48 protein-coding genes (2 of these 48 running past the window's edge) are annotated in these 57671 nt (G+C 38.3%); 33 read left to right on the top strand and 15 right to left on the bottom strand.

Features of this window, described 5'->3' with window-relative positions:
* On the bottom strand, positions 1–319 hold the 5' portion of the coding sequence (gene ychF / locus AC6CH7_RS07845; RefSeq protein WP_498262146.1) for a redox-regulated ATPase YchF. The gene continues 776 nt to the left of window position 1, outside the view; only the first 319 of its 1095 coding nucleotides appear in the window; it begins with the start codon at positions 317–319; its stop codon lies off the left edge, out of view.
* A gap of 101 nt (positions 320–420) precedes the next feature.
* On the opposite strand from ychF, the gene AC6CH7_RS07840 reads away from it, so the two are divergent.
* Positions 421–933 (top strand): DUF5362 family protein, encoded by a 513-nt coding sequence (locus tag AC6CH7_RS07840; protein WP_294873366.1) that lies wholly within the window; start codon positions 421–423, stop codon positions 931–933.
* A 15-nt stretch (positions 934–948) separates the two neighbouring features.
* Here AC6CH7_RS07840 and AC6CH7_RS07835 read toward each other — a convergent pair whose 3' ends face one another.
* Positions 949–1659: an SRPBCC family protein gene (locus AC6CH7_RS07835; RefSeq protein ID WP_498262145.1), complete on the bottom strand. Its 711-nt coding sequence runs from the start codon at positions 1657–1659 to the stop codon at positions 949–951.
* Between the two features lie 157 nt (positions 1660–1816).
* Here AC6CH7_RS07835 and AC6CH7_RS07830 point away from each other — a divergent pair, with 157 nt between their 5' ends.
* Positions 1817–3256, top strand: coding sequence for an alpha-L-fucosidase (locus tag AC6CH7_RS07830; protein ID WP_498262144.1), 1440 nt, complete (start codon positions 1817–1819; stop codon positions 3254–3256).
* 3 nt (positions 3257–3259) lie between these two features.
* On the opposite strand, the gene AC6CH7_RS07825 is transcribed toward AC6CH7_RS07830, so the two are convergent.
* The 5 genes from AC6CH7_RS07825 to AC6CH7_RS07805 all read right to left on the bottom strand — a co-directional run bounded on the left by AC6CH7_RS07825 (position 3260) and on the right by AC6CH7_RS07805 (position 10919).
* A complete protein-coding gene (locus AC6CH7_RS07825) occupies positions 3260–6397 on the bottom strand; it encodes an efflux RND transporter permease subunit (RefSeq protein WP_498262143.1) in 3138 nt (1045 codons plus the stop codon).
* Between the two features lie 17 nt (positions 6398–6414).
* Positions 6415–7515: an efflux RND transporter periplasmic adaptor subunit gene (locus AC6CH7_RS07820; RefSeq protein WP_498262142.1), complete on the bottom strand. Its 1101-nt coding sequence runs from the start codon at positions 7513–7515 to the stop codon at positions 6415–6417.
* 7 nt (positions 7516–7522) lie between these two features.
* A complete protein-coding gene (locus tag AC6CH7_RS07815; protein ID WP_498262141.1) occupies positions 7523–8806 on the bottom strand; it encodes a TolC family protein in 1284 nt (427 codons plus the stop codon).
* Positions 8807–8880: 74 nt separating this feature from the next.
* On the bottom strand, positions 8881–10242 hold the full coding sequence (locus AC6CH7_RS07810; protein ID WP_498262140.1) for a sensor histidine kinase: 1362 nt from the start codon (positions 10240–10242) through the stop codon (positions 8881–8883).
* Complete coding sequence (locus tag AC6CH7_RS07805; protein ID WP_498262139.1) at positions 10239–10919, bottom strand: response regulator transcription factor; 681 nt, start codon at positions 10917–10919, stop codon at positions 10239–10241. The genes AC6CH7_RS07810 and AC6CH7_RS07805 overlap by 4 nt, the downstream gene beginning before the upstream one ends.
* A gap of 318 nt (positions 10920–11237) precedes the next feature.
* Between AC6CH7_RS07805 and AC6CH7_RS07800 the strand changes: the two genes are divergently transcribed.
* The 5 genes from AC6CH7_RS07800 to AC6CH7_RS07780 all read left to right on the top strand — a co-directional run bounded on the left by AC6CH7_RS07800 (position 11238) and on the right by AC6CH7_RS07780 (position 13808).
* On the top strand, positions 11238–11438 hold the full coding sequence (locus AC6CH7_RS07800) for an ORF6N domain-containing protein (RefSeq protein WP_498262138.1): 201 nt from the start codon (positions 11238–11240) through the stop codon (positions 11436–11438).
* 235 nt (positions 11439–11673) lie between these two features.
* Positions 11674–12120 (top strand): KTSC domain-containing protein, encoded by a 447-nt coding sequence (locus AC6CH7_RS07795; RefSeq protein ID WP_172659546.1) that lies wholly within the window; start codon positions 11674–11676, stop codon positions 12118–12120.
* A gap of 110 nt (positions 12121–12230) precedes the next feature.
* Complete coding sequence (locus tag AC6CH7_RS07790; RefSeq protein ID WP_498262137.1) at positions 12231–12656, top strand: hypothetical protein; 426 nt, start codon at positions 12231–12233, stop codon at positions 12654–12656.
* Between the two features lie 32 nt (positions 12657–12688).
* Positions 12689–13276, top strand: coding sequence for a DUF3267 domain-containing protein (locus tag AC6CH7_RS07785; protein ID WP_498262136.1), 588 nt, complete (start codon positions 12689–12691; stop codon positions 13274–13276).
* 49 nt (positions 13277–13325) lie between these two features.
* Positions 13326–13808, top strand: coding sequence for a hypothetical protein (locus AC6CH7_RS07780; RefSeq protein ID WP_048906991.1), 483 nt, complete (start codon positions 13326–13328; stop codon positions 13806–13808).
* Between the two features lie 68 nt (positions 13809–13876).
* Here AC6CH7_RS07780 and AC6CH7_RS07775 read toward each other — a convergent pair whose 3' ends face one another.
* Together AC6CH7_RS07775 and AC6CH7_RS07770 are read right to left on the bottom strand one after the other, a co-directional pair.
* Complete coding sequence (locus AC6CH7_RS07775; protein ID WP_048906990.1) at positions 13877–14593, bottom strand: 3-keto-disaccharide hydrolase; 717 nt, start codon at positions 14591–14593, stop codon at positions 13877–13879.
* Positions 14594–14725: 132 nt separating this feature from the next.
* Positions 14726–15874, bottom strand: coding sequence for a serine hydrolase domain-containing protein (locus AC6CH7_RS07770; RefSeq protein WP_498262135.1), 1149 nt, complete (start codon positions 15872–15874; stop codon positions 14726–14728).
* 64 nt (positions 15875–15938) lie between these two features.
* Between AC6CH7_RS07770 and rpiA the strand changes: the two genes are divergently transcribed.
* The gene (gene rpiA / locus AC6CH7_RS07765; protein ID WP_498262134.1) at positions 15939–16640 is read left to right on the top strand and encodes a ribose 5-phosphate isomerase A; all 702 of its coding nucleotides are present in this window, start codon (positions 15939–15941) and stop codon (positions 16638–16640) included.
* Here rpiA and AC6CH7_RS07760 read toward each other — a convergent pair.
* The 3 genes from AC6CH7_RS07760 to AC6CH7_RS07750 all read right to left on the bottom strand — a co-directional run bounded on the left by AC6CH7_RS07760 (position 16612) and on the right by AC6CH7_RS07750 (position 20908).
* On the bottom strand, positions 16612–17499 hold the full coding sequence (locus AC6CH7_RS07760; RefSeq protein WP_498262133.1) for a cation diffusion facilitator family transporter: 888 nt from the start codon (positions 17497–17499) through the stop codon (positions 16612–16614). The two genes, rpiA and AC6CH7_RS07760, sit on opposite strands and share 29 nt — an antisense overlap.
* A 186-nt stretch (positions 17500–17685) precedes the next feature.
* Positions 17686–20226 (bottom strand): ABC transporter permease, encoded by a 2541-nt coding sequence (locus AC6CH7_RS07755; protein ID WP_498262132.1) that lies wholly within the window; start codon positions 20224–20226, stop codon positions 17686–17688.
* Positions 20213–20908 (bottom strand): ABC transporter ATP-binding protein, encoded by a 696-nt coding sequence (locus AC6CH7_RS07750; protein ID WP_498262131.1) that lies wholly within the window; start codon positions 20906–20908, stop codon positions 20213–20215. The genes AC6CH7_RS07755 and AC6CH7_RS07750 overlap by 14 nt, the downstream gene beginning before the upstream one ends.
* Positions 20909–20991: 83 nt before the next feature.
* On the opposite strand from AC6CH7_RS07750, the gene AC6CH7_RS07745 reads away from it, so the two are divergent.
* The 4 genes from AC6CH7_RS07745 (at position 20992) to dnaE (ending at position 26435) form a co-directional block, all read left to right on the top strand.
* Positions 20992–21687, top strand: coding sequence for an arylesterase (locus AC6CH7_RS07745; protein WP_498262130.1), 696 nt, complete (start codon positions 20992–20994; stop codon positions 21685–21687).
* A gap of 53 nt (positions 21688–21740) precedes the next feature.
* Entirely contained in the window at positions 21741–22223 is a 483-nt protein-coding gene (locus tag AC6CH7_RS07740; protein WP_498262129.1) for a hypothetical protein, read from the top strand.
* A gap of 99 nt (positions 22224–22322) precedes the next feature.
* On the top strand, positions 22323–23480 hold the full coding sequence (gene dinB, locus AC6CH7_RS07735; RefSeq protein WP_498262128.1) for a DNA polymerase IV: 1158 nt from the start codon (positions 22323–22325) through the stop codon (positions 23478–23480).
* 3 nt (positions 23481–23483) lie between these two features.
* Positions 23484–26435 (top strand): DNA polymerase III subunit alpha, encoded by a 2952-nt coding sequence (gene dnaE / locus AC6CH7_RS07730; RefSeq protein WP_498262127.1) that lies wholly within the window; start codon positions 23484–23486, stop codon positions 26433–26435.
* Positions 26436–26749: 314 nt separating this feature from the next.
* Here dnaE and AC6CH7_RS07725 read toward each other — a convergent pair whose 3' ends face one another.
* Positions 26750–28048: an MFS transporter gene (locus tag AC6CH7_RS07725; protein WP_498262126.1), complete on the bottom strand. Its 1299-nt coding sequence runs from the start codon at positions 28046–28048 to the stop codon at positions 26750–26752.
* A gap of 281 nt (positions 28049–28329) precedes the next feature.
* On the opposite strand from AC6CH7_RS07725, the gene AC6CH7_RS07720 reads away from it, so the two are divergent.
* Positions 28330–28521: a hypothetical protein gene (locus tag AC6CH7_RS07720; protein ID WP_048906978.1), complete on the top strand. Its 192-nt coding sequence runs from the start codon at positions 28330–28332 to the stop codon at positions 28519–28521.
* Between the two features lie 15 nt (positions 28522–28536).
* Here AC6CH7_RS07720 and trxA read toward each other — a convergent pair whose 3' ends face one another.
* A complete protein-coding gene (gene trxA, locus AC6CH7_RS07715) occupies positions 28537–28833 on the bottom strand; it encodes a thioredoxin (protein WP_498262125.1) in 297 nt (98 codons plus the stop codon).
* A 111-nt stretch (positions 28834–28944) separates the two neighbouring features.
* On the opposite strand from trxA, the gene AC6CH7_RS07710 reads away from it, so the two are divergent.
* From AC6CH7_RS07710 to AC6CH7_RS07665, 10 genes are all read left to right on the top strand, one after another.
* Positions 28945–29553 (top strand): DUF1684 domain-containing protein, encoded by a 609-nt coding sequence (locus AC6CH7_RS07710; RefSeq protein WP_498262124.1) that lies wholly within the window; start codon positions 28945–28947, stop codon positions 29551–29553.
* Positions 29554–29653: 100 nt separating this feature from the next.
* Positions 29654–30175, top strand: a complete 522-nt coding sequence (locus AC6CH7_RS07705; protein ID WP_498262123.1) for a DinB family protein — start codon at positions 29654–29656, stop codon at positions 30173–30175.
* Positions 30176–30192: 17 nt separating this feature from the next.
* Entirely contained in the window at positions 30193–30795 is a 603-nt protein-coding gene (locus tag AC6CH7_RS07700; protein WP_498262122.1) for an alpha-ketoglutarate-dependent dioxygenase AlkB family protein, read from the top strand.
* 130 nt (positions 30796–30925) lie between these two features.
* Positions 30926–31531, top strand: coding sequence for a TetR/AcrR family transcriptional regulator (locus tag AC6CH7_RS07695; protein ID WP_498262121.1), 606 nt, complete (start codon positions 30926–30928; stop codon positions 31529–31531).
* A gap of 50 nt (positions 31532–31581) precedes the next feature.
* Positions 31582–32013 carry a DoxX family protein gene (locus tag AC6CH7_RS07690; RefSeq protein WP_498262120.1) on the top strand — a complete coding sequence of 144 codons (432 nt, stop codon included), beginning with the start codon at positions 31582–31584 and terminating at the stop codon, positions 32011–32013.
* 47 nt (positions 32014–32060) lie between these two features.
* On the top strand, positions 32061–32660 hold the full coding sequence (locus AC6CH7_RS07685) for a hypothetical protein (RefSeq protein ID WP_498262119.1): 600 nt from the start codon (positions 32061–32063) through the stop codon (positions 32658–32660).
* A gap of 122 nt (positions 32661–32782) precedes the next feature.
* Positions 32783–35221, top strand: a complete 2439-nt coding sequence (locus AC6CH7_RS07680; protein ID WP_498262118.1) for a PIG-L family deacetylase — start codon at positions 32783–32785, stop codon at positions 35219–35221.
* A gap of 12 nt (positions 35222–35233) precedes the next feature.
* Positions 35234–35383: a hypothetical protein gene (locus tag AC6CH7_RS07675; RefSeq protein ID WP_172659566.1), complete on the top strand. Its 150-nt coding sequence runs from the start codon at positions 35234–35236 to the stop codon at positions 35381–35383.
* On the top strand, positions 35380–37092 hold the full coding sequence (locus AC6CH7_RS07670; protein WP_498262117.1) for a sodium:solute symporter family protein: 1713 nt from the start codon (positions 35380–35382) through the stop codon (positions 37090–37092). The genes AC6CH7_RS07675 and AC6CH7_RS07670 overlap by 4 nt, the downstream gene beginning before the upstream one ends.
* A gap of 1 nt (position 37093) precedes the next feature.
* The gene (locus AC6CH7_RS07665) at positions 37094–38122 is read left to right on the top strand and encodes a sialidase family protein (RefSeq protein ID WP_498262116.1); all 1029 of its coding nucleotides are present in this window, start codon (positions 37094–37096) and stop codon (positions 38120–38122) included.
* Positions 38123–38189: 67 nt separating this feature from the next.
* Here the strand turns inward: AC6CH7_RS07665 and AC6CH7_RS07660 are convergent, their stop codons facing one another.
* Positions 38190–39038 carry a DUF2911 domain-containing protein gene (locus tag AC6CH7_RS07660; protein ID WP_498262115.1) on the bottom strand — a complete coding sequence of 283 codons (849 nt, stop codon included), beginning with the start codon at positions 39036–39038 and terminating at the stop codon, positions 38190–38192.
* 117 nt (positions 39039–39155) lie between these two features.
* On the opposite strand from AC6CH7_RS07660, the gene AC6CH7_RS07655 reads away from it, so the two are divergent.
* The 10 genes from AC6CH7_RS07655 to AC6CH7_RS07610 all read left to right on the top strand — a co-directional run.
* Positions 39156–41720 carry a M1 family metallopeptidase gene (locus tag AC6CH7_RS07655; protein WP_498262114.1) on the top strand — a complete coding sequence of 855 codons (2565 nt, stop codon included), beginning with the start codon at positions 39156–39158 and terminating at the stop codon, positions 41718–41720.
* Positions 41721–41985: 265 nt separating this feature from the next.
* Positions 41986–43314: a cytochrome ubiquinol oxidase subunit I gene (locus AC6CH7_RS07650; protein ID WP_498262113.1), complete on the top strand. Its 1329-nt coding sequence runs from the start codon at positions 41986–41988 to the stop codon at positions 43312–43314.
* Between the two features lie 4 nt (positions 43315–43318).
* A complete protein-coding gene (locus AC6CH7_RS07645; RefSeq protein WP_498262112.1) occupies positions 43319–44338 on the top strand; it encodes a cytochrome d ubiquinol oxidase subunit II in 1020 nt (339 codons plus the stop codon).
* A gap of 142 nt (positions 44339–44480) precedes the next feature.
* A complete protein-coding gene (locus AC6CH7_RS07640; RefSeq protein ID WP_498262111.1) occupies positions 44481–45335 on the top strand; it encodes a hypothetical protein in 855 nt (284 codons plus the stop codon).
* 50 nt (positions 45336–45385) lie between these two features.
* Positions 45386–48154, top strand: a complete 2769-nt coding sequence (locus tag AC6CH7_RS07635) for an outer membrane beta-barrel protein (protein ID WP_498262110.1) — start codon at positions 45386–45388, stop codon at positions 48152–48154.
* Positions 48155–48246: 92 nt separating this feature from the next.
* The gene (locus AC6CH7_RS07630; RefSeq protein WP_498262109.1) at positions 48247–51162 is read left to right on the top strand and encodes a ligand-binding sensor domain-containing protein; all 2916 of its coding nucleotides are present in this window, start codon (positions 48247–48249) and stop codon (positions 51160–51162) included.
* Between the two features lie 219 nt (positions 51163–51381).
* Positions 51382–54513 carry a SusC/RagA family TonB-linked outer membrane protein gene (locus tag AC6CH7_RS07625; protein WP_498262108.1) on the top strand — a complete coding sequence of 1044 codons (3132 nt, stop codon included), beginning with the start codon at positions 51382–51384 and terminating at the stop codon, positions 54511–54513.
* Between the two features lie 11 nt (positions 54514–54524).
* Positions 54525–56060 (top strand): RagB/SusD family nutrient uptake outer membrane protein, encoded by a 1536-nt coding sequence (locus AC6CH7_RS07620; protein ID WP_498262107.1) that lies wholly within the window; start codon positions 54525–54527, stop codon positions 56058–56060.
* A 78-nt stretch (positions 56061–56138) separates the two neighbouring features.
* A complete protein-coding gene (locus tag AC6CH7_RS07615; RefSeq protein ID WP_498262106.1) occupies positions 56139–57530 on the top strand; it encodes a glycoside hydrolase family 30 protein in 1392 nt (463 codons plus the stop codon).
* A 47-nt stretch (positions 57531–57577) separates the two neighbouring features.
* A protein-coding gene (locus AC6CH7_RS07610) for a cellulase family glycosylhydrolase (protein WP_498262105.1) crosses the window boundary here: on the top strand, positions 57578–57671 show its beginning. Its footprint extends 1676 nt past the window's final position; only the first 94 of its 1770 coding nucleotides appear in the window; the start codon lies at positions 57578–57580; its stop codon lies beyond the right edge, outside the window.

Genomic DNA, 57671 nt, shown 5'->3' with positions numbered 1-57671 from the left:
AGCAACGTAAAACGTGGATAATAGCGTTTGTTGCTCTAATATTACCCAGAAATTGATTACCAAGACCTTCACCTTTTGAAGCCCCTTTTACTAAACCGGCGATATCTACAATTTCAATTGTATTTGGTACAATCCGGTTAGGATTTACGAGTTCTGCAAGCTTAGTCAATCTATCATCAGGAACTGTAATAACACCAATATTTGGTTCAATAGTACAGAAAGGGAAGTTAGCGGCCTGAGCTTTTGCGTTAGATAAACAGTTAAATAAAGTGGATTTTCCAACATTTGGTAAACCAACTATACCACATTGTAATGCCATGTATGTTTTTTTCTTGATTTGGCGCAAAGGTATCAATTTTTTAAAAATATTCTTTATGTTTAGGCAAGCTAAAAGCCTTATAAAAAAACAATACGATCAACATGGAACATTTTGAAGAAGAAAATCCTGAGGAAACAACACACAATGACCCTCAAGAGGGAGAGGAAGTCTTGTTAACCGTAACAGAAGACATACGTAGTTACATATATGAAACTGCCAGGTGGACCAAATTCCTATCTATAATAGGATTTGTAGCAACCGGAATTATGATCTTGTTTTCATTTAGTGCAGAAGCATTGATAAGCGCAATGAATGGCAAGGTGGGTGCAGCCAACAACCCTTGGGCGGCACTTGGAGGAGGTTTCCTTACAGTCGTTTTCCTATTGTCGGCCTTACTTTACTTTTACCCAAGCTTATTAATGTTTAAATATGCCAATTCGGCAAAACAAGCCGTATTATATGGCGATCAGCCGGCGTTAAGCGAGGCAATGAGCAAAATGAAATCGTTCTTTAAATTTTGGGGTATTATTACCATTACCATATTGGGCCTTTACATTATCTCTTTCCTTCTTGGAATTGTAGCTTATCTGGGCGCAGGTAGTGTTACTCCTTAGGAACTAAAGATACTTTTACAAGGTTCCGTTAGCATATATCGGAATCTTGTTTTCAATGGTATGTTTAAAGCTCCTGATCTCCTTTTTTAACAGACTCTCAAAATAAGGGTTTAATAGCCTGGCTAAACCAATGCCAACGCCTCCAATTGGAGGATGATAGGATAGAACCACTTTCAATATTGTCCCGGTTTTATCAGCTGTTTCTGTAAACTTAACCCGCCCCACATGACTTATTAAAGAACTTGGAGAAGATCTCCATCCAATTAAATGGTTTGGTTCATCCTTAATAATTTCTGCGTCCCAATCTATCGAAAATAAGCTTCCCATTACATTGCTTTTCCAGTGAGAAAGGTTTTCGTCAATTACCTCTACGTTTAGTAAATGTTTAATGCTTCCCGGAAGGTTATTTAAATCGCGCCAATAGGCATACACCTCGCTGGCAGGTCTGTCAATTTCAAATTCGCCCCTGATGTTTATCGCTCTTGGTTTATTGCCATCTATTCCAAGTTTTTCATATACAAAACATCTGCCGGTAAAGCCTCGGTAGGCCAAGTAAGCGCCATATAGAAATTGCGCTCTAAGTGGTCTCCTAATTCCTCTGGTCATTAAAATGCCACTTAGCAATACAGAAACCATACGTTCTGTAAGGCCTATGTTCTCATAATGATGCTTCTCGATAGAGAATTTTCCCGACCGGAGCTTTAAATTAGTTTCATGTGTTTTCATTTGATGGCTTATTTTTATTGGCAATGATAAACCAATAACACTTTGTTTAATAGATAAGTTTTAAGATTTGCCAAAATCATTTATTTTAATGACAATAGCGTAGAATTTTTAGCAATGCATAAATTGCAATTTTAAAGTTCGTAACTAACCATACACAATGAAACTAATAAAGACCTATTCAGCTGCAGCCATGTGCTCATTATTGTTTACCGCAAACAGTTATGCACAATCATCTGTAGCAGCACCTAAACCTTATGGTGTCGTTCCAAACAAAAATCAGTACGCCTGGCAACAAATGGAGTATTATATGTTTATCCATTTTGGGCCAAATACGTTTACAGATAAAGAGTGGGGGCATGGCGATGAAGATCCAAAGGTGTTTAATCCTAAGAAACTTGATGCCCGACAATGGGCCCGCACTGCAAAAAATGCTGGTATGAAGGCAATTATCATTACTGCCAAACACCACGATGGTTTTTGCCTGTGGCCAAGTAAATTTAGCACACATACTGTTAGAGAAAGCGCCTGGAAAGACGGTAAGGGAGATGTGCTAAAAGAACTATCTGCAGCTTGTAAGGAATATGGGTTAAAATTCGGAGTCTATCTATCTCCTTGGGATCGTAATCATCCTGAATATGGTACCCCTAAGTATAATGACGTATTTGCCAACACCCTTAATGAGGTATTAAGCAATTACGGAAGTGTTTTTGAGCAATGGTTTGACGGTGCAAATGGTGGCGATAAAAAGCAGGCATATGACTGGCCTAAATTTTATAATGTAGTTCGCAAAAACCAACCTCAGGCAGTAATATTTAGTGATATCGGCCCTGATATTCGTTGGATGGGAAATGAAAGAGGTGTTGCGGGCGAAACCAACTGGTCGACCTTAAATACCAATGGATTTGGAGTAGGAGCAGAGGCCCCCGAAAGTAAAGTGCTTAACACAGGTGATGAGAATGGTAAATACTGGATTCCTGCAGAGGTTGATGTTTCTATCAGACCGGGATGGTTTTATAGTGCCAATACCGATAATCAGGTTAAAACGCTTGATCAGCTGGAATCTATCTACAATACTTCCGTTGGCCGCAATAGTAATCTGTTGTTAAATGTTCCGGTAAATCGTGATGGTTTAATCCATCCGACAGATTCTACCAGGTTAATGGAATTCAAGAAATACCTGGATGCTGCTTATAAAACTGATCTTGCAAAAGGTAAGAAAGTAACGGCAAGCAACATCAGAGGAAAGGATAAAAAATTTACTGGTCAAAACTTAACCGACGGAAACAACGAGACTTACTGGACAACAGATGATCAGGTAAAAAACGCAGTGATTACCATAGATCTAGGGAAAGAAACCGAGCTTAACCGTATTGTACTTCAGGAATTTATTAAACTAGGACAAAGAGTGAAATCATTCTCGGTAGAATATCTGGAAGGATCTGAATTTAAAACTTTAGATACACAGACTACCATAGGACGCAAAAGAATCCTGGTGTTCCCTACCATAAAAACGACTAAGATCAGAGTAAATATTCTGGATGCAAATGCCTGCCCGGTACTTTCAAACGTACAACTTTATAAAGCACCGGACTTATAGGCATTAGTTCTGCGGAACAGATGATATATGTAAATGTTTAACCTTTTTCTGGTATGCCCAGTAGACAACTATTGGGTATACAAAAAGGTTAAATAATGTATTGGTGATCAATCCGCCTATAACGACAATAGCCAAAGGCTTTGATGCTTCTGAACCTATTCCGGTAGATAGTGCAGCCGGCATCAAACCAATTGCAGCCATCAAGGCAGTCATAATTACCGGACGCATTCTGCTGGCAACACCATCTTTCAGTGCATCCGCAAAAGTCCACTCCGGACGATGTTTTAATTCTACCATGTTACTTTTAAATCGTGTAATCAGAATTACCCCATTTTGCACACATATACCAAACAGTGCAATAAACCCAATACCAGCCGAAATATTAAAGTTAACTCCGGTGGCCAGCAGTGCAAGTACGCCTCCGATCATTGCAAACGGCACATTGTTTAACACCAGTAATGAATCTTTGATGTTTCCGAACAATACAAACAGGATAAAAAATATGAGTAATAAGCTGATCGGCACAGCCTCAGACAAGCGACTGGTAGCCCTTTGCTGATTTTCGAAATCACCCGCCCACTCCAGTTTGTATTCTTTAGGGAGTTTAATTTGAGCCTTTACTTTAGCCTGTGCTTCGGTAATTACGCTACCCATATCCCGACCTCTTATTGAGAATTTAATGGCCCCATAACGTTCATGCTTATCGCGGTAAATAATGCTTGGCCCGGTAATTTTACGGATAGTAGAAATCTCACTTAATGGAACTTTGGCGCCGGAAATAGTAGGGATACGTAGCGCACCAATTGAAGCTTCATCTTTTCTAAAGTCTTCAGGATACCTGATTCGGAGATCAAATTTACGCTCTCCCTCATAAATCTGAGTAGCAGCCTTACCACCAATGGCCATCTCTATTATTGAGTTTGCATCCTCTGTTCTAACTCCATACAGAGCCATTTTATTTTGATCCAGGTTGATCTGCAATTCAGGCTGTCCAAGATTTCTAAGAATCCCTAAATCCTCAATTCCATTAACTGTTTTTAAAATGTTATATATGTCTTGTTCATGCTTTTCGATAAATGAATAATCGTTGCCAAACATTTTAACCACAATAGATCCTTTTACACCCGATACCGCTTCCTCTACGTTATCAGAAATAGGCTGAGAAAAGTTTAAACTAATACCAGGATAACCCTTAAGTTTTTCCTGCATACGCTCTACCAGCTCCTCTTTGGTTTGCTTGCGTTTCCATTCTGCTTTGGGATAAATATCAACCAGGAATTCCATATTGTAAAATCCGGTAGCATCAGTGCCGTCGTTTGGCCTGCCGGTTTGTGATATTACCTGTTTCACCTCCTCAAAGCTTAAAAATATCTTACGCATCTCGTTCGAAAGCTTTTTGGTTTCATTAAGTGAAACACTTAGTGGAGCACTGGCCCTTACGTATATTGATCCTTCATCCAGTGTAGGTAAAAACTCTGTTCCCAGAAACTTAAAACTAAATAAGCCAACTACAAATATAACCATGGCCGAGGCGAACACGAGTTTTCTTGCTTTAAAGCAAGCCGTATAAACGCGCATCACAACTTTTGTAAGGAACTCTAAAAATATATTGTGCTTTTCTTTAACATTCTTTCTAAGCAATACACTTGCCATTGCTGGTACCAATGTAAAGGTTAGCAATAAGGCACCTAACAATGCAAAGCTTAGGGTCCATGCCAATGGCGAGAACATTTTACCCTCTACTTTTTCAAAAGTAAAGATTGGCATTAAGCCGGTAATGATAATTAGTTTGGCAAAGAAAATGCCCTTGCCATTTTCCAGACAAGCTCTTTTAATGATGCCCAGTTTACTCATCCGGTTAAATTTCTCGGCGCCGTTTTTATGAGAGTTGTAATCGAGGGCGACAAAAATCCCTTCTACCATTACTACCGCGCCGTCTATAATGATCCCGAAATCTATGGCCCCCATAGAAAGCAGGTTGGCCGACATGCCTTTTAGTTTTAAACAAATAAAAGCAAAAAGGAGTGCCAGAGGTATAATAAGTGAAACGATTAGTGTGGTTCTCCAATCAGCCATAAACAGGAACACAATCAGGGTAACAAAAATGATCCCTTCGAGCATGTTGTGCATTACCGTATGTGTGGCAAAGTTTACAAGATTCTCTCGGTCATAGAAAGGACTGATCTTTACATCTCCTGGCAAAATGTTTTCATTTACATCCTTAATCTTTTCTTTAAGATTGTGGATCACTTCGCTCGGGTTTTCGCCTTTGCGCATCACTACAATGCCTTCAACTACATCGGGGTCGTGGTCCCTGCCAACCTGCCCTAAGCGTGGAAGAGCCGATTCTGTTACCTCAGCAATGGTTTTAACATATACAGGTGTACCGTTAAAGTTGTCAATAATGATGTTCTTGATCTCATCAATATTATTTAGTACACCAATTCCACGAACTACATAAGCTTGCCCACTTTGTTCAATCACATCACCACCAACATTAATGTTGCTTTTAGAAACAGCTTCGAAAAGTTCCGTAGCAGTTACTCCGTATTGTAATGATTTTTGAGGATCAACTGTGATTTGGTATGTTTTTACTTCTCCGCCAAAGCTTACCACATCGGCGATGCCTGGTACTGATAGCAGCTCCCTTTCCACTACCCAATCCTGCAAAGTTTTTAGCTCCCTGACGGATTTCTTATCGCTCTTAAGCGAATAGCGGAAAATCTCGCCGGTAGGACCATATGGGGGTTGTACTTCTGGCTTTGCGCCCGAAGGCAGGTCGGCTTCGTCAAGGTGGTTGTTGACCTGCACCCTTGCAAATTGATAATCTACATCATCTTCAAATGTGATTTTAACTACCGACAACCCAAATAAAGACGAAGAACGGATACTTGTTCTTTTCTCGGTTGGGTTCATGGCAATTTCTAGTGGCCGGGTAACAAACTTTTCAACCTCTTCGGCACTGCGGCCGGGCCACTGTGTGATGATGGTTATATTGGTGTTGGTTACATCTGGAAAAGCTTCAATGGTGGTATGCTTGAAACTCAGATACCCCGCCAGTACTAAAATAAAGGTGGCAAAAAATACAAAGTATTTATTTTTAAGGGAAAAATTTATGATGGACTTAATGAATTGATTCATTACTATAAGTTAAGTGGTTATTGAGGTCTCAAACTGTCGTACAGGAAAAGCTGTTTAGAAGCAACAACTCTATCGCCTGCATTGAGACCCTTGCTGATATAGGCCTTGTTTTCGAATTTTCTGCCTATTTCTACTTCCTGTATACGTACTTTTTTTACCGGATCAAGTACCAGTACGTAATATTTATTGTTGTCAAAAATGAGGCAATCTGTACTTACCACTGGCAAGGTTGCACCATTCCGGGTGGCAATTTGTACAGTTGCCATCATTCCCGGCTTTAGTAAATATCCCGGATTATCTATTACCACGCGGGCATTCATTACTTTACTATCATTGTTGAGCATGTTGTAAATCTTACTGATTTTGCCTTTAAATGGTTTATCTGGATAGGATAAGATTGAAAGATTAACCTCATCGCCCTCTTTAATTTTAGAGATGTCCGATTCGTATATATTGATCAATGCCCATACATTAGAAAGATCAGCTATTGTAAATAAGTTCTCATTATTGTCTGGCCTTACCTGCATGTTGCTGGTTACATTTTTATCGATTATGAAACCAGATATTGGTGCTTTTATAGCATAGGTGCCATTCTTATTACCTCCGTTTAAGGACAGAATAGACCTGCTTCTTTTGTCTTCTGCTTCCTTAACCAGAAGGTCATTTTTTGCCTGTTCAAGATCTCGTTCAGAGGCCAATCCGCTTTTAAACATATCCTCAGTAAGTTTTACACTGCGCTGCGCATTTCTTAATTCAGCCGAAGAACTGATGGCTTCTTTATCAAAGCCGGCCATTTCTGCACTGGTCATGGTAGCCAGTAATTGACCTTTGGTTACCCGATCTCCGCGCTTTGCCGGTACGTTTTTAACGAGCCCGCTTACCATTGGGTAAACCTTTGACATATTCTCCTCGTTGGCCGTGATCTTTGCTGAAAAATTAAGGTCTGTCTGATTATTTGCATCTTGTACAGTGTCCATTTCCATCCTTTTCAGTAAAGAGTCTGTAATTACAAATTTTTCCTCCTTTGGAGCTTCTTTGGGCTGTTCTGAACAGCTTTGCAGAAATATTACAGCAGAGAGGGCGGTAAGTGTGCTGATGGTTTTAATGATTTTTTGCATGTGTGCGTTATTTAAAAATAGTTGAGCCAGTAACAAAATTGATTTCTTCCTTAGCGTTCATGCGCTCATATTTTAATGTGTTCATTTGTAGTGTGCTGGCTTTGTAGGAGTCGTAGAAGTCCAAAAACTCAATCAGACTGATGTTTCTGTTTTTGAAATTTTTAATGACTTCAACAATCAGTTTGTCAAAATCAGAATTGAAATTACTATCTAGACCACGGTACATTTTTTCGGTTCTTAAAGCAGATGTATAACTGTTGTATACCTCATTTTCGAGAATGGCTTCCTGCTTATTGAGCTTCGAGTTGCTTGCATCAATTGCAATTTTGGCCTTTTTTATTTCGCCTTGATTCCTGTTAAATAATGGGATTGGAAGTTTTATCCCTAAGCCGGTATAATTATCAGGATAAGAACCCTTAAGGTCGTAAACAAGTGACAGTTCCACATCTGGAATAGCGTTGGCTTTTTGTAGCCTCAGGTTATTTTCGGCATACGTGATTTCAGTTTTTGCCAGCTGAAGATCAGCGCGATTGCTCCTTGCAGTATCCAGTAAATTGGTATATGCCTTTTTATCAGGTTGATAATTCTGTTCTTCCTCTGCAGGAACCACAAGGACAAGATTTGCATCAGGCTTGATGTTTGTCATCAGTTTAAGCTGAGTTTGCAGGTCCTCAATATCATTAAGTAGACTGCTGTATTCTCCTTGCAGGCTGTATAACAATGATTTAATCCTAATGATATCCTTCATGGCTACATTTCCCATCTTTAACTGTTGTTCGTTGGCATTCAATAAAAGTTCAAGAGAGTTGATCTGCTCCTGATATACTTTGGCAGATTGCTGATCGTAATACATCTTATAGAAAGTTGAGCTGAGTGTGTATCGCAAAGTGCGCATCAGATCAAAATATTCGTACTCAGCCAGTTTAACACCGGTTGTAGCCAGTTTAATATTCTTGTTGCGCTTACCGGCAAGCTTAATCATTTGAGATAAGGAGCCCTGGTATTGCCCGGTAGCCTTGCTGGTTTCCAGAAATCTCTTTGTTTCTTTATTGTACAAAAGATTTTCGTAGCTGATTTCGGGATTATCGAACAAGCGGGCGGTTATCACATCGGCCTTTGCCTGATCTGTTTCATATTGCTGAGCGATTAGCTGGTAGTTGTTCTTTACAAAAAGACTTCCGGCATCCCGTAGGCTTAGCATAATCGAATCTGTTACCTGTGCCGAAGCTGTTGTTGCGAAGAAAAGAAGCAGCATGCAGCCAAAAAAGTTATGGAATCTTAAAGGTATCATGACCATTTGTGTAATGTTTGGTCAAACCTACCCTGAGGGAATTAAAGCGAAATTAAAGGGAAATTAAAATGAGATTAAAATCGAGGGAAGTGTACATGGAAGGTGGTGCCCTGGTGCCTTTGTGACTTTACAGTGATGTTCCCCTGGTAAAGCGTAATGATTTTATGCGCCATATATAAGCCCATTCCGCTGCCTGCATGTGCAGTTTTTGAAGAGGAGCTGTAAAAGGGTTTAAATATATTATCCAGATCAGCGGGCTCTATTCCAACACCTGTATCGGTAATGAAAATATGAATGCCATCATCTTTAACATCAAGCATGCATTTAACAGGCTGATGGTCTGAAAACTTAAATGCATTAGAAATGAGGTTGTCAATTGCAATTTGCAATAGGGTAGGGTTGCAGATAATGCTTAGCTGATCTTCGTCCGTAGGGAGGTCTCTTACCTCAACGAAAAGGTTGTTTATGCCTGTTTTTTGATTCCATTCCTGTTGAAGTTTCCATATCATTTCATCGATACGTACTTTTTCGAGATTGGTAGAGCCATACTCGAGATCGGCCTGGGCAAGCTTAAGTAAACTGCTGATGATGTTTTCCAGTTTTTCTGAATCCTCTAGTACTGAAATTAAGGCCTTTTGGTATTCTTCTTTACTCCGATCCTGAGAAAGGGCAATTTCAGTGCCTATGACCATTCTTGTTATTGGGGTCCTGAGTTCGTGCGAAGCATTGGCCACAAATGTTTTTTGCAAAATGAAGGATTGCTCCAGGTGCTCCATCAGGTTGTTGAAATTTTGGGCAAGTAGATGAATCTCGTCTTTATTGGGCCCTTCTTTTACCCTGAAATGAAGATTGTTTGACTTAATCAGTTTAACCTGATCTATAAAAAGATCCAAAGGCAGGAGTATTTTTTTTGCAATCCATCGGGCTGAAAGAAGCAACACAATAAAGATGATAAGGAAAATTGCTGCCATTATTTTCAATAGTTTTTCTGCCCTGGTGATAGTGCCTTGATCGATGGCGGAGGCCAGGATTACAAAATCACCCTGATTGTCTTTATAATAAATGCCTATTACTTGTCTGTTGCCATCCTTAAACCTGGCCTTTTTATATCGCCTTACCTTTTCGATGGTTTGGATGTTCCAATATTGCTGATCATCACCAATAAAAGTTGCGTCGTTTTTGCTGTTATAAATGCGGATCACCTCTCCATTTAACTTTTCGAGGTATTGTTCCCGTACGCGGGTTAGTGAATCGCTTGATATTTCATCAGCTTCCAGGTAAAGCTTGGCTGTAACCATGGTGCGGTCTGTAAGTCGGTCAAAAAAATCGCCCTGCATAAACTTTATGAAGGTAAAGTATATGGCAAAGAGCACACCAAGCAATACCAAAGTACTGATCAGAGTAAAATATAACGCCAGCCGATCTTTTATTTTCATGCCTCTTTGAGGATATAGCCCATCCCAATTTTTGTATGTATCAACCGTTTATCAAAGCCCTTTTCAATTTTCTTTCTGAGGAAATTGATATAAACATCAATTACGTTGGTGCCGGTATCAAAACTAATATCCCAGGCGTTCTCTGCAATGTATTGTCTGGACAGTAATCTGTTCGGGTTCTTTAAAAACAGCTCGAGCAGTATGTATTCTTTAGCCGTAAGCTCAATTGGTACGCCAGCTCTTTCAACAGACTTACTATAGGTATCCATAGTGATGTCTGCAAAATTAAGAATGTTATGTGGGGCAAAGTTTTTGTTGTTTCTTCTTAAGAGTGCTTCCAGGCGAGCAAGTAATTCTCTGAAATGAAATGGTTTCAATAAGTAGTCGTCGGCACCGGAACTTAGGCCGGTTACTTTATCTTCAATAGAGCCTAGTGCGGTTAACATAAGGATAGGAAGGTCTTTGTTTTTTGCTCTCAATTGACGGCATACCTCAATACCGTTTAAGCCAGGCATCATGATATCGAGTATTACCAGGTCATATTCATGGTTTTTAAATTCTGCCAAGGCCAAACTGCCGTCATGTATGGGGGTAACATGATATTGATGTTCCTCTAGCCCGTTTTTTATCAAGGCAGCTATTTTTACATCATCTTCTGCTAATCCAATTTTGAACATATATCGCAAATATATAGTATCTCAGGGAAAAGTTTTATAAGGGCATTCAAATGGTGTATAGCGATATCAGGACGAACAGGTAATTGTTGATAAGGGTTCCCTGCGCCCTGTTAGGGTTGGTTGCCCTATCAAGCCCCGGCAAGGTACTATGAACAACAATTTGCTAGGTTTTGTAAACTTACTTCACTATCAACTCTCAAAATATTGAAATTATTCGCACTATTTCATTTTTGAGATTTTATTATTAATTAGTTAGATATTTTTGTTACTTAAAGTTTCCTTATTATGTTTGATCCTAGCGATATCAAATAATGAACTATGAAGGATGCAGCTGTAGGGATTCCAGATGAATATTCAGCTTTGAGGTGCCAGATTGGCACCTCAAACGATGGTCGAGGAGGATTACGTTACATGCCATTTTGTTTCACTGAGCAGGGGGGTGCGATGTTGTCAAGTATTTTAATAGTGATCGAACCATTCAAGCTAATATTCACATCATACGCGTTTACACAAAACTAAGGGAACTCTTGCCTGTACATAAGGATGTTTTTCTACGAGTTGAACAGTTTGAAAAACAAATGATTAAACAAGACTAGAAAATAGAGTTGCTATTTACCTATCTGAATAAATTTATGGATAAGGCAGATGGGCCAAGAGAACAAATAGAATTCAAAGTGTCAAATGAAAATAAATACTAATTAATTGAATCATAATATGATTACCCGAAAAATCTGCGTACCTTCGCGCAAATTTTATGAAGAAGATCGTTGATTACAGGAAGTTATTGGGTGTACAGAAGGATGCCGAATTAAAAGAATTAAAAACCATTTACAGGGGTTTAATGAAAGATTGGCACCCTGACAAGTTTCAGGATAGCGAAGAAGCTAAAATAGAAGCAGAAACCAAAAGCAAAGAAATTATTGAAGCTTATCATTTTCTGGTTAGTATTGCTCCGGAAACATTAGCGCTTTCATTGGATGAGTATACTCAAACTACTGCTACCTGCGGTATTGCTGATTATAGCTGGGCAGGTTTAATACTAACTGTTCATTTCCTTGATGGTAGTGCTTATGAATATTTTGGCGTACCTAAAGCCGTGTATGTAAAATTAGTAAATGCTGATTCTCCAGGTAGATTTGCACGCAGACACATCTTTGGATCTTTCCCTTACAGAAATATAGTAAAACTGGAAACAGCTTAAGCTAAAACTTATATCGTTTTATATAGATCGCTAACCTGAGCATAAAAATGCTAAAGGTGTAGCGATTTTTGCTTTTTAAACGTTTTATATATAAAACTTAAAGCATGGATATGAAAGTGTATTTTTTGGCGATCATTACTTTTATAACTATGGGCTTCTATGCCTGCGAGAAGCAAAAGTCTGATCCAAATATTGAGGAAAAGTTAATTGGGAATTGGGAACTTAAATTATCAAGAGGGGGTTTTACCGGTCAAACTATACCCGTGGAGGCGGGTAAAAGTTCAGTTTTAGCATTTAAATCTAAGGACACCTATCAGCAGATTGAAAATGGAAAGCTAGTTAAGGAAGGGAAATACGTACTTTCAAAAGCAAAAAGCATTCATTCCGGACAACTTGAAACAGCAATATCATTTAACGAAGTTGATACCATTTCTAAAGAGCAAAGGAAATATGTATTGGGCTTAAGAAGTGATTCTTTATTTATCAGCGATAACTATTATGATGGTTACAGCATGCTTTATCTGAGGGTAAAATAATTCAATTTACTTTTATATCTTAGTTCCATACTATGGAACAATTCGATATACCAGGCTATAAAATGGAGGAAATGACTATTGATGCTGCTAAAGCGCAGGTAACCGCAATCGTCTATTTTATTCCTTTTGTTATTTTGTTTGGGCCACTTTACTATTTTTTGTGGAGTGATGGAACACTCGACATATTTAAAAATTTATTTCCGAAGGAGATGAATGGTTTGATGACAAGTGCAATCATGATTTTGGTAATACTTGTAGGAATTGTGATCCATGAATTAATTCATGGGATAACATGGTGCCTTTTTGCAAAGGAAGGATTTAAGTCGATTAAATTCGGGGTAATCTGGAAAGCAGTTACGCCATATTGCCACTGTAAAGAGCCTTTAAAAGTAAAACATTATATAATAGGTGCTATTATGCCTGCCTTATTGTTGGGGATACTCCCTATAATTTTGGCTTTAATTACCGGAAATATTCAGCTTTTTGCATTTGGTATGTTCTTTACTATGGCTGCCGGGGGCGATTTTATGATGATAAATATGATTAGAAAGTTGGATATGGACACGTTAACACAGGATCATCCATCTAAAATCGGATGTATTGTTTATAAAACCATATAGTGCCAAATTTTGTATAGTATTTAATAAACCATCAATTTAAATTATAGTCATGAAAAAATCAGCACTTTATTTAGCACTTATAGCTTTGCCTTTGGCATTTAGCTGCAATCAGGGGGGAGATAAAAGCTCGGAACTGAAAGATAGTACAATGATTGATACCGCAGATGCGCCGGTCAGTAATGAATGTTTCATTGCTGTTGATGGCGTAGATACTGCACATTTAAATGTAATAACGTCTAAATTGGGAAAAGTTACCGGTGGTTTGGTTATAAAATATCATGAAAAAGCAACTAATGACGGTTTAATCGACGGAAAGTTTAGAGGAGATACCTTATTTGTTGATTATACCTTTAAAATAGGCGAAAATAAAACCATTTATAAAAACCCACTTGCACTTTTGAAAAAAGATGGCAAGCTGGTGCTGGGTGTTGGTCAGATTGAAACATCTTTAGGAAGATCATATTTTGTAAAAGGGAAACCGATTAACTTTGAGAGGGGCAGGTTTACTTTTGCACCTACAGAATGTAAATAGGATATAAACGAAAGCGCCCGAATCATGATTGATTCGGGCGCTTTCGTTAAATTGATCTTATAATTGAATTATAAAGTACGGATTTTGATGTTTCTCCACTGGCTAGAGCCGGGGTGTTCTTGCAAAGCGATTTTACCTTTTGCAACTTTAGCAAAGTCTGCGAAATCTTTGTTCTTAAACTTGCTGTTAGCGATCATAGCTTTCCACTCTTCACTTCCTATCTGACCTTCAAATGTTTTGATGCCATTTAACCAGAAAGTAAGGTGTCCTTTGTCCTGGATTAGTCTAACTTTATTCCATTCGCCAACTGGTACTGGCTTAGAAACAGTTGAATCGCCAGACATGTCATACAGACAACCTGCAAGGTGGTTTTGTTTTTTGTTATCGCTTGCATCGATGTTATCTAATACCTGCATTTCAGGGCCGGTAAGATAAGTAGCGCCATATTTAGGGTCTTCCTGGATATCAAATATGATTCCGCTGTTTCCACCTTTAGAGATTTTCCATTCCAGGTTCAACTCATAGTTTTCGTATATCCCATCAGTAACAAGATCGCCTCCACCGGTAGGTTGAGTAGGATCAAAAACGATTGCTCCATCTTTTACCTGCCACTTTGCGCCCACTTCTTTTTTAAGATAAGTATGCCAGCCTTTTGTAGTTGTACCGTCAAATAATAATTTCCAGCCTGCTTTTTTTTCTTCTTTTGAGAGCGTATTAGGTGTTTGAGCCATTGCACTGGTAAAGAAGAGTGCAGAGGCTGCTAAAACGATTAATTTTCTTTTCATGAGTTTTTCTTTTGAGTACGCTAATATAAGAATTAGCTTAAATAATCGAGTCTGTACTTTAAATTTATCAAAGTCTTTACATTTTGTGATGAATGTAGTTGGATAATTAAAAAGATAATATCTATTGTCTGTTTATTTTATGAAGTTATTGTAAAGGCAATTGATACTTTCTATTAATATGCTATTGAAACCATTGGTATAAGCAGTATTGGAACCATTTGTGATGACAACAATTCCAAACTTTTCTTTTGGTTGGAAAAACATTGCGCTATAAAGGCCATAAGCAGAACCGGTATGTCCGGTCATGTGTTTTCCCGGAATCAGATTGTCGACATTAGTCATTGCCAGACCATAGCCTTCTTCGTCAGAAATCTTTGTCTGCATTACTTTAGCGCTCTTTTTAGAAATGATTTTTACGCCTTTATAATTGCCCTGATTCATGTGCATGGTCATGTATTTTGCAAGATCGGTAGCCGATATTTTCATTCCTCCGGTAGGGGAGAATGCTGGGGTACTGTATCCCATAACATAGTTTTTTATCTCCTCCCTACGTGGTGCGTAGGCTGAAGGGGCTGCGGCAAAGGTTTTTGAAACGGAATCATATTCATATAGAGTGGTAAACAAACTGTTGTCTAGCGAGTCTACACAGTATCCGCCATACAGTTTCAAAGGATCTAATATATGATGCTTTACATATTGATCAAATCGTTCTCCTGATAGCTTTTCTATTATGGCGCCCACCATATTGAAATTCAGATTGCAGTATCTATATCCTTTTCCGGGTTCATAATCATTGTAGCATTTTGCCCAGTTAGGGCCTTTTTCAGGGTTGATAACATCAAGATTAAAATAACCCTGGCTATCGTTTATACTTGAAGTGTGAGAGAGTACCATTTTTAGAGTGATAATGGTTTCAGGATATTTCGGGTTCCTTACCTTGAAACCTACCAGTTTGCTGAAATCATCATTTAAAGATAATTTTCCGGCTTCTGCAAGCTGCATAATAGAAGTGGCAGAGAAGGATTTTGAAATTGATGCTATTCTGAAGATGTCTTTATCGGTAAGCGATGTGCTTGTTTCAGTATTTTTAAGGCCAAATGAGTGTGTGTATATGATATCACCATTTTTTACTACAGCAACAGAGAGCCCGATGGCCTCTTGTTTTTTCATGATGTCTTTTAGCTCAGCCTCTGCCTTGGTAGCTTGACCGAAGCCGTACTTACTGGCACAGATGATTATAATTGCTGTAAGAAAATGCTTTAAGTAGGTTGGCTTTCTCATAGTCTGGAAGTCAATTTTTGAAAACAAGGTAGAGATAATTCTGATTAATTTCTAAATTGCCGGCATGATCGATTATAAGATAGAAGCAGCAAAGGCGGCTCTGCCATTTATTAAAATAGGCCAAATTGTAGGTTTGGGTGCAGGAACAACGGTATCTCATCTGGTAGATATGGTGAAGCACGATGAGGATTTGGCTGTAGGTGTTACTTTTACTTCGTCGTCTTTTAAAACCACTGCTTATTTGCAGCAATGCGGATTAAAGGTGCAATCGCCATCGTTACTTAAAAAAATAGATGTTTATTTTGATGGCTGTGATCAGTTTGATGAAGGTTTGAATGCTTTGAAAAGTGGCGGTGGTATCCATACTACTGAAAAAATATTGGCATCGATGGCTACGGATTTTATTTTGATAGGAGATGAGGGGAAATTTGTACCGAAGCTGGATGCTGCTTATCCTTTGGTGTTGGAGATATTACCTCAGGCTTTGCAAATGGTACTGGGAAGATTGTCGTTTGAGTTTCCCGGAGCAGACATAAAGCTACGTATGAGTACGCAAAAAGACGGTGCGCTTATTTCAGATAATGGAAATTTGCTGGCTGATGTTCACTTTGCAGAATTGCCGGAATTAGAAAAACTTAATGTTCAGATTAAAATGATACCTGGCGTTGTGGAGCACTCTCTATTTTACGGAATGGCTGCAAAAGCAATAATAGCAGGAAAAAATGGGATTAAGATAATTACGCCGAGTGTGGCTCAACGTGTATAATTACATCTTTAATACTTAAATCTGAGGCCAGGAGTTCATCTTTAACCTGATGGGCTACCTGGTGGGCAGTAAATACATCAATGGTTCCATCTACTTCTATATGCATATCTACATAATACTGTAACCCCATTTTTCTTACATAGCATTTCTCTACTTCTTTTACTTCGACGTGCTGGGCAGCTATCTCGGTAATTTCTGCTATAAATTCTGGTGATGGAGCGGCATCCATGATTTCTGAAAATGCCGGACGGATGATCTTTATTGCATTATAAATGATGAACACGCAGGCCATTAATGCTGCCCAGTCGTCTGCTCCTTCATAGCCTTTGCCTAATACAAGAGCAATTACAATTCCGATAAATGCTGCAATAGAGGTGATTGCATCACTCCTGTGATGATAAGCATCTGCCTTTACAGCCTGACTGTTCAGTCGTTTTCCGACTTTGAGTACATAGCGGAATAAAAGTTCTTTAGAGAGGATTACGACCAGCAATACAATTAGGGTATAGCCTTTAGGCAATCCGTGAGGTGTTCTGATATAATATATAGAATGATACCCAATCCAGCCTGCGGCAGCAATTAGAAAAAGTCCTATTAATACAGCAGCGATGGGTTCAGCCTTACCATGTCCGTATGGATGCCCCTGATCGGCAGGGCGTTGAGCATATATAAGTGCCAGCCATAATAATCCTGAACTAACCACATCTGCACCAGACTCGGTAGCGTCTGCGATAAGTGCATAGGAATGACCAAGATATCCAGAAAGACCCTTTACAAATATTAAAGCTATACTGATAATGATGCCTAGCTGAGTAGTTCGTATAGCTTCTTTAGATGAGTTTTTTGATGATAATTCCATTGCAAAGTTAGTGTTCGTAGGTACCCAAAAGGTGTGTTTACTATTCAAAACCTGCTCAGCCGAGATCCTGAAATAAATTCAGGATGACGACCTTACTTTTTCTGTTAAAACCTTTTGGGGCGCAAAAATAGCTTTTTGAATGGACGTGTGTTGCATATTTTTGAATAAATTATTATCAATAATAGTTTAAGCGTTTAATACTGCTAAAGGTGGGGTATTTAATACTTTTCTGCTGCTCAATACACCCGTTAATACAACCAAAATGCAGATTAGGATAAACAGCAATAGGATTGGTAACAGGGAAGGAGTAAAACTGGTGTCGAAGCTAAAGACGGCCAGCAACCAACTGCCTCCAAGAGCAAGAATTATTCCTGCACCGGCAGAAAAAGCTCCCAGAAATAGGTACTCTATAGCCGTAATTACAATGATCTGTTTTCGACTGGCTCCCAAGGTTCTGAGCAGTACGCTTTCTCTTAATCGTTGGCCCCTGCTTGTGAGCACAGCAGAAATGAGTACTATCCAGCCGGTTGCCATGCTAAAAGCAGCCATAAACTGTATTACGAAACTTATTTTTGATAACAACTCATCTAAGGTCTTTAATATAAGCCCCAGATCTATTACAGATACATTAGGGAATTTTCTTACCACAGCGCTTTGGAATTTAGCCGAAACGTCATTTGAGGTAATTCGTGTCATCAAAACATGAAATTGCGGGGCATCCTCTAATACACCTGTAGGAAAAACAACCCTGAAATTGGTTTGCATTCTTGCCCAGTTCACTTCTCTTAAACTTCCTACAACGGTAGGTATTAACAATCCCTGAACGTTAAAAACGATACTGTCGCCAACGCCCACATGGATGTTCCTGGCATAGCCTTCTTCTAATGAAACGTAGACCTTTTCTTCCGGTTTTGCTTTGCCTTGCCATACACCTTCAGTTACTTTTTCTGCCGAGGTCAGGCTATCCTGGAAAGTTACCCTAAGCTCTCCTTGAAAAGCACGTTTGGAATCACCTGCAGTATCCTGAAGTGCTGTTTTTCCGTTGATTTTTTCAATTCTAACGGTTACAACTGGCACCTGGTTCATTACCGGTAATTTATAATCTCTGGTTAATGTGGCAATTGCTTCCTTTTGTTCATTTTGAATGTCAAACAGTATCATATTTGCCTGATTAGCGGCAGAGGATATGGTTACCCTTTTTATTAAAATGCCCTGTACAAAAAACAGTGTACAGATGAATGCTGCGGACAGGCCTATAGATACGGTAAGCATAAGGGTTTGGTTATTTGGTCGGTAGAGATTCGCGAACCCCTGCCTCCATAAATAACTTGAAGAAGCTGGTATGAGCCTTTTTACTGCCCACATTAAGAGCCTGGATAAAGCAAAAAGTAAGAGGAACGAGATTAAGATACTTCCGGTAAATACAGCTGCCTGCATCCAACTACTCATTTGAAATCTGGTAAATGCCAGGACAAAAAGCAGGATGAGTAGATATACGATCCATTTTAAGGGATCTCTTGGATCGTTTGATTTTTCAAACGAATGTCTGATGGCGTTTAATGGAGAGATAATGCGTACTGAAAGGAGTGACGGCAGGGTAAATAAAACTGAAATGACTAAGCCCAGCAGTACTCCTTGTCCGATGGCAAGCCATGAAATTTGGAGGGTAAGTTCTACGGGAATGAAATCTTTTAATACTATCGGTAATGCGAACTGTATAATTGTGCCCAATGCAGCACCTAAAACAGCACCAATAAATCCTATAAAAACAATTTGGATGAGGTAAATTAAAAATGCCTCCCAGGCTTTTAAACCCAGGCAACGGAGGGTAGCTATAGAGTTTAGTTTCTCGCCAATATATACATGGATAGCACTTCCAACACCTATGCATCCCAATAAAAGGGCAATAAATCCTGATAGTTCAAGAAATCTGCTTACGTCTCTGAAGGATTTTCCGGTACTTTCCTTTTTAGATTCCACAGTTTCTGTGTCGAGGTTTTCTTTATCAAGCAAACGCTGGATTTTTTTAACCTGACCAGTTACGGCAGATGGCTTATTGTACCTGTAGTAATACTTGTATTGGATTCTGCTGCCTATTTTGGTTAATCCGGTTTGTTCAAGGTATTTTAATGGGATATAAACAACAGGTGCTACGGTAGCTGATATTCCGGTTTGTCCGGGTGCCTTATCTAATATTCCGGCTATTAGGAAGTTAACAGAGCCAATTTTAATAGAATCTCCGGGTTTGGCATTGAACTGCAGCATTACTGTTTTGTCAACTAATGCCCTGCGCTCTTGCCGAAAGGTACTTGCCGCATTTACAGGAGTAGTTTCTATGGTTCCGTAAAATGGGTAATTGCCTTCAAGTGCGCGCACCTGTACCAATCTGCTGCCTTCATTTTTAAGGAAATAGATCATTGAAGCGAAACTTCTTTCCGAAGCTTTTTCATTTCCCAGTGTATCTAGTACTGCTTGTGTTTTTGCGCTTACAGGCTTGCGTGCCTGTATCACAAGGTCTGCCCCTGTAAGCATTTTGGCCTGATTGTCAATATCGCGTTGCATGTTATCCCTGAACGAATACACGGCTACTAAAGCTGCAATTCCCAGGATAATAGAGGATACGAAAAGAAACAGTCGGGATTTATTGCGACGGGCATCACGCCAGGCCATTTTAAAAAGCCAGCCGATGTTTACGGATCTTTTAAGTGCGGAATTATCTTGTTGCATTTGGATCGTCTGAAATGATTACGCCACCTTTTATTTTTATTATCCTGTTTGTACGCATAGCCAGTTCAAGATCGTGTGTAACTATGATCAACGTAGTTCCGGCATCTCTGTTCAGTTCAAACATTAGTTTTTCTATTTTTTCGCTGGTTTCGGCATCCAGATTACCTGTAGGTTCATCGGCAAAGAGTATAGCCGGTTTATTGGAAAATGCCCTTGCCAGCGAAACACGTTGCTGTTCGCCACCAGAAAGCTGTACCGGATAATGATGTGAGCGCTCTGCAAGACCTACTTTATCTAATAGGTCCATAGCGTGTGTGCGAATGTCTTTCTCGCCACGCAATTCCATTGGTACCATCACGTTTTCAAGCGCGGTAAGGGTTGGCATCAGCTGAAAGTTTTGGAATATAAAGCCTATGTAGCGATTGCGTACCGCTGCCCGCTGATCTTCTGTGAGCTCATCTAGTTTAATGCCATTTAGCTTAACGGAGCCGGTAGTAGATCTATCCAGCCCTGCACAAAGCCCTAAAAGCGTAGTCTTGCCACTGCCCGATGGGCCTGTAATTGCAAGGGTAGAGCCTCCTTCTACGGAGAAACTGACGTTATTTAGGACGGTAAGTTCTTTTCCGGCACTTTTATATATTTTACTTACATTTTCAATATGGAGTATGTTTTCTGAAGGCATATCATTAATAAATAGGTATTTTTATAGTTAAATATACGAGGCCTGACTAGTTATGGCTAATTTTAGATTTATATTACATAGATATGTTACGTTTTAAAGCTTCAACCCTGATCATACTTTTGTCAATTGTATTGGCATCGTGCGGAAATAATCAAAATAAACAGAATGATGAAACATTAAAGGCAAAACCTGCAGAGGTGGCACCTGTTGCTACTGAAGTTCCGGTTAAAGAGAAGAATATTTTATTCTTCGGTACAAGTTTGACAGCAGGATATGGATTGGAACAAGGAGAGGCTTATCCGGAACTTTTACAGAAAAAGCTGGATTCACTTAAGCTTCCTTATAAAGCAATAAACGGCGGACTAAGTGGAGAAACCTCTGCCGCCGGGAAGAACAGGATAGATTGGTTGCTAAAACAACCTATAGCTATTTTTGTGCTTGAATTGGGCGCTAATGATGGCTTGCGGGGAATAGCGGTTAATGAAACTACTGCAAATTTGCAGATTATAATAGATAAGGTTAAAAAGAAATACCCTCAGGCTAAAATGATTTTAACCGGAATGGAAGTTCCGCCTAATATGGGAGCTAAGTATGCTTCTGATTTTAGGAATATGTTTAAAGCGCTTGCAGCTAAAAATGAAATGGTTTTTCTGCCGTTTTTGCTGGAGGGGGTAGCGGGTATTCCTAAGCTAAATCAGAATGATGGCATTCATCCTACTGCCGAGGGACAAAAGATCCTGGCGGAAAACGTTTGGACGAAATTGAAAGGTGTGCTGTAATTAGTAAAGATTTTTTTTACTATCTTCATTATCTAATCAAATAGCAATAGTGTATGAACATAGTCGTTAAAATTTGGGTACGCAACCCTGAATGGTACTGTGATGAGCATAAAAATCCCGATCTCCGAAAGGAATGGGAACAATTGAATGCAGCTAAAATTCCAAAACACTCTCATTGCGCTGCGTTTAAATTTTCTGAAGAAGTAACTGGCTATTCTAAAAAGGATACCAATACTTATGAACTGATCATCTCTGCCGAAGATGAAGGCAATGAAAATTCGGCTGTTTTAGGTACGGTTATATTAGAAGATGTTCATGTAACTGAATTTAAGCATGGAGAAGGTAGTACCCCCGTTGTGATATCAAATGATATTATTCATGATATTGTTACTACTCAGAAAGAAAATGGGAAGATCTGCTGGAATTATTATCTTAAAGAAAACATAGCTATTTTAAATCTGGAATCTAATATCTGGCTATCTGCTACTCACAAGGATCAAATTTTAAAGGAAGTTCCGGGCCTTATGCTTGCTTAAACGAATAGTAAACCCGTTAGTTTAGCTAATTCATTTAGTTAGATAGTTGTTTTACTAATTTTATTAGTTTAATTTTGTCGTGACCTAAATTTATTTGTCATGAGGGAAGGGAAGCAAATAATTCATATGGATCAGGACGCATTTTTCGTGTCTGTAGAACTAAAAAAAGATAGTAGTCTTATTGGAAAACCTGTAATTATTGGCGGCATGTCAGATCGTGGAGTAGTAACTTCATGTAGCTATGAGGCCCGAAAATTTGGAGTACACGCAGCGATGCCAGCCAGAATGGCAAAGATGCTGTGTCCGCATGGGGTTTTTATTAAAGGCAGCATGGACGCTTATTCTAAAGCATCTCATGAAATTACCGACATTATAAGGGAAAGGGTGCCGCTGTTTGAAAAAGCCAGTATTGATGAGCATTATATAGATATGACGGGGATGGATAGGTTCCATGGCTGTATGACTTATGCACATGAACTTCGGCAAACTATTATGAAGGAATCGGGCTTGCCAATTTCTTTTGGGCTATCGGTAAATAAAACGGTTTCCAAGATGGCAACTAACGAATGTAAGCCAAGAGGCGAGAAGAATGTTGAGGCATCGGGTGTACAACGTTTTTTAAATCCTCTTTCAATCAGAAAAATTCCGGGACTGGGCGAAAAGACCTTTGTGAAGCTTAGTGATATGGGTATTAAGAAGATTTATACGCTGGCCCAGATCCATCCGGATCAGATGAATATGCTGATGGGTAAAAATGGGTTATCGTTGCTTCAAAGAGCTAAAGGCATAGACAATAGCCCAGTAATTCCTTACGCCGAGCAGAAAAGTATTGGCACACAGTGTACATTTAAAGCGGATACCATAGATGTAAACATGATCAACAACCTGCTTACTTCGATGGTAATGGATATTGCATTTCAACTGAGAGAAAAAAAGAAACTTGCAGCCTGCATTACTGTAACGATTAGGTATTCCAACTTTGAGGATGTTACCAAACAGGCATCCATCCCTTACACCTCACTTGATGGTACGCTTATTCAGAAAGCAAGGGAACTTTTTAAACAGGTATATACCAAGAGGATGTTGTTGCGACTTGTTGGTGTGCGTTTATCTAGTCTGGTAAATGGGTTTGAACAAATAGATATGTATGGTGAATCGCAGGAGCAATATAGCCTGGTGCAGGCAATGGACAGGATTCGCAAGCGCTTTGGAGAAAAGGCAGTAACAAGGGCATCTGTGTTAAATATTGAGTTATAAGCCATGTACCTGAACGTCCATTCTCAATATAGCCTGCGCTATGGTACTATGTCTATCGAAAAGCTCATAAAGGAAGCTACTTTTCGAGGGGTTACACAGATGGTGCTTGCAGATATCAATAACTCTACAGGGATTATGGAGTTTATGAGAGCATGTATTAAGAGCGGTATTAAGCCTATTGGAGGTATTGAATTTAGACGAAATAAGCAGTTACTTTATATTGGGGTTGCCAGGGATAAGGAGGGGATGAAGGAATTGAATGATTTCCTGACTGAGCATAACCTGGAACAGAAGGAGCTGCCCGACAAGGCAAAACCTTTTAAAAATGCAGTTGTAATTTATCCGTACGCGGATAGTATTATGAGCAGGTCATTAGGAGGAAATGAATATCTGGGAATTCGCTATGATGAATTACATAGCCTGCATGGTAAAGATATCAGTCATATAAAAGATAAATTACTTGTATTACAGCCTGTTTTTGTGGCCAATAGGCTCGAATACCGTTTACATGAATATCTGAGGGGGGTAGATTTGAATACGCTGCTTACGATGGTGGGGCCTGAAGATAAATGTAGCAGCACCGATATGTTTCTGCCGGCAGGGGAGTTGGAAGCTAGATTTAATAAATACGCCTTTATACTAGATAATACGCGGAAACTGATGGATGGCTGCAGGATGAATTATGAGCAGGGGAAAGTATACCTAAACCGTAAGACCTTTACCGGGAGTAAGAATGATGATAAAGCATTGCTTGAAAAGCTGGCAATGGGAGGTCTGATTTATCGTTATGGGAAGAACAATAAGGAGGCACTAAGAAAAGTAGAGAACGAGCTAAAGGTCATTAATGACCTTGGGTATTGTGCCTATTTCTTAATCACATGGGATATTATTCGTTATTCTATGTCTAAGGGTTATTATCATGTAGGCAGGGGCTCAGGAGCTAATAGTACCGTAGCTTTTTGTTTGCGTATTACTGACGTAGATCCGCTGGAACTTGATTTGTATTTTGAGCGGTTTCTGAATGCACAACGTACCTCGCCCCCAGATTTTGATATTGATTATTCCTGGGATGAGCGTGAAGATGTGCAGGATTATATTTTTAAGCGTTACGGAAAAGAACATACTGCGTTGCTAGGCACGATGAGTACCTTTAAAGACCGCTCCATTATCCGTGAGATTGGTAAGGTAATGGGCCTGCCAAAAGCTGAGATTGATGGCTTTACAGATCTGGCTAAAGCTGCTGAAAATAGAAACAATCCTACTTTTGAAAAGATTACTGCCATATACGAAATGATGAAGGAGATACCCAATCAAAGAAGTATTCATGCTGGTGGCATACTGATTTCGGAAGAACCGATTACCTATTACACCGCATTGGATTTACCACCCAAAGGAATGCCCACTGTACAGTGGGATATGTACGAAGCGGAGGCTATTGGTTATGATAAATATGATATACTAAGCCAAAGAGGGATAGGACATATCAAAGAAGCAGTGAGATTGGTAGCGGAAAACCAGCAACATAAAATAGATATCCACCAGGTAAAGGCGTTTATGAACGATGCTAACCTGAATAACAAGTTGAAATTTGGCAATAGTATTGGGTGTTTTTATATCGAATCGCCTGCTATGCGGCAATTACTTATCAAACTAGGCTGCGAGAATTACCTGACATTAGTTGCGGCCAGCAGTATTATTAGGCCTGGGGTTGCGCAATCAGGTATGATGAAGGCTTACATTCAGAATTTTCATAGACCAGACGTTGTAGAATACCTGCACCCAGTAATGAAGGAGCAGCTGGAAGATACTTTTGGGGTAATGGTTTATCAGGAGGATGTGATTAAGATTTGTATTCATTATGCGGGGATGGATGGTACGGATGCAGACATTTTGAGACGGGGGATGAGTGGGAAATATCGTTCGAAAATAGAGTTTAATAAGCTGGTAGAGAAGTTTCATGAAGGGGCAAAGGCATTGGGCAGGTCAGAGGCCATTACGGCTGAGGTATGGAGGCAGGTATTCTCTTTTGCAGGTTATAGTTTCTCTAAAGCACATTCGGCAAGTTTTGCAGTAGAAAGTTATCAGAGTTTACATTTAAAAACCTACTATCCCCGGGAGTTTATGGTTGCTGTGCTGAATAATTATGGCGGGTTTTATGCGCGTTGGTTATATGTTCATGAGTTACAAAAAGCCGGCGCGAAGGTGCATTTGCCCTGTGTAAATATAAGTATGTCTGTAGTGTCTATTAAAGGGATCGATGCTTACCTGGGGCTTATTGGTATACAAGGGCTTGAGAATAGATTTATAGAATTAATTCCTGAGGAGGTTGAGCGAAATGGTGCATTTACTGATCTGGAGGATTTTGTAAAACGTACTGGGATGGGACTGGAACAGGTAATCATTTTGATTAGGGTGGGAGCTTTAAGGTTTACCGGAAAGAGTAAGAAAACTTTGTTGTGGGAGGTGCATATGATGTTGAGTGGTAAAGTTAAGCCTGTTAATCATTCAGAACTTTTTCATTTGGAAAGCAAACATTATATACTGCCGGAGCTGATTAATACTGAGCTGGAAGATGCTTATCATGAGTTGGAGTTGCTTGGGTTTCCTTTGTCGCTTTCTATGTTTGATCTATTGAAAACCCCATACAGAGGAGATGTGCGCACAAATAATCTAATACAATATGTTGGGCAAACAGTAAAAATGGTGGGATTGTATGTTTGTGAAAAGACTGTGCATACGAAGAACAATAAGAAAATGTGGTTTGGTACCTTTCTCGATGCAGATGGAAATTTCTTTGATACTACACATTTTCCAAACAGTACGCCTAACTATCCTTTTAGAGGAAAAGGTTGCTACCTGATCTTGGGTAAAGTAGTGGAGGATTTTGGTTTTCCAAGTGTTGAGGTAATCAGGTTTGCAAAACTACCTATTGTGGATAACCCTGTGATGGATTGAGTTTGATTAAATACAAAATTTGGAATTTTATTTTTTATGGGTCATAATGCCAAACAAAAAGTTGCCGAAAAGTTAATAGCCGGAAAAAGTGCGGAATATGTGGTGTTCTTTGCTTTTGAATCAAGAGAATAGGACTTTTGTTAATAGAATTGTGTGCCTAAATTGTAGTCTCATAAATAAATTTTTGCTTAGCACTTTTCGTTTTAATTATGTCTATTAAGATTTGTAGACATGCTTATTTGGTTTTTAGGCATTGTTGTTCCTGCATCGAACAGCAATGCCTTCCTTAAAACATTCACACGGAAATTTATTTGTCAGTTGTCCTGATTCAATTTTGAAGTCTTCTTTGTATCCTTCATGAAAATATACACCATCAGGGATATGAAAATACAGATGGTAATGTACCAGTAGTAATATTCTTCATGGTTTGAGTCTTTTAACTGCAGGGCGATATATTCAGCTGATCCACCGAAGATGGCAACAGTTAGTGCATAAGGTAATCCAACACCCAGGGCTCTGACCTGGGCAGGAAATAATTCGGCCTTTACTACTGCGTTGATACTGGTATAACCACTAACTATGATTAATGCTATCATTAACAGAAAAAAAGCCTGCCACTGGGAGGTGATGTGACTTAGTGTAGTAAGCAACGGAACCGTGCATATTGTGCCTAATATACCAAAAGCGATAAGGAGTGGTCGCCTTCCTATTTTGTCAGACAACGCTCCGAATAGGGGCTGTAAACATGCAAAGATAAATAGCGTTAAAAATGACATGAGTGTAGATTGCTCTTTTGTCATGTGGACAGTATTGACAAGGAACTTTTGCATATAAGTTGTGTAGGTATAGAAAGCGAGAGTTCCACCTAGTGTTAATCCTATTACGGTAATTACTGCTTTGGGATGTTTTAATAATTCTTTTATGGTTCCTTTCTTTTCGTTTCCGCATTGCTTTTGGTTCTCGAATGCTTTTGTCTCATCGAGGTTTTTTCTAAGATAAAGCGCAACAACGGAAAGGATGGCACCGAATACGAATGGAATGCGCCAACCCCATTCCTGAAGTTGCGTTTCGGATAGTAGTACTCTTTGTAGGATTAATTGAATAGCGAGGGCTAGTAATTGGCCTCCTATTAAAGTTACATATTGAAAACTTGAGTAAAATCCGCGTCTGTTTTTGTTGGCCATTTCACTTAAATAGGTCGCAGATACACCATACTCGCCACCAACACTTAAGCCTTGAAGCAACCTTGCAGTTAACAAAAGGATAGGTGCTAAAATACCAATGGTTTTATAGGTTGGTGTTAAGGCGATTAGAAAAGAACCCAGCGACATCAATAATACAGAAAGCGTCATGGACTGTTTACGGCCAACACGATCGGCAATGCGACCAAAAATATAGCCCCCAAGTGGGCGCATTAAAAAACCTAAAGCAAATATCCCTGCGGTATTTATTAGCTGTACTGTGGGATTTCCTTCAGGAAAAAAGGAAGCGGAAAAATAAATTGCAAAAGCAGAGTAGGCGTACCAGTCGTACCATTCTACAAGATTACCTATGGAACCACCAAAAATGGCTTTTAGTCTTCTTGCCGAGATTTTATCATCATTTCCTTCCATAGGTTTTATAGTTAAATGCAATTTATATAGTTTGATCTTTATATATGCAAAAATGGATCAACTAAAAATTTTTAAAGGCATATACAATATTTTGTTTCTAAATGCGTCTTTATATGGAGAGCGTTAATTTAGATATACAGGAATGGTCGGTAGGATCATTCCTGTTTTCTTTTTATAGCCTATCCAGTTGTAATATAATTGTAACTATATTCCATGGTTATTTGATGAACGAATTAATTTGTATCTTGTATTGTTTATTTTTATCTGTAAAGCAGTACGTTATGAATCAAAAAGAAATCAAAGACGAGTATGTTAACGCAGTTAACAAGATCGAAACCATTCTTAAATTTGATAAACATGTTTATCCTACGGCAACTGATTTTATTGGTCACCTTTTAAAGCTATCTAAAAGTCATCATTTTGAAGTGTTAACAAAAGACGGTTCTAAACTGGAAGATGCTATTAATGGATAAAATAGGGGGATAAAGTTATGTGTATTGGCTTATAAGCTGTTGTAGTTGTGTTGCCTGAACAACTCCAGATTGTCTCCAAAGAATTTTACCTTGTTTGAAGAGTATAAAAGTAGGTACACCTTGCACGCCGTATGCAGCAGCAGCGGCTTGATTCTTGTCGACATCTATTTTTAGAATGGTTGCAGTCTCTCCAACTTGTTTTTTCAGTGTATCCAGAATGGGAGCCATAACCTTGCATGGGCCACACCATGTAGCATAAAAATCGACAAGTACCGGTTTATCACCTTTAATGATTTCTGAGAATGTAGCCATAGTATTATTAGTTTAATGTTATGTTATTCTGAGCAACAAACAGAATGCCACATACCGGAATGGGATTTCTAATATATAAATTGATAGCTTTGTAAGCTAGATTTTAATGATATGATTAGATATTGCTTTATACTGTTTATGATGACTCAAATGAACAGTTTTGCACAAGATTATAAAATACAGATTGCAACCCACCGTGAAAATTACAAAGCAGATTTTTTGAAGGATACCCGTTCACCGCTAAAGGAAAATGATCTAAAGAGTTTGCATTTTTTTGAAGCCGATAGTAACTATAGGGTAAAAGCGAATATAGAACTTTTAATGAATGAAACATCATTCCAGATGCCAACTTATACCGGTACTAGCCGGGAATATATCCGTTATGCAATTCTCAGTTTTAAGTTAAATGGCGAACCTCAGAAACTTACTATATATAAAAGCATTTCTTTATCCAAAATTGCTGAATATAAGGATCATTTATTTCTGCCATTTACTGATGAAACCAACTCAACGGAATCATACGGAGGTGGAAGGTATATTGACTTAAGCAGTCAGGATATTTCAGGGAACTTTATTGAGGTCGATTTCAATAAGGCCTACAATCCTTATTGTGCTTATAGCGATGGTTACCAATGCCCTAAACCTCCGGCGGAGAATGATTTGAAACTTAAGGTTAAAGCTGGTGAAATGATCTATACCGGAGATAAAAAACATAAATAATCATTTCTTTTTTTATTTAAAAACAGGCTGCCATAGGGTTGTCAGTGGGGGTGGTTTTCTTTGTATAAGAAAAAAGATTAACCATCAAAAACCCTACATTATGACTACGATTAACACAACTACAGAAACAGTTTCGACACCTTTATTTATTAACTCTACTGCTTTATTGGACCATTGGCAAGGTCATCGCAGACTTACAAGACGTGTGATTGAGGCTTTTCCGGAAGATAAACTATTTAATTATTCTGTTGGAGGAATGCGCCCGTTAGCCGGTTTGATAAGCGAAATTACCAGCATGTCTGGTCCAGGTGTAAAAGGCATTGCTACCGATGAGTGGACAACCATTAATGAAATGGATCATCATACAGGGAAAACTGATGTGGATTCAAAGGAGGCTCTGTTAAAGGAATGGGATAGGATTACAGATGAGATCAATACTTATTGGGCACAGATTCCAGAAGAGAAATTTCAGGAAGTAGTGTTGGCATTTGGCCAATATGAAGGAGAAGCTTATGGTATTATCCTTTATTTTATCGATAACGAGATTCATCACCGTGCACAGGCTACTGTCTACTTGCGCAGTTTGGGTATTGAGCCACCTGCATTTTGGAACAGAGATTAATTGCCTAAATTGCATGCATGGAAAAAATCTATGGTGATCATGTAAATCTATTAACGATACCCGGGGAAGCATTTTTTCATCCGGGTTTTTTTGTGGAGGATGATAGTTATATGTTTCTGGACAGGTTAACCGAGGAGACCGAATGGAAACAGGAACCCATAAAGATTTTTGGAAAAACTATTCTTCAACCCCGTTTTACTGCCTTTTATGGAGATGATGATGTTAGCTATACTTATTCTGGTATTACCATGAATGCTTTGCCATGGACAACTACTTTACAAAGCATAAAGGAAAGCATTGAAACTGCTTTTGATACCAAATTTAATGCCTGTCTGCTGAACCACTACCGAGATGGGAAAGACTATATGGGCTGGCATAGAGACAATGAAAAGAATTTGGGTAAATTTCCTGTGATCGCCTCTGTTAGTTTCGGTGCATCAAGAATTTTTCAATTTAGAAATTATAAGGATAAGCTGCCAATTGTTTCTATTGAATTGACCCACGGTAGCTTGCTGATTATGAAAGGGGAGACCCAGCACTACTGGGAGCATAGGCTTCCGAAGACGATAATTGAAACTCAACCTAGAATTAATTTGACCTTTAGAGCGATTAAAATTTAGTGGTTTTAGTTATTCGTTTCATACGAAATATAAAAAAATTGTTGTAATTAAGTCAGAAAAACATTTCAAGTTTTAATTGTATCTTAAACCCTTTACTTTTGTTAACACTGTTAACTAAAATTCAACTAGTATGGGGATCGCAGAACGTAAAATCAGACAAAAGGAAGAGTTCAGGGCTAGCATACTTGAAGCTGCCTGGCTACAAGTGCTAACTGATGGTTGGCAATCTTTATCTATTCGTAAAATTGCTGATGCCATTGAATACAGTATTCCGGTTATCTACAATCATTTCGAAAATAAGGAGGCTATTCTTTTGGAATTTACTAAAGAGGGATTTCAAAAACTCGCAGATGCGCTACTCGAAGTAAAGAATAAATATACTGAACCATCTGAACAACTGGAGGCCATTGCTCATGCTTACTGGGACTTCGCTTTTGAACATAAGGAATACTATCAGTTGATGTTTGGCCTTGGGATACCTGCATGCGAAATGGTAAACCAAATTGCAGAAATGAAATACATGACAGGTATTATGATCACAACTATTCAGGAAGCAATTGCCTCTAGCAATAATACTGAAACCAACTATTTTTTAAAGTATCATACTTATCTTTCGATACTGCATGGTTTGGTCTCAATAGAGATGATCCAGAAGGTAGGGAGACCCGATCCGGAGAAGAAATTAATCCTTCAGGACGCGATCTCGGGATTTATTAAATCACTTACAATTAAATAATCACCAAAATTTCTATATTTATCATTAACTGAAAAACTGAAAGTTTAAACATGAGAAAACTATTTAACACTAATTTCAACAATGAGGGCGTACATTTTATGCTGCTTATTACACGTATTGCTATTGCCGCATTTATGCTTACACATGGTCTTCAAAAATTACCATGGCTTTTGGCAGGAGGTGAGATTCAATTTGCAGATCCAATAGGTCTTGGTCAAACAGCATCTCTAGTATTAACCGTGTTTGCTGAAGTTGTATGTTCCGTTTTAGTTTTGTTAGGTCTGGGAACCAGATTTGCAGTAATACCTCTGATTATACTTATGATTGTAGCCGCTCTTGTTATTCATGCACCGGATGCATTTGAGAAAAAGGAACTTGCATTCCATTATCTGCTTACTTACTTATTTTTACTTGTTGCTGGTCCTGGTAAATATAGTATTGATCATTTGATAAGCCGTAGTATGAATGGCCGTAGACGGTAGTAAAAATCTATTTGTATAATTTTACCGAATAATCCGTTATAGCTGTTATGAAAAAGATATTATTAGTTTGCCTGATGGCGATAGGGGTAGCTGGTTGTGGTATAAACAAACAGGCACGACAAATAAAAGCACTTGAAAGATGTAAATATAGGATCACTTCTGCTGATGAGATTACTCTGGCGGGAGCTGATGTGAAAAAGATGATCAGCAATCAGGATATTAATTTGGGTAGCCTTCCAGGACTAGCTCTGGGATTATTGAGAAAAGATGTTCCATTAAGAGCTCGTTTGAACCTGGAAGTGAAAAACCCTTCAGGTGATGATGCTTCCATTAATCAGTTTGAATACAAAATATTAATTAACAGACAGGAGCTTGCCACTGGTTTTGTAAATCAGGAAGTAAATGTTGCTGCAGGACAGGCTACGGTAGTGCCTGTTGATATGGAGGTAAACATCTATCCGTTTATCTCTGACAGCAAGGTAATGAGAGAGATCACTGAGTTTATTCAATCTGGAAAGAATGGACCCGAAAAGAAAGGGATACTTACACTTAAAATCAGACCAAGTATTAAAGTTGCCGGTGGATTAGTGAAATATCCGGGTTTTATTACTATTGATAAAGAAGTAAGTAGTAAAATTCTCCTATAAGAACCGTAGTATTTTTGCAGGATTGTTACGGAGTTTAGTTTTTAATAACACTTCGGATTAATGTTTTTTAATTATTTTCGGGCTATCTTGAGGTCACATAAAATGTAATCTAAGATGTGTATATGAAGTTACGTTTATGCCTGCTCCTGCTTACTGTACTGGTTCCTTCGTTAATTAAAGCTCAGAATATGCAGCAGCTTAATGCTGCTGAGATTAAACAAGGCCTTGAAGGATTGAATGTTGTTGGTAGTGTATTATATATTGCCGCGCATCCTGATGATGAAAATACCCGTTTATTGGGCTATTTGGCGAAAGAGAAAAAAGTTAGAGCTGGTTATTTATCATTAACCAGGGGTGATGGGGGACAAAATCTCATCGGTAATGAACAGGCTGAATTACTTGGACTGATCCGTACCCAGGAATTGCTGGCTGCCAGACGTACGGATGGTGCTGAACAGTTCTTTACAAGAGCGAACGACTTTGGATTTTCCAAGAATTCGGATGAGAGTTTTAAGATCTGGGATAAATCAAAAATACTGGCCGATGTAGTCTGGGTGATTCGTAAGTTTCAGCCTGATGTGATCATTACCCGCTTTCCTGAAGATTCACGCGCAGGTCATGGACATCATTCTGGTTCTGCAATATTGGCTCATGAAGCTTTTATAGCAGCTGCTGATCCTAAGCAATTTCCTGAACAGCTTGCTTTTGTAAAAACATGGCAGGCAAAACGCATTCTTTGGAATACCTTTAACTTTGGAGGGAATAATACGACCTCAGATGACCAGCTAAAAATTGATGTTGGCGGGTATAATGCGTTATTAGGTAAAAGTTATGGAGAAATTGCTGCCGAAAGTAGATCTAATCATAGAAGCCAGGGCTTTGGTTCTTCCAGACAACGTGGATCAGCTATAGAGTTTTTTAGTTATGTAGCTGGTGAAAAGGCTTCGAAAGATATATTTGAGGGGGTAGATTTTACGCTTAATCGAAATCCTGGAAATGGAGAGGTACAAAAACTTGTTTCCGAAATAAATGCAGAATATGATGTTGCCGATCCATCTAAATCGGTAATAAAACTTTTACAACTTAAGCAACTGGTAAAAGGAAGACCTTTTAAACAAGATTTACTGGACGACTTGATCCTGGCATGTGCAGGAATCTGGTTTGAAAGCGCCGCGGCAAGCTCATCTTATGCTTTAGATGCTCCTGTTGATGTTAGAATACAGGCTATTGCAAGGGCTAAGCAAGGTTTTCCCTTAAAGATTAGTATTACGGAAATTAATAGCAAAGCTTCTTTTGATTTGCCGCTTAATCAATTTGTTTCTCAGGATAAAACTATATCAACCTCGGCCGTAGGAATTACTCAGCCTTACTGGTTGGAAAAGAAACACACTTTAGGTTCATATGTAGTTGATTCATTATCAAAGATAGGGCTTGCAGAAAACCCGATAGGCTTAAGCGGTCTGTTCCGGATCAAAATAGGTGATCAGGTGATTGAAAAGAAACGGCCTGTAGTTTATAAATATACAGATCAGGTGCGTGGTGAAATTTATAAACCTTTAGTAATTGCGCCTCCTGTTACTGCTACTATGAGTGAAAAGGCATTTGTTTTTATTAATAATGAACCTAAAAGAATAGCTATTCAGCTCAGAAGTTTTAAGGATAATGCAGTAGGAGTATTGAAGCCCGCAATTCCAATGGGATGGAAGGTTGTTCCTGAAAATATTAGCTTTAACCTGGTTAAAAAAGGTGAAGAACAGACTGTTGAATTTACAATTACCCCAGCGGGGAGTACCATTAGCGGTAGTTTAGTTTTAAATGTTGTTGTTGATGGCAAAACGTACAATCGTGCTTTGCATGTAATAGACTATGAGCATATTCCTACTCAAACACTTTTTCCATTTGCTGAGGCAAAGGTGGATAAGGTAGACTTAAAGTTGGCAGGAAAGCGCATAGGCTATATAGCAGGAGCGGGAGATTTGGTTCCGGAGTCATTAAAGCAGATTGGTTACGAGGTGATCAATTTAACCGCCGGACAGGTTATAAATGGGGATCTTTCGGGATTCGATGCAATAATTGCTGGTGTTAGGTTATATAATGTAAGTGAACAGATTAAAAGCATGCAGCCTAAACTAATGAGGTATGTAAATGATGGCGGCACTTTTCTGATTCAGTATAATGTAAATGGCCCGTTGAGGTTAGATAATTTAGGCCCATACCCTTTTGGTTTATCGCGTGATAGGGTAACTGAAGAAGATGCCAAAGTGACAATACTAAAAACTGATGATCCTGCTTTGAACTATCCGAATAAAATTACCAATAAAGATTTTGAAGGCTGGGTGCAGGAGCGGGGATTATATTTTGTTACAGATGCCGATCAAAAGTATAGGGCTCTTTTGGGCATGCATGATGATGGTGAAGGTGAGAAGACGGGGTCTTTAATTATCGCAGAATACGGCAAGGGTAGATTTGTTTATACTGGATTATCATTTTTCAGACAACTACCGGCTGGTGTACCAGGTGCTTATAGACTCTTTGTGAATTTAATATCAGTTAAGAAGTAATATAATAACAGCATGGCAGAGCATGACAACCCGGTACCAGAGAAACCAGAGCAAGAGCTACCGCCTTTTGTTAAAACCTGGAAACAATTTTACCGATTGCTGATAGGTTGGCTTGTATTCCTGATCCTGATCTTTTACGCATTTACAAAATACTTCGAATGAGTGTTATAGACTGGGCGGTATTAATTCTTACACTCGTTGTAATTGTAGTTTACGGCATTTATAAAAGCCGTGGGGCTCAAAATATTCAGGGCTACTTGCTGGGGAATCAATCTTTGCCCTGGTATCATGTTTGCCTATCAGTTATGGCAACGCAGGCCAGTGCAATTACTTTTTTATCTGCACCTGGATTGGCGTATTCTTCGGGGATGAGCTTTGTACAGTTTTATTTCGGTGTACCCCTGGCAATGATCGTTTTGTGTATCACTTTTGTGCCTATATTTCATCGTTTAAAGGTTTATACGGCTTACGAATACCTTGAACAACGGTTCGACCTTAAAACAAGGGCTTTAACGGCATTCCTTTTTCTTGTGCAAAGAGGGCTTTCTACGGGTATTACCATTTATGCCCCTTCAATTATCCTTTCTACTATTTTAAACATCAATACTACCTATACAACTTTGTTTATTGGAAGTTTGGTAGTGTTTTATACTGTTTATGGGGGTACAAAGGCAGTTTCCTATACGCAGATGCTTCAAATGAGCATCATATTTTGTGGTTTGTTTGCTGCAGGTGTTATGGTAGTTCATCTACTGCCAGCAGATATTGGCTTTGTGAAAGCGATAAACATAGCGGGTAAAATGGGTAGGGCAAATGCAATAGACTTTACCTTTGATCCGAATAATCAATACACTGTATGGACAGGTTTACTCGGAGGTTTCTTTTTACAATTATCGTATTTTGGAACTGATCAGAGTCAGGTTGGCCGTTATTTATCCGGTGCATCTGTTAGCCAGAGCAGACTGGGATTATTGATGAATGGCCTTGTTAAAATACCTATGCAGTTCCTGATATTGCTGATAGGCGTGTTGGTTTTTACTTTTTATCAATATAATAAACCACCTATATTCTTTAACAGTTTTGAGTTGAACAAGCTGGAGAATAGTAAGTATAATCCTGAACTGAATAAAATAAAGGCAGACTATGATGTGGCTTTTAAAGAAAAGCAACTTGAGGTTAACAAAATGAATGTTGCTTTGGATAAAGATGATAAGTCGTTGATTGACCAGCAGAGAAAGGCATTGCAACAGGCAGATGAGAAGGAGAAATTGATAAGAAAACAAGCTACAGACTTAATGGTTAAGAATGATGAGCATGCAAATACAAAAGATAACAACTATATATTTCTAAGTTTTGTAACTCAATATTTGCCACAGGGACTTATAGGGCTATTGATTGCCATCATATTCCTTGCTTCAATGGGATCTACAGCAAGTGCCTTAAATTCATTGGCATCCACAACAGTAATTGATATTTATAAGCGACTGATTAAGAAAGATGCTTCAGATCATGAATACCTGCAGGCCTCAAGGCTTGCCACCGTGTTCTGGGGTGTGGTTTGTGTTGTTATGGCGCTCTATGCAAGTAAAATAGGTAATTTATTAGAGGCTGTTAACATACTTGGGTCTTATATTTATGGGACCATACTTGGCGTTTTTCTAGTTGCGTTTTACGTAAGGCATGTAAATGGCAGGGCTGTGTTTTTTGCAGCTTTAGCAACGGAACTGGTGATTATAATTATTGGTAAACTTGATCTTGTTGCTTACCTATGGTTAAATGTGATTGGGTGTTTATTGGTAGTTCTTTTGTCGATAATTATTCAGAGTATGATGAAGAAAACAGAAATTGCCTTGGAGAAAAATAATATTTAATATGATGCGATTTTTTTTAACTGTTTTCGTTTTAACTGTTTCTAGTGTTATGGTGTTTGGACAGCATACATGGAAAAAGGTAACTGATGAACTGATATTTAACAATCCGCCATTTGATCAATGCCATGCATCTACATTGGTTGAAATTGGTGGAGGGAAATTAATGGCTGCATGGTTTGGCGGTAGTCATGAAGGAAGTAAAGATGTAAGGATTTGGCTATCTATAAATGAACAGGGGAAATGGACTAGCCCTGTTGCCGTTGCCGATGGTAAAGTAAATGGTGAATGGTCTTCTCCTTTATGGAATCCGGTATTATTTAAGACAAAGAAGGGAAAACTTTTTTTGTTCTATAAAGAAGGCCCCTCGCCCAGAGCGTGGTGGGGAATGGTGCAAACTTCGGATGATAATGGCAAAACATGGTCTGCTAAAACCCGTTTGCCGGAAGGAGTGTTGGGGCCAATAAAAAATAAACCTATTGAGTTAGCTGACGGGACAATTTTGTCTCCATCAAGTACTGAAACTGATGATAAGTGGAGTGTGCACATGGAAAGGTCTGTAGATGGAGGTAAAATATGGACAGTTATATCTGTTGATGCAGATAGTAAATTTGATGTAATCCAGCCAAGTATATTAATTCATGGAGGGCATAAATTACAGATATTATGTCGCAGTAAACAAGGAGTTGTTGTTGAATCGTGGTCGGAAGATAATGGAAAAACATGGGGTAAATTAAGCGCTACCAGTTTGATGAACCCTAATTCAGGAACTGATGCACAAACATTAAAAGACGGTAGGCATATGATTGTTTATAATCCAACTGTTCCGGGTAAGGAATGGTTTAATGGGAGATATAAATTAAACGTCGCTTTGTCAGAAGATGGGGAAAAATGGAATGATATTTTGAAACTCGAAGATGGCGATACTAAGAAGGAGTTCAGTTATCCGTCAATAATTCAGACTAAAGATGGGAAGGTTCATATCACCTATACATTTGATAGAAGGAATATTAAGCACATAGTGCTTGAGTAATTTGATAAATATAAGACAGGATGCGGATTTATGGTATCCTGTCTTATATTTATGTTTTTGGATAATACTATTTTTTAGTCTCAGCCAATAAGCCAGTATGTAATCTAATGTATTCAGGATTTTTAATCTCAGTGGCTAATTTTATGCCTTCTTCCGCAGTAGCTGCAGCAGCTTTCTTATCTCCTGATTTTAATTGCACTCGTCCTTTTAATAATTTAACCCATGGCGCTTTAGGATCTGCGGTTTCAGCAGCTGTAGCCCATTCAAGGGCTTTGCTTAAGTCTTTTCCTGTTTCAAGGTAATAGTATGCAGCCTGAAAGTAAGGTTTTTTCTCACCTTTCATGGCTTCATCAATACCTGCCATCACTTTAGCATCAAAATCAGTAGATAAATCAACCGTTAAGGCTGTGTTTTCCCACATTAACTGCAATTTGGCAGTATTTGGATAAACGTCAGCAAGTTGAATGGTAAATGTTTCTACTTTTTCTTTAAGCTTAGTCGGCTTAACCTTTATGCGTAATATATCATCACTTTCTTTATACTCGTAGGCACCCCATTGTTTTGATCCTTTGTTGATGATTACGGTCCACTCGCTCTCTCCTGGAATGGTAAATAATTCATATTCTCCGGCAGCAAGATCTTTTCCTCCAATTTTAACGGCCTCAGTAAAAGCGATGGTAGTTGCAGAATTAGCACCGGTTCTCCATACAGAGCCATATGGTTCCAGTCCACCAAAGATTTTACGTCCTTTAGTGTTTGGGCGAGAATAATTGATGGTTACTTTACCCAGACCAAAATCCTGAGAAATGGTCTGTCCTGAGCTAGGTTGAGGCATTTTTACGCCTTGCGCCTTAAGCTCAGATTGTAATGATACCGCTAGGGCAATAAGCAGTACTGTTGTTAATGTTTTTTTCATGATCATAAATTTGTTTTAGGTGATCAGTCAGTTTGAACAGAACTGATCTAAGTTTTGTTGACGCTAAATTACCACTTATTTGACGCTTTAATTCAACAAAATCTTAAATTCGTTGCCATGGTCAATTTGCGTAATACAATAGCAATTTTAGCGCTGTTTCTTGTTTCTTGTTCTGGTGCGAAATATGTTTCGGAGCCAATATTGGAGAAGGGAGTCTCCCAAAAGCTGGCTATTTATCGCAAATCGATTTTAAGTAATATCAACTACAAAATCGAACTGGACATTCCTAAGAATAGGAGTGAGATTATAAATGCTACAGAAGAAATCGCCTTTCAACTTAATACTAATAAATATCCATTACAACTGGATTTTAGAGAGGATGCTAAAAAGATAAAGCACTTGGACGTAAATGGTGTATCTGTAGTGGTGAATCATAAAGATGAACACATTATTATAGATCCCAAATACCTAAAGCAAGGAGAGAATGTAATAGGTGTGAGTTTTGAAGCAGGTGAGGCCGCACTTAACAGGAACAGTGATTATTTATATACGTTGTTTGTTCCAGATAGAGCCAGAACAGTTTTTCCTTGCTTTGATCAGCCCGATTTAAAAGCGACATATAGTCTAACTTTAAAAATTCCAGCGGATTGGAAAGCATTAGCTAACGCTGCATTAAAAGATTCTTTGGTTACAAACGACCGTAAAACCTATCGATTTAATACATCAGATACCTTAAGTACTTATTTGTTTGCTTTTGCCGCAGGAAAATTTACGCTTGCAAAGGGTAAAGTTGGAAACATGATGACCGATTTTTTGTATAGAGAAACTGACTCTTTAATCATAAAAAACAGTTTGAATGAAGTGTTTAACATCCATTCGAGGTCCTTGAATTATTTGGAACAATGGACCGGAATTGCTTATCCTTTTCAAAAAATTGGTTTTGTAGCTATTCCGGATTTTCAATTTGGAGGGATGGAACATGTAGGTGCAATTCAGTATAAATCATCGGCCTTATTTCTGGATGAAGGTGCTACTAAGGATCAACTAAATGGCCGCAATAACTTAATAGCTCATGAAACTGCTCATATGTGGTTTGGAGATTTGGTTACCATGAACTGGTTTACAGACGTTTGGATGAAAGAAGTTTTTGCAAACTTTATGGCTGATAAGAGCGCGGAAGGTATTACGGGAAAAGAAGCGTTTGACCTTAAGTTTTTGATAGATCATTTCCCTGCGGCTTATGGTGTAGATCGTACTATGGGTTCAAACCCAATAAGACAGGATTTAGATAATTTAAAAGATGCAGGTACACTTTATGGAAATATCATTTATCATAAAGCTCCCATTATGATGAGACAACTGGAACGCTTAATGGGAATGGATAAATTTCAGTTAGGTGTACAGGAATACCTGAAGAAATTTGCGAATAAAAATGCTTCCTGGCCAGATCTAATTACAATTCTTGATAAGCATTCGGGTCATGATTTAGATAAATGGAATAAGGTTTGGGTAAATGAGGCAGGCAGACCTTTGGTGGACTATACAATTAAGGCTGCCGGTAATAAAATTAGTGAGTTCATAATTAAGCAGAGGCCTGAGTATGGGGCGGATAGGGTTTGGCCACAATTAATAGAAATAACTCTTTATTATCCTGGTTATAGTAAAGAATTAACGGTTAGCCTGGATAATAAAGAAGTGAAATTAAAAACTGCTGAAGGAATGGATATACCATCATTTGTTCTGTTTAATTCTTCAGGACAAGGGTATGGTCTTTGGCCATTGGATAAAGTAATGTTTAATGAGATATATTTGATTGATAAGCCCTTGAGCAGGGCTGCTGCTTACATTTCATTGTATGAGAATATGTTAAGTGGAAGGTATATTAAGCCATCGGAGCTGTTAAACCTGTTTGTAAAAGGGCTGGATCAAGAAAAAGAAGAGCTAAATCTGAAACTGATGACCAATTATATAAGCAGTATTTACTGGGGGTTTATTTCAGCCCCTGAACGTATTGCTGTATCTACATCACTGGAAAACAGTCTGTGGGTCAGTATGCAGAAGCAAAGTTTGCCTAATAATAAGAAGGTGCTTTTTAAAACCTACCAAGACATATATCTATCGGCTAAAGCCGGTGAAAGGTTACATCGAATTTGGGAAATTCAAAAAGTTCCTGCAGGATTAAAACTAACAGAAGATGATTATACCTCGCTGGCCTTTTCTCTTGTATTGAGGGGGGCTGATAGTTTAATTTTAGGTAAGCAGCTTAAGCGGATAGGCAACGTAGATAGAAGGAAAAGGTTTGAGTTTATTATGCCTGCTGTATCTTCTGCAGAAACAAAAAGGGACGCCTTTTTTAAGAGCCTTGAACTAAAATCGAATAGAGAAAAGGAATCAAATGTGGGGGCTGCTCTATATTATCTTCATCACCCGCTAAGACAAGTAAGTTCGTTTAAATATTTAGCGAAAAGTCTGGATATGTTGGCTGAAATACAAAAAACAGGAGATATCTTTTTTCCTCAAAACTGGCTTCAATCTACATTTGGATATTATCAGAGCGCGGAGGCCCTAAAAATTGTTCAAGACTTTTTGGAAAAGAACCCCCGCTATAATCCAAAGTTGAGGGCCAAAATTCTTCAGTGTTCTGATAATTTATTTAGAGCACAAAAATTATTAAAAGAATAAGACCATTATTTAAGTTCGGTATAGGTGATCTTAAACGGGTATCAAGCATACTTATAAATATCTCTTTAAACAAATTTATTTTCTCAGAAGTTTGTTTTTTAATTCTTTTAAAGAAATATAATTATTTTATTTGAATTGTAAAACATATTGAAATAATGATAAAAGTATTGGTTGAAATGCAGTCTAAAATTGGGTTCCTGTACTTAAAACACGTACTTTTGCTTGACTATTTCTTTTAGCGACTAACGTTTATTAAACCCTAACTATGGACGATTTTTTAGCTGCCCGACTCCAGATGGCCTTTTCTCTTGGCTTTCATATTGTTTTTGCATGTATTGGTATGGTGATGCCGTTTTTTATGTCAGTTGCTCATTTTTATTGGCTGAAAACAAAAAAGGTCGTCTATAAGGACGTTACAAAAGCCTGGAGCAAGGGTGTTGCAATATTTTTTGCAACAGGAGCGGTTTCGGGGACGGTATTATCTTTTGAACTAGGACTACTGTGGCCAACATTTATGGAGCACGCAGGTCCTATATTCGGAATGCCGTTTTCTTTAGAGGGGACGGCATTTTTTATTGAAGCTATAGCCCTTGGGTTTTATTTATATGGATGGGACAAGCTAAATCCGTGGTTCCATTGGTTTACCGGTGTTGTTGTAGGAATAAGTGGGTTACTGTCAGGGATTCTTGTAGTTGCAGCAAATGCCTGGATGAATAGCCCTGCCGGTTTTGACTTTGTAGATGGCAAGTATTTAAACATAGATCCTATAAAGGCAATGTTTAATGATGCCTGGTTTTCTCAGGCGCTCCATATGTCGGTTGCTGCATTTGTATCTACCGGATTTGCGGTAGCAGGTGTACACGCCCTGATGATTCTTAGAGGGAGAAATGTGCTCTTTCACAGTAAAGCCTTTAAAATAGCAGCAGTATTTGGAACAGTTGCAGCTTGCTTACAACCTATCAGTGGTGATATTTCAGCCAAGGATGTAGCTCATCGCCAGCCGGCAAAGCTTGCAGCTATGGAGGCTCATTTTCATACAGAAAGAAATGCCCCATTAATTATTGGTGGGATTCCGGACACAGCGAATAAAAGAGTTGATTATGCAATTAAAATTCCTGGACTACTTAGTTTTATGACTACAGGAGATTTTAATGGAGAAGTTAAAGGTCTAGACATGATCCCTAAAGAAGATCAACCTCCAGTAGCGGTAACACATTATGCGTTTCAGATTATGGTTGGACTTGGAATGGCGATGGTGTTTATTGCTTTATTGTACTTTATCGCACTTTGGAAAAAGAAACAATGGCTTAAAAGTAACTGGCTGTTAAAGCTTTTCGTGATTGCAACTCCCATGGGATTTATAGCTTTGGAGGCAGGGTGGACAGTAACAGAGGTTGGACGACAACCCTGGATTATCAACGGCGTTATGCGTACTGTGGATGCTGCAACACCAATGCCTGGAATTGCTTATTCTTTCTATCTCTTTACTGGCGTATATATTTCGTTGGCCGTTATAGTGAGTTTATTGCTTTACCGTCAAATTACGATGGTTGACAAATTATATGATTCTACTTCCAAACTACCTAAAAATTGATATTATGATCTATGTTGTTATTGTTTTTCTATGGACATCAATTTTATTATATATCCTATTAGGTGGTGCAGATTTTGGAGCGGGAATTATAGAATTGTTTACATCAAAAGGTAATCGATCTAAAACGCGTAAAACTATGTATGAAGCGATTGGCCCTATATGGGAAGCAAATCATATGTGGTTAATTATTGCTATTGTTATCCTTTTTGTTGGGTTCCCCAAAATTTATACTACAGTTTCAATTTATCTGCATATTCCATTAGTATGTATGCTGCTTGGCATTATTGCCCGCGGAACAGCCTTCGTATTTAGAAACTATGATGCGGTTAAGGATGATATGCAAAAGTTATACACCCCAATTTTTGTTTATTCAAGTTTAATCACTCCATTTTTCCTTGGAATAATTGCTGCCAGTTCTGTGTCTGGTCAAATAGATGTGCAGGCCCAGGATTTTCTTTCGGCCTATGTTTTTAGCTGGCTAAACTGGTTCTCTGTTTCGGTTGGGATATTTACAGTTAGTATTTGTGGGTTTTTGGCTACTATTTTTATCATAGGGCAGGCAGCCAATGATGATGACAGGAGCTTCTTTATTAGAAAAGCAAGACGCACAATTTATACTGTTATGTTTTGCGGAGCATTAGTCTTTGTTGCTGCATATCATGAAAACATTCCTTTAGCCAGCTGGATTTTTGGAGACACTTTGGGTTTGATAGCCATTATTGCTGCAAGTATTTCATTGGTTATTATGTTTTTCTTACTTCAGCGGAAGAAGCCCATATTACTTCGTTTACTCGCAGGATTTCAGGTTGCTATGATCTTATTTGCAGCCACATATAGCCATTTTCCGGATATCGTATTGCTTAAAAACGGGGCCAATTTGTCGTTACTTACCCATCAGGGACAAGCGAAAGCGATAGATACATTAGGTTATGCCTTATTGATCGGCAGTATATTTATTCTGCCTGCTCTGGGTTATCTGATCTACATATTTCAACAAAAAAAGGAAGTACAGGAAGCTCATTAGTTTGTGTTGAGGTGGAATGCTATTGTAAAATTGATTGTAACAAGAATATTAACGAATAAACTTGCTCATTAGGATTAAACCTAAGCAAGTTTAGTGAGTCATAATTCCAAAGCTATAGTTAATGACAAAATTTTCACCAAATATGAAATCAATATTCTTAAAAATTACAGCAAATACTTTATTACTCGCCGGTTTTTGCATGGCTGCGCAAGCGCAAAAACTTAAAGATGTGCAAGAAGGTAGTATAATTGCTCCGACTAATATAAAGGTTGATGGAAGAAATACAGAATGGAACGATACTTTTCAGGCAGAAAATAAACGGACTAGTATTTTATACACGATAAGTAACGATGACAAGAACTTATATCTTGTAATTAAATCTACCGATGTAGCAAATAATTCAAAGATTCTTGCCGGAGGAATTACTTTGGCCATAAATACTGAAGGGAAAAAGAATGAAAAGGAGAGCATTACACTTACATATCCATTGATTAACCGACCTGCACAAGGCGGCGGACAGGGTGGCGGACGACGCCAAATGGGTGCCATAATGGGCGGCGGCGGGGGAACGCAAAGTCCGGAACAAAGAGATTCTATGATGGCTGTAATGCAAAAAAGACAACTTAGCCAGGTTAAAGAAATTAAGATCAGCGGGTTTAAAAAAACAACTGATACCCTTATTTCCGTTTATAACGATTTAGGTATAAAGGCATTTGCAAGTATAGGGAATGATAAAGCATTCTTCTATGAGTTGGCAATCCCGTTTGAAGAGTTGGGCATTTCGAAAGATGCACCAAAGGAACTTGCATATAATATAAAATTGAATGGTTTACAATTGCAGAGACCAGATGGAGGTGACGGTGGCGGCGGAAGAGGTGGCTTTGGTGGTAATAGAGGCGGCGGGGGCGGTGGTAATTTTGGCCCTAGACGTTCTGGAATAGATTTTCAAGCATTAACCAGCCCAACAGATTTTTGGGGAAAATATATTCTTAAATAAGCTGTATACATAGATACTACTCACACACAAATAAACCACACAAACGAAAAATGAATTATTTATATAATGCATTGAGACCTGCTATTGTATTATTTCTACTGGTATTCAGTTCTGTACTACTTTATGCACAGGGGCAACAAAACCCTCCTCCGCCATTGCCCACGCGTGAGATAAGTGGAATTGTAAAGGATTCTACAGACCTCGGAGTAATTGGCGCAACTGTTAGTTTAACTTCCGACAAGGATACCCTAAAAACCAGTACTAATAATGATGGTGTATTTGTTTTTAGAAATGTAAAATCAGCAACCTATATTATTGTAGTTCAGAGTATTGGGTATGTTATTACCCCCGCAATGCGTTTTAAACAAAACGACACAAGCCCAAGGATTGTGATGGATCCAATAGTTCTTAAAGAAGAACATAATACTTTGAATGAGGTAGTTATTAATGGAACCCCTTCTATTACCTATAAAACAGATACAGTTGAATACAAGGCCAGCGATTACATTGTCCGAAAGAATGCTACTGTAGACGAACTACTCAAAAAGATGGAGGGTATGGAGGTAGGTACTGATGGAAGTTTAGTCCATCAGGGAGAAGCAGTCACTAAGGCCAAATTGAATGGAAAGGAATATCTTGGAGGTGACATCGCAAATGCAATTAAAAATCTTCCTGCTGAGATCGTTGATAAAATTCAGGTTGTTGATGACTATGGTGATCAGGCGGCGCGTACCGGCGTAAAGGATGGTGATCCTGAAAAGATATTGAATATTACTACAAGAACAGATAAGTCTGTTGGAAATATGGTGAATCTGAACACCGCTGGAGGTAGTAAGGAAAGAAAGGAAGCCGGATTATTTGCCACGCGAATTAACGGAAATCAACAGATTGGTATAAACGGTAATTATAAAGATGCAATTAATCTTAATGCATTAAGTGGCACGACAAAGAATGCAAATGCCAGATTTAGTTTGCGTGATAAAATCGGAAAAAAAATAGACTATAATTTGGGCTATCAATTTCAAAATTCCAATGGAGACAATTTGAATGAGACCGAATCCCTAAGTATTTTAAATAATGGACAATTGCACTCCAACAGTTCGAATACAGGCTTGCAAAAATCAAACAATCATAGTTTTAAGCTTGAATTTGAAGTAAATCTGGACTCAAGTAATTACCTTAAAGTTGTCCCGACTTTCCAGTCTAATTCTACTGATAATGATGGTTCCTCCACCTTAAGTCAAAGGGGTAGTAGTCTTTCGATGGGTTTGGATCAGGACCGTCGCATAACAAATTCAAATTCCAGCACAGCGCCTCAATTTGGTATTTCTGCTTTTTATCAGCATCTGTTTAAAAAATACAGAAGGAATTTTTCAACCCAGATAGATTTGAATAAAAATAATCGGGATAATGAGCAGGAAAGATACAATTTCACAACTTTCTATACTGAAGCGGCACAAGACGGTAAAGATTCTATAATTAATCAGGTCATTGCACGTAAGAATCGACGTGATAATTATCGCGGAAGTATGACTTATGTTGAACCTCTTGGAGTCAATACTCAATTCGAGGTGAATGCACAGATAAATTATAATGGTTATGACAATACCGCGACTACAAGGGATATTTTAGAGGGTGGCGTTTCCGGCATTATAGATTCATTAAGTAACATTTATAACTATTCATTTACACAGGGCCGGGTGGCGTTGAATTTTAGATATGGAATGACCAATGCTTCCAAAGTTCGTTTTTCTGTTGGTTTAACAGGTGTGCCAGCCTTATTATCCGGTACTAAAGTAAGTCTGGGTACGACAACAAACAGGAGTAGTTTTAACCTGATCCCTATTGCAAGATTTGAATATCGTTGGAGCAGACAGCAAAGAGTATCTTTGAACTATTCAGGGAATGCAGTAGAACCAACATTTGATCAGATACAACCGGTAAGGGATGTTACAAATCCAAATAATCCGGTTATTGGTAATCCGGATCTGATTGCCACTTTTGTGCATACTTTAAGAGGTGATTACAATAATTATATTGCAAACTCGAAGCTCAATCTTTCGTTAAACGTAAATGGGGCATATACGGAAAACGCTGTAATCAGAAATGTGGAAACTGTTGACAATCCAGATCCAAACCTCCCTGGTAGTAAAATTAATGAAACACGCTTTTTGAATGTTAGTGGAGTGTATAGACTGACCGGTAATTACAACATCAGTAAGCAACTCAACAACAGAAAGTATAATTTGCAACTTAATGGTACGGTGAGTTATAATCATAGCCTGAGTATGCGGGACGGTATCTTGAATACTACTGATATTACTTCTTTCGATCAGCGCTTTGGCCCAAAAATTAATCCTACGGAATGGTTCGAAATCAATCCGAACATCGGATACAAAAACGAAAAATCTAATTCAACGCTTCGTTCCGGTAATAATGAAATTAACACGCTTTCTCTTAATTTAGATGGAAGAGTATATTTATGGGATGTATGGATGTTGGGGTACAATGGCAGTAAGCAGTTCATAAATGGTATAGTCGGAAATACAAATAATAGCCCTTTAGTGATCAATGCAAGTTTGGAACGCCAACTGTTTAACCGAAGAGGCCAGATCACTTTTCAGGCATTTGACATTTTAAATCAGAATAATTTTCTGAGGACACAGCAACCAGATGATGGCGGTTATGTAAATACAAGAGTAAATCCCATCAGTCGATACTTTATGCTTAAACTGAGCATGAGACTGCAAAAATGGTCTGGTTCTCAAGGACGTGGGGGTAGAGGCATTATGCGTCGTGGGGACGGAAGCTTCATGTAAGCCTTGATTTATTAGGTGAGACACCTATGTTGATCAAAAATCCGTACTTTGGGTAGCTAACCAAATACGGATTTTTTTGTTTGCTGTAATTTATGAGGAAAACTCTACTAATCATTCTAATTCTATTTTGTTTTACCCATTTTGAAGGTCTGTGCCAAATTGGTACACCTCAAATACTTAACTATAATAATGACCAGTATAAGGCCGGAATGCAAAATTGGGATATTGCGCAGGACAAGAACGGTATTTTATATTTTGGAAATAATGAAGGCTTACTAACATTCGACGGCCGGTTCTGGAACCTTATTAAATTGCCAAATTTTACTTCTGTAAGATCTGTTGAAATAGATTCGCACGATAGGATTTTTATTGGGGGACAAGATGAAGCCGGATATTTTTATCCTGAAAAGAATGGAATCCTGAAATATCATTCAATTATACCTCTCATCCCTGAAAAGTACCGAAGTTTTGCCGATATATGGAATGTTGCTATTATAGATGATGCCGTAGTTTTTAGAACAACCAGTGTCATTCTTTATTATAAAGATGGGGTTGTAAAAACCTATAAGCCAGATGTAGAATGGCAATTTGCAGGTAAAAGCAATCATCAGTTTTTTGCTCATTCCAAAGGACACGGATTAATGATTTATGATGGTGAGATCTGGAAACCATATTGTTCAGATCCGGCATTGTTAAAATCTGCAGTGACTTCCATAATGGAGTACAATAAAGACACGATGCTTGTAGCTACGTTAAAAAATGGACTTTTTTTAATGCATAAAGGGAAGCTCATACCTAAGCCAACAAATCTGGATCAGGTATTTTACAACGACAGGATCTATGGTGCTGATAGAATAGACAGTAATAAGTACGTTATTGGAACTACCTCTGCAGGGGTTCTAATTATTAATAAACAGGGAAAGGTTTTACAAAAATATACCTATAAGGATGGTTTGCAGAATAACAATGTTAGGGGCTTTATTACTGATAATAGTAAAAACCTTTGGTTAGCGCTGAATGATGGGATTGATTATGTTGCAATTAATAGCGCAGTAAAAAGCATCTTCCCGGATAAGAATAAACAGATAACAAGCTATGCTATTCGTAATTTCAATGGGAAATTATATATAGGAACATCAAATGGTTTGTATGTAACACAAATAGAGACGGGTATTGTCGATTTAAGTTTGTCGACCAAAGCTTTTACGGAAGTTAAAAACGCTAAAGGACAAGTCTGGAATCTTAGCGAAATCAACAACAAACTTTTAATGGGGCATGAGGATGGTTTTTTTGAAATTGAAGGTGATGTTGCCCATCAAATATATAATCGGCCGGGAACATGGTTGTTTGAGCCAACTTCAGGGGTGTATCCTTCACAAGATATTATAGCTGGCACCTATCTGGGCCTTCAAAAAATAAATTATAAGAATGGAAGTTTTACCAATCAGGGCAAAATCGAAGGACGTACAGAATCCTTAAGGTTTATTGCATTTGATGCCAATAACAATTTGTGGGCTTCTCATCCATATCATGGGGTATATAAAATTGAACTATCTGATGATTTTAAAAAGATAATGAAATACACTATCTATACAGATAAACAAGGTCTACCCTCACATTTGTATAATTATATTTTTAAAATAAAGAATCGGGTTGTAGTTGCAACTAAAAATGGCGTATACGAATATGATACAGCAAGAGATAAATTTAGGCCGTTTGCCTTACTTAGTGAAGCATTAAAGCAAATACGAATCCAATATTTAAAAGAAGATACTAAAGGGAATTTATGGTTTGTATCAGATAAAAAAGTTGGGATATTAGACTTTGGGCATCCAACAGCTACAAAATCATTTACAATACATTATTTTCCTCAGCTAGATGGGAAAATTGTTGGGGGGTTTGAGTCTATTTATTATTTGAACGACGAGAATGTCTTTATAGGTGCCAATAAGGGCGCTTATCATTTAAATTATGCCAAATATTTGGAAAATATCCCAAAACCTAATGTCTTACTAGGTTCAGTAAAGCTGTTTGGTAAAAAGGATAGTACAATCTTTGGTGGTTATTTCCTGAATAAAGATAAAATGGTAAAAACTCAGGATTTATCCTCTGTTTTAAAACTTGCCAATGTATATAGTTCTCTCCATTTTGAATATTCTTCTACATTATTTGAACATCAGGCAAATATTGAATTTAGTTATCAACTTGTTGGTTTTGATAAAGAATGGTCGTCCTGGACGCAAAAAAGCGAAAAAGATTATACTAATCTGCCTGCCGGGAAGTATACATTTAACGTTAGGGCAAGAAACAGTTTTGGTAATGAGTCGGAAATTGTTGGCTATACTTTTGAAATTTTGCCCGCCTGGTATCAAACCATATGGATGTACATGTTCTATGTATTGCTCCTGGGCGTAGTCATCTATATGTTCTTTAAGTGGCAAAAGAAGAAACACATTAAAGCCCAGACCAGGTTAAGCTACCTTCATCAGCTTGAAATGGATCGTAGCGAAAAGGAAATCGTACGTTTAGAATACGAAAAACTGGAAGCTGATGTAAATTACAAAAATAGAGAGCTATCTAATATGACCATGCATCTGGTGCAAAGAGGCAAGGTGCTGGCTAAAATCAAAGAGGTTATTTCTGCCGTAATTAAAAATCATGATATTAATGACAGTTCGCCAAGCTTCAGACATTTGATCCGCCTGATAAGAGATGTTGAAAAGAGTGATCAGGACTGGGAAAACTTCTCAATTCATTTTAATACAGTTAATACTAATTTCTTTAATAAGCTAAAAGATCAGTTTCCGGAGCTTACACCAAATGAGCTTAAATTATGCGCTTATCTTAAAATGAACCTTTCCACCAAGGAAATAGCTCAGCTCATGAATATTACAATAAAAGCAGTAGAGGTAGGAAGGTACCGATTACGGAAAAAACTGCATATTCAGTCTGAAACTAACCTGTACGATTTCCTTATGCAAATATCCAGAACTGCTGAGGGCTCTTGATTAAAATAACAGTATTGTAAATCAGTGGCTTAGTTGTTTGTTGTAGTGGCGATGTAGTGGTGCGTGTATTGTAATAATGCCTTTGAATTTCTTTTTGTAGGGGTAGTGTAGTGGTATGGAAATATTATAAAAACCATTTCCAGGTATAGATTTGAGTTAGCCGAAACCGCCAGGTGGAAGCCAAATTAACCAATTATAAACTAAACTAAATCTTATTGTATGAAAAGAAGTCTTACACTTATTTTCTTCGTTTGCTGTCTTCTTATGTCTCCATTTGCCTCATTGGCACAGGAAGTAACAGCAACGGGTAAGGTAACAGACAAGAGTGATGGAAAACCATTGCCAGGCGTTACCGTAACATTACAAGGCACCACAAAAGCAACACTCACAGACGCCAGCGGAAATTTTAGGATCGCGGTTCCCTCTGTAGGATCAAAACTAATCATCAGCCAACTAGGGATGATTTCACAAACAATAACTGTAACTAATAGCTCCTCTGTTAACATCGCTTTAGAGACGGATGTTACTGCATTGGGAGAGGTAGTAGTAGTAGGTTATGGAACGCAGAAAAAGAGCAACGTTACAGGGTCAATTTCGAGTGTAAAAGCTAAGGATCTAGAAACTATGCCGATAAATAGGGTTGAACAAGCTTTACAAGGCAGAACTTCCGGCGTAACCATAGCAACAAACAACGGACAACCGGGAAGTGCAGCTACAGTAAGGATTAGAGGGTATACAACCTTTGCTGCGGGTGGAAACAACAATCCTCTATGGGTGGTTGACGGAGTGATTGTAGACAATGGAGGTATTGGATACCTGAATCAATCAGATATTGAATCTATAGAAGTTTTAAAAGATGCAGCATCGCAAGCTATTTATGGAGCCCGTGCTGCAAATGGTGTTATCATAGTAACTACTAAGCGAGGTAAATCCGGACTTCTTCAAATTAATTATAATGGATTTTACGGTACTTCTGCACCTGCAAAAACCTTGGATCTGTTAAATGCATCGGAGTATGCTACACTTAGAAATGAGGCTGCAAAAAATACAGACCCTAATGCAACTTTACCATTTGCGAATCCCGCGGCATTAGGCAAGGGAACTGATTGGCAGGATGTTATATTTAACAATGATGCGAGGAGACAAACCCACGAATTTAGTATCGCAGGTGGCGGAGAGAAATCTACATTTTATTCATCTTTCGGATACATAAAGCAGGAAGGTATAGTTGCAAGTCCGATTTCAAAATGGAATAGAGCGAATGTTCGTTTAAATTCTACCCATAAGCTTGCAAAATGGTTAACTGTTGGAGAGAATTTGGGATATAGTCATTCTGTAAATAGCAGCTTAGGCAATACAAATAATGAATTTGGAGGGCCTTTGAGTTCTGCAATTGGTTTAGATCCAACCACTCCGGCGATTGAAACCAATCCGGATCTTATTTCAAAACCACCATATACAACACCAAATGTTTTAAGAGATAAAAGTGGAAATCCATTTGGATTATCGCCCTGGGTTGGCCAGGAATTAATTAATCCTCTTGCTTATATTCAAACAAGGCTTGGGAATTATGGATGGGATCATAACATAATTGGAAATGCCTTTGCAGAAGTGCAGCCTATCAAAGATTTAGTTTTTAGATCAACGTTAGGAACCAAGATCGCATTTTATGGCGATGATGCATTTAATCCGGTTGCCTATTTAAATTCATCCAACATCAGAACTAAAAACTCATTTGTACGCAATTGGAATAATGTTTTGAATTACAATTTTGAAAATACGTTGAGTTATTCAAAAACGTTTGGAAAGCACAATGCGAATATTATAGTTGGTCAGGGAATATATCTTGATGAGAATGTCAAAACTTTAAATGTAACATTCAACAATATTATTGCAAATAACTTTGAAGAAGCAAATTTAAATTATAAGCCAGTTAGTGCAGACAGAACTGCAGATGGAAACGATGGGACAGTTCATAAAGTTAACTCTTTATTTTCCCGTATATCTTATAATTATGACGAAAAATACCTCTTTACCGGTATTATCAGAAGAGATGGTTCATCGCGTTTTGGTGATAACAATAAGTTCGGATACTTTCCATCATTTTCACTAGGATGGGTGCCTACTAAGGAGAATTTCTGGAAGGAAAATAACGTGATAAACTTTTTCAAAATCCGCGGAGGTTATGGTGTGACAGGTAACGATCAAATTTCCAATTTTGCCTACAATGCCCTGGTTTCAAGTGGACGTAACTATACTTTTGGAACAACGGATGTCAGCTCAATAGGGTGGAGCCCGGCAGCCCCTTCTAATCCTGATTTGAAATGGGAAGAAACCCGTCAGACAACATTAGGTTTTGATGCTACTATATTCACCAACTTTACTGTGGCCTTTGATGTTTATAAAAAGAAAACAGTCGGAGTACTTCAATATCCGACACCTCCAAGTTACCTGGGGGTAGCTGGAGCTCCAGCACAAAACATTGGAGATATGGAAAATAAGGGTCTGGAACTTGAACTTGGATACCGTAAAACATTCGGAGAATTTAACCTTGGCGTAAATGGAAATGTTTCGTTCTTAAAAAATAAAGTTACTAAACTTGCCACAGGTAAATTATTTATTGAAGATGAAGCCCAAAGCTTTCAGGGTATGGGTAATATTACCCGAACTGGAATAGGGCACTCTTTCAATGAATTCTATGGTTACGAAACACTTGGTATTTTTCAAAATCAGGCAGAAATTGACAGTTATGTTGGACCAGGGGGAACTAAGCTTCAACCTAATGCAAAACCCGGAGATGTTAAGTTCGCGAATTTAAATGGCGATAATCAGATTGAGGCAGCAGATAGAACCTATCTAGGAAATCCGATTCCAAAATATACTTATGGCCTGACAATAAATATGGCCTATAAGAATTTTGATTTTGTAGTGTTTGGAAGTGGAGCAGGTGGTAATATGATATTTCAAGGCTTACGTCGTTTAGACGTAACATTTGCTAACTGGCAAACTGACATCCTAAATCGTTGGACACCAACAAACCCTTCGACTACCATACCAAGAGTTGTTGAAAAGGACGACAACAAAAACAACACTAATTTCACAAGAAGATATCTTGAAAAAGGAGATTATTTCAGGTTAAAAACATTACAGCTTGGATACAACATTCCTAAAAATGTAATTCAAAAAATTGGTGCACAAAAAGTACGTGTATATGTAATGAGCGAAAATCTTTTTACCATAACCAAGTACACAGGGTATGATCCTGAAATCGGAGGAACCGTATTTGGAGTTGATAAAGGAATCTATCCACAGGCACGTTCGTTTATGGTTGGATTAAATGTTGGATTTTAATAAACATCAAAATGAAAAATAAATTAACATATATAGTTGCTCTTTTTATTGGAGCACAATTCATGGGGTCGTGTAAAAAGGATCTGGATGTAAATCCCAGAGAAAGAATACTTGAGTCTAATTATTATAAAACTCCTGAACAGGCTTTTAGTAGTTTGATCTCGGTGTATGATCAATTTGGAAACCAGTCTGGTGGTTATTTAACCAAGCTAAATATTTTTTCCTCGGGTTCTGACGATCATTATGCGGGAGGAGATTCTCCATCTGATCTTGGTGATTTGCAGGCAATGAATAATTATACCGTAAGCTCATTATCTGGAGCACCCAGTTATCTTTGGGGTAAAGGGTTTACAGGCGTTTACAGGGCCAATATATTTTTACAAAAGGTAGAGGAGATTCAAATGGATGCCACTATCAAAAACAGATATATTGCAGAAGCAAAAGCTTTAAGAGCTATCTTTTATTTCGATCTGGTTCGGATATTTAAGAACATACCCCTTATTTTAAAACCCGTTGAAACGAGTGACTGGTATAATGTTTTACAGGTTCCTCCTGGTGACGTTTACAAACAAATTGAACTGGATTTAAAAGAAGCTATACCTAATCTTCCGGTAACCGTTCCAAGAACTACTGAAGGTGGAAGATTAACCCAGGGAGCGGCTCATGCGGTACTTGGTAAGGTATACCTTTGGCAGGAAAAATTTGCTGATGCTGCAACTGAGTTTGCAGATGTAAATGGCCCTTCGCCAGGCACTACCCCTAGTAAATATGGTTATGTGCTAATGAGCAAGTTTGAGGACTTGTATAAACTTGCTAATAAATTCAATGCCGAATCCATTCTTGAGATTTCCTATAATAGCACTTCAAATATGGGCTGGGGGAATGTTGGTAGTGGAGAGGGTAATGTAGCCGGAATTATGTCGGGCCCGAGGAACTATAATATTCTAATCCCTGATAAAGCTCCTGATTATGTTTCGGGATGGAGTGTTATGCCATTTACTAAAGAGTTCTTTGCACTCATTCATTTTGACCCTCGTAATAAACCAACAGTTGCAAATTTAGATAGTCTTGAAAAGGCCGGTATTGTAACTTATAAACATGCCAACGATAATACTGGTTATTTTGTTGAAAAATATGCTGGCAGAGTATCCACCAAAGCCAATAGCGGACAGCTTGAACTTAACTTCCCTTACAATCTTTATGAAATACGTTTGGCCGACACCTACTTAATGGAAGCTGAAGCAGTATTGAAAAGTGGAGGTGCTGTTGGAGCAGGAAGCAGAGCTTACGCTGCTTTAAATGCAGTAAGAGCCAGAGTTGGATTAAATCCAGTGGATGTTACTATGGATAACATAATGAAAGAAAGACGTATTGAATTAGCAGCTGAAGGACAGCGCTGGTTTGATCTTGTGCGTTGGGGACTTGCGCCTGCTAAACTAGCCTTTAAAGGTTTTGTAGCTGGAAAAAATGAAACACTACCCATTCCAAATGGCGAACTAAATAATACAAAGATAGTTCAGAGCAAAGAGTGGGGTGGTACTAAATAATACTCAAAGAGGTGGATGTCTCGTCCACCTCTTATTCTTACTTCTAATATACATCACTTAATAATTATGAGATCAAAAATGCTCAGTTCAATTCTAGGGTTGGTTATTACGTTTATTTCATTTGCCGCAAATGCTCAAAATGAGGTGAATCTATGGCTTACAAAAGCAGATAAATCAGTTCTATTTACAAAACAGAAAAGAACACTGAAATTTGCTGACATAAAAAACAACAACCCAACCATTGTAGTTGATGAGAAGCAGTCTTTTCAATCAATAGATGGTTTTGGTTACGCATTAACGGGAGGAAGTGCCCAACACATCATTAAAATGAGCCCTAAAGCAAGGACCGCTTTGTTAAAGGAATTATTTGCTGCTGATGGCAATAACATTGGTGTTAGCTATATACGATTAACCATAGGTGCTTCAGATCTGAATGAGAAAGTATTTTCATATAATGATTTAGCTGAGGGAGAAACAGACTTAGAGCAAACCAAATTTGAATTAGGGCCCGATCGAATAGATGTAATTCCGGTAATGAAAGAAATACTGGCTATTAATCCAAATATCAAAATAATGGGGTCGCCATGGTCGCCACCGCTATGGATGAAAACATCTTATGATGCAAGAGGAGGAATGTTAAAACCTGAGTGTTATGAAGCTTATGCAAAATACTTTGTCAGGTATATTCAGGATATGGGCAAAGAAGGAATTCATATAGATGCTATTACTGTTCAAAATGAGCCACTTCATCCTGGCAATAATCCAAGCCTGCTGATGGTTGCACCTGATCAGGCAATCTTTATTAAGAATAACCTAGGCCCCACTTTCCGGAAAGCGGGCTTAAAGACAAAGATTATTATTTATGACCATAACGCGGACCGTCCGGATTATCCAATTACGATTCTAAATGATCCTGATGCCAGGAAATACATCGATGGGTCTGCTTTTCATCTTTACGGTGGCGAAATTGAGGCATTGACAGATGTGCACAATGCCTATCCTGACAAGAATATTTATTTTACTGAACAAATGGTTATTGAAGATCCAAATGAAAATAGGATCAATATTTTATCGCCTGTTAAAAGACTGATTATAGGTGCTACCAGAAACTGGAGCAGAAATGTTTTGGAATGGAATTTAGCAGCAGATCCAGAAAATAAACCTTTTACAGATAGAGGGGGATGTCCGATGTGCCAGGGTGCAGTTACAATAGATGAAGATAGGGTAACAAGAAACCTAGCCTATTATTCGGTAGCGCATGCATCGAAATTTGTTCGACCTGGTTCTCTGCGTATTGCTTCCAGCGAACCTAAAGATCTTTCTAATGTTGCATTTAAAACCCCTAATGGGAAAAAAGTTCTGATAGTTGCCTATAGTGGGAAGAATGAGCAAACGTTTAATATTAGCTTTAATGGCAAATTAATGAGTGATACGATTGGCAATGGTGATGTTGCAACCTATATCTGGTAATATATCCTCAAAATAACTTTAACACACATTTAACTTATACTCTTTTTATGTTTCAAAAATTAACATTGGTCAGGCTATTTTCTGTAATAGCGGTAGCTGTTTTGTATTCTACATCTGGTTTGGCGCAAGGCTTTTTAAAAG

This window comes from Pedobacter sp. GQ55, from assembly GCF_059758925.1.
This window is presented reverse-complemented; position numbering and strand designations above follow the sequence as displayed.

Excerpts from the sequence above, each read along its gene's own strand:
- AC6CH7_RS07840 (WP_294873366.1), top strand. The coding sequence starts at position 421 with ATGGAACATTTTGAAGAAGAAAATCCTGAGGAAACAACACACAATGAC.
- AC6CH7_RS07835 (WP_498262145.1), bottom strand. The coding sequence starts at position 1,659 with ATGAAAACACATGAAACTAATTTAAAGCTCCGGTCGGGAAAATTCTCT.
- AC6CH7_RS07830 (WP_498262144.1), top strand. The coding sequence starts at position 1,817 with ATGAAACTAATAAAGACCTATTCAGCTGCAGCCATGTGCTCATTATTG.
- AC6CH7_RS07825 (WP_498262143.1), bottom strand. The coding sequence starts at position 6,397 with ATGAATCAATTCATTAAGTCCATCATAAATTTTTCCCTTAAAAATAAA.
- AC6CH7_RS07820 (WP_498262142.1), bottom strand. The coding sequence starts at position 7,515 with ATGCAAAAAATCATTAAAACCATCAGCACACTTACCGCCCTCTCTGCT.
- AC6CH7_RS07815 (WP_498262141.1), bottom strand. The coding sequence starts at position 8,806 with ATGATACCTTTAAGATTCCATAACTTTTTTGGCTGCATGCTGCTTCTT.
- AC6CH7_RS07810 (WP_498262140.1), bottom strand. The coding sequence starts at position 10,242 with ATGAAAATAAAAGATCGGCTGGCGTTATATTTTACTCTGATCAGTACT.
- AC6CH7_RS07805 (WP_498262139.1), bottom strand. The coding sequence starts at position 10,919 with ATGTTCAAAATTGGATTAGCAGAAGATGATGTAAAAATAGCTGCCTTG.
- AC6CH7_RS07800 (WP_498262138.1), top strand. The coding sequence starts at position 11,238 with ATGAAGGATGCAGCTGTAGGGATTCCAGATGAATATTCAGCTTTGAGG.
- AC6CH7_RS07795 (WP_172659546.1), top strand. The coding sequence starts at position 11,674 with ATGAAGAAGATCGTTGATTACAGGAAGTTATTGGGTGTACAGAAGGAT.
- AC6CH7_RS07790 (WP_498262137.1), top strand. The coding sequence starts at position 12,231 with ATGAAAGTGTATTTTTTGGCGATCATTACTTTTATAACTATGGGCTTC.
- AC6CH7_RS07785 (WP_498262136.1), top strand. The coding sequence starts at position 12,689 with ATGGAACAATTCGATATACCAGGCTATAAAATGGAGGAAATGACTATT.
- AC6CH7_RS07780 (WP_048906991.1), top strand. The coding sequence starts at position 13,326 with ATGAAAAAATCAGCACTTTATTTAGCACTTATAGCTTTGCCTTTGGCA.
- AC6CH7_RS07775 (WP_048906990.1), bottom strand. The coding sequence starts at position 14,593 with ATGAAAAGAAAATTAATCGTTTTAGCAGCCTCTGCACTCTTCTTTACC.
- AC6CH7_RS07770 (WP_498262135.1), bottom strand. The coding sequence starts at position 15,874 with ATGAGAAAGCCAACCTACTTAAAGCATTTTCTTACAGCAATTATAATC.
- rpiA (WP_498262134.1), top strand. The coding sequence starts at position 15,939 with ATGATCGATTATAAGATAGAAGCAGCAAAGGCGGCTCTGCCATTTATT.
- AC6CH7_RS07760 (WP_498262133.1), bottom strand. The coding sequence starts at position 17,499 with ATGGAATTATCATCAAAAAACTCATCTAAAGAAGCTATACGAACTACT.
- AC6CH7_RS07755 (WP_498262132.1), bottom strand. The coding sequence starts at position 20,226 with ATGCAACAAGATAATTCCGCACTTAAAAGATCCGTAAACATCGGCTGG.
- AC6CH7_RS07750 (WP_498262131.1), bottom strand. The coding sequence starts at position 20,908 with ATGCCTTCAGAAAACATACTCCATATTGAAAATGTAAGTAAAATATAT.
- AC6CH7_RS07745 (WP_498262130.1), top strand. The coding sequence starts at position 20,992 with ATGTTACGTTTTAAAGCTTCAACCCTGATCATACTTTTGTCAATTGTA.
- AC6CH7_RS07740 (WP_498262129.1), top strand. The coding sequence starts at position 21,741 with ATGAACATAGTCGTTAAAATTTGGGTACGCAACCCTGAATGGTACTGT.
- dinB (WP_498262128.1), top strand. The coding sequence starts at position 22,323 with ATGAGGGAAGGGAAGCAAATAATTCATATGGATCAGGACGCATTTTTC.
- dnaE (WP_498262127.1), top strand. The coding sequence starts at position 23,484 with ATGTACCTGAACGTCCATTCTCAATATAGCCTGCGCTATGGTACTATG.
- AC6CH7_RS07725 (WP_498262126.1), bottom strand. The coding sequence starts at position 28,048 with ATGGAAGGAAATGATGATAAAATCTCGGCAAGAAGACTAAAAGCCATT.
- AC6CH7_RS07720 (WP_048906978.1), top strand. The coding sequence starts at position 28,330 with ATGAATCAAAAAGAAATCAAAGACGAGTATGTTAACGCAGTTAACAAG.
- trxA (WP_498262125.1), bottom strand. The coding sequence starts at position 28,833 with ATGGCTACATTCTCAGAAATCATTAAAGGTGATAAACCGGTACTTGTC.
- AC6CH7_RS07710 (WP_498262124.1), top strand. The coding sequence starts at position 28,945 with ATGATTAGATATTGCTTTATACTGTTTATGATGACTCAAATGAACAGT.
- AC6CH7_RS07705 (WP_498262123.1), top strand. The coding sequence starts at position 29,654 with ATGACTACGATTAACACAACTACAGAAACAGTTTCGACACCTTTATTT.
- AC6CH7_RS07700 (WP_498262122.1), top strand. The coding sequence starts at position 30,193 with ATGGAAAAAATCTATGGTGATCATGTAAATCTATTAACGATACCCGGG.
- AC6CH7_RS07695 (WP_498262121.1), top strand. The coding sequence starts at position 30,926 with ATGGGGATCGCAGAACGTAAAATCAGACAAAAGGAAGAGTTCAGGGCT.
- AC6CH7_RS07690 (WP_498262120.1), top strand. The coding sequence starts at position 31,582 with ATGAGAAAACTATTTAACACTAATTTCAACAATGAGGGCGTACATTTT.
- AC6CH7_RS07685 (WP_498262119.1), top strand. The coding sequence starts at position 32,061 with ATGAAAAAGATATTATTAGTTTGCCTGATGGCGATAGGGGTAGCTGGT.
- AC6CH7_RS07680 (WP_498262118.1), top strand. The coding sequence starts at position 32,783 with ATGAAGTTACGTTTATGCCTGCTCCTGCTTACTGTACTGGTTCCTTCG.
- AC6CH7_RS07675 (WP_172659566.1), top strand. The coding sequence starts at position 35,234 with ATGGCAGAGCATGACAACCCGGTACCAGAGAAACCAGAGCAAGAGCTA.
- AC6CH7_RS07670 (WP_498262117.1), top strand. The coding sequence starts at position 35,380 with ATGAGTGTTATAGACTGGGCGGTATTAATTCTTACACTCGTTGTAATT.
- AC6CH7_RS07665 (WP_498262116.1), top strand. The coding sequence starts at position 37,094 with ATGATGCGATTTTTTTTAACTGTTTTCGTTTTAACTGTTTCTAGTGTT.
- AC6CH7_RS07660 (WP_498262115.1), bottom strand. The coding sequence starts at position 39,038 with ATGAAAAAAACATTAACAACAGTACTGCTTATTGCCCTAGCGGTATCA.
- AC6CH7_RS07655 (WP_498262114.1), top strand. The coding sequence starts at position 39,156 with ATGGTCAATTTGCGTAATACAATAGCAATTTTAGCGCTGTTTCTTGTT.
- AC6CH7_RS07650 (WP_498262113.1), top strand. The coding sequence starts at position 41,986 with ATGGACGATTTTTTAGCTGCCCGACTCCAGATGGCCTTTTCTCTTGGC.
- AC6CH7_RS07645 (WP_498262112.1), top strand. The coding sequence starts at position 43,319 with ATGATCTATGTTGTTATTGTTTTTCTATGGACATCAATTTTATTATAT.
- AC6CH7_RS07640 (WP_498262111.1), top strand. The coding sequence starts at position 44,481 with ATGAAATCAATATTCTTAAAAATTACAGCAAATACTTTATTACTCGCC.
- AC6CH7_RS07635 (WP_498262110.1), top strand. The coding sequence starts at position 45,386 with ATGAATTATTTATATAATGCATTGAGACCTGCTATTGTATTATTTCTA.
- AC6CH7_RS07630 (WP_498262109.1), top strand. The coding sequence starts at position 48,247 with ATGAGGAAAACTCTACTAATCATTCTAATTCTATTTTGTTTTACCCAT.
- AC6CH7_RS07625 (WP_498262108.1), top strand. The coding sequence starts at position 51,382 with ATGAAAAGAAGTCTTACACTTATTTTCTTCGTTTGCTGTCTTCTTATG.
- AC6CH7_RS07620 (WP_498262107.1), top strand. The coding sequence starts at position 54,525 with ATGAAAAATAAATTAACATATATAGTTGCTCTTTTTATTGGAGCACAA.
- AC6CH7_RS07615 (WP_498262106.1), top strand. The coding sequence starts at position 56,139 with ATGCTCAGTTCAATTCTAGGGTTGGTTATTACGTTTATTTCATTTGCC.